A 55185-nucleotide genomic window follows, 5' to 3' on the forward strand; every position below is an offset into this window, starting at 1 on the left:
CCTGCAGGGAGGTACGCCCGGTGCGTACCTGGCCGGGTTCTCCGCGCTCGCGCAGCTGCCCGACCTGTGGATCAGCGAGATCAAGGCGTTGATCTTCGGCTTCATCGCCGGTGTGGTCGCCTGTTACCGCGGCCTGAACCCGTCACCCGGCCCGAAGGGCGTCGGTGACGCGGTCAACCAGTCGGTCGTCATCACGTTCCTGCTGCTGTTCTTTGTGAACTTCGTGCTGACCACCGTGTACCTGACGGTCGTGCCGGCGAAGGGGAGCTGAGTCATGACAGTCAAGGACCAGCTCCGCAAGCCGTTGGAGATGCTCGACCGCGCGGGCGACCAGATGTCGTTCTACGCCAGGGCGCTGGCGTGGATCCCGGCCACGGCCACGCGGTACATGCGCGAGACCATGCGGCTGCTGGCCGAGGTGAGTTTCGGCAGCGGGGCGCTGGCGGTCATCGGCGGCACGATCGGCGTCATGCTCGGCCTGACGCTGTTCGTCGGCACCGTCGTCGGCCTGCAGGGCTACGCCGCGCTCAACCAGATCGGCACGGCCGCGTTCGCCGGGTTCGTCTCCGCGTACTTCAACACGCGGGAGATCGCACCGCTGGTCGCGGGCCTGGCGTTGTCGGCGACGGTCGGCTCCGGGTTCACCGCGCAGCTCGGCGCGATGCGGATCTCCGAGGAGATCGACGCGCTCGAGGTGATCGGCGTGCCGTCGTTGCCGTACCTGGTCACGACGCGGATCATGGCCGGGTTCATCGCGGTCATTCCCTTGTACATCATCGGTCTGTTGTCGTCCTATGTGGCCTCGCGGACGATCACCGTGTACTTCTACGGCCAGTCCGCGGGCACGTACGACCATTACTTCGACCTGTTCCTACCGCCGCAGGACGTGTTCTGGTCCTTCGGCAAGGTGCTGATCTTCGCTGTGGTGATCATCCTGACGCACTGCTACTACGGCTACCGCGCCAGCGGCGGCCCCGCCGGTGTCGGTGTGGCCGTCGGCCGCGCGGTCCGGACCACGATCGTCTCGGTCACCCTGCTCGACTTCTTCCTGAGCCTGGCGATCTGGGGCACGACGACGACCGTGAGGATCGCGGGATGAGCACTCTGCGGACGAGGCTGCTCGGCCTTTTGCTCATCTCGCTGATCGTCGGCTTCGTGGTGCTCAGCGTCGCGTTCTTCAACCGGTCGTTCACGTCGACCGTGAGCGTCCAGCTGACCACCGACAAGGTCGGCAACCAGTTGCAGCAGCGCTCGGACGTGAAGGTGCGCGGGCTGATCGTCGGCTCGGTCGAGAAGATCACGCCGACCGCGCACGGCGCCGAGCTCACCCTGGCGCTTGAGCCCGACAAGGTGGACCTGATCCCGAACAACGTGTCCGCGCGGTTCCTGCCGAAGACGCTGTTCGGGGAACGCTATGTGGCGCTGCAGATCCCGCAGCAGCCGTCGGCACGGACGCTGCGCGCCGGTGATCTGATCAAACAGGACACATCAGCGCCCGCGATCGAGGTCGAGAAGGCGCTCAACGACCTCCTGCCGGTGCTGCAGGCGGTTCAGCCGCAGAAGCTGTCGAGCACGTTGACCGCGATCTCCACCGCACTGGAGGGCCGTGGCAAACCACTCGGCGAGACGCTGTCCGAACTCGGTCAGTACGTCGGCGAGTTGGCGCCGCACGTGCCGCAACTGCAGCACGACCTCCAGGCACTGGTGAAGTTCTCCGACACCTACAGCGAGGCCACGCCGCAGCTGGCGCAGGCGCTCACGGACTTGACCACCACGTCGAAGACGATCGCCGAGCAGCGCACCAACCTGTCCAATCTGTACGCGAGCGTGACGACGGCAGGGACCGACCTGCGGACGTTCCTCGCGGTGAACAAGAACAACCTGATCCAGTTCGCCGAGACCTCCCGGCCGACGCTGGACGTGCTCGCCAAGTACGCGCCGTCGTACCCGTGCTTCCTCAAGCAGATGGCCGAACTGGTCCCGGACCTGGACAAGGCGTTCGGCAAGGGCACCAACGAACCCGGTCTGCACGCGACGATCGAGATCACGGTCAACCGTGGCCCGTACAAGCCGGGCAAGGACGAGCCCCGCTACGAGGACCACCGTGGACCGCGTTGCTACGACCTGCAGCAGTCGCCGGATCCGTTCCCACAGCACCCGCCGGACGGCCCGCTGCGTGACGGGTCGAGCAAGCCGCCGAACTCCCGCCCCGCGCAGGACGGCCTGCTGCCGCCCGCCAACATCTCCAACGTCACTTCGCCGTCGTCGGCCGGTGGCTTCGGGTTGGCGAACACGCCGACCGAGCAGGAGTTCGTGGCCGCGATGCTGGCGGGCAAGCTCGGCGTCCAGCCCGACCAGGTGCAGGGGTGGACGGCGTTCCTCGCCGCACCGGTGTTCCGCGGAGCGGAGGTGACCGTCAAATGAAGAGCCTCACCGGGCCGCTGGTCAAGCTGACGCTGTTCATCGTGGTCACCGTCGTCGCGACGGCTGTGCTGGCGATCAGCATCGCGAACACGAACCTCAGTTCCACCAACACGTACTCGGCCAGGTTCGTCGACGTGACGTCCCTGCTGCCCGGCGACGACGTGCGCATCGCGGGTGTCCGGGTCGGGCAGGTCGAGGACGTCGGGATCGCCGACCGCAAGCAGGCCGAGGTGAAGTTCTCGGTCGACGCGGGGCGCAAGCTGCCGGCCGGGGTGACCGCGACGATCAAGTTCCGCAACCTGGTCGGCCAGCGGTACATCGCGCTGACGCAGGGAACCGGCAGCGGGATGCTCGCGCCGGGCGCCACGATCCCGTTGGACCGCACCAGACCCGCGCTGGACCTGACCGAGCTGTTCAACGGCTTCAAGCCGTTGTTCCGCGCGCTGTCGCCGGACGACGTGAACAAGCTGTCCTACGAGATCATCCAGGTCCTGCAGGGTGAAGGCGGCACGGTCGAGTCGCTGCTGTCGCACACGGCGTCGCTGACCAAGACGATCGCCGACAAGGACGTGGTGATCGGCGAGGTGATCACCAACCTCAACAGCCTGTTGGAGACGGTGAACGCCCGCGGCCAGCAGCTGAGCGACCTCGTCGTGCAGCTGCAGCAGCTGGTGTCCGGGCTCGCCGCGGACCGCAAGCCGATCGGTGACGCGATCCAGGCGCTGTCCGGGCTGGCCAACACCACGTCAGGCCTGCTCAACGAGGCCCGCGAGCCGTTGCGCAACGACATCGCCGCGTTGGGCACGCTCACCAAGAACCTCAACGACTCCGAACAGATCGTCGAGCACTTCGTGAAGTTCCTGCCGACCAAGGTGGAGACCCTGACCCGCACGGCCAGCTACGGGTCGTGGTTCAACTTTTACCTCTGTTCGGCGTCCGGCCAGGTGGCGCTGCCGCCGTTGATCACCGAGCCGATCAACATCCCGGTCGCGCCGGTCACCCAGCCGAGGTGCAAAGCATGAAGTCGTTCCGTTCCCGCAACCCGATCACGATCGGCGTCACCGGTCTCGTGGTGATCGCGCTGGCGCTGCTGGCCGCGGTCTACTCCGACGACCTGCCGATCATCGGCGGCGGCACCACGTACAAGGCGCAGTTCTCCGAGGCGGCCGGGATCAAGCCGACCGACGAGGTCCGGATCGCCGGTGTGAAGGTCGGCAAGGTCACCGACGTCGACCTGGACGGCGACTCGGTGCTGGTGTCGTTCAAGGTCAAGGACGCCTGGATGGGCGACCGGACCAGGGCGGCCATCAAGATCAAGACCCTGCTCGGGCAGAAGTACATCGCGCTGGAGCCGGACGGCGGCGGCACGCTCGACCCGGGCAAGCCGATCCCGCGCAACCGCACAGTCGCGCCGTACGACGTGCTCGAGGCGTTCCGCGGTCTCGCCGAGACGGTCGACGCGATCGACACCCCGCAGCTGGCCAAGAGCTTCGAGGTGCTCTCGCAGACCTTCGCCGACACACCGGACAACGTGAAAGGCGCGCTGGACGGCCTGTCGGCGCTGTCCAAGACGATCTCCAGCCGGGACGAGCAGCTGGCGCAGCTGCTGGGCAACACCGCGCAGATCTCCAAGACGCTGGCCGACCGGGACACCGAGGTCGCCAAGCTGCTCGAGGACGGCACCAAGCTGCTCGACGAGGTCCGCAGGCGCAAGCAGGCGATCAGCTCACTGCTCGACGGCACCAAGAAGCTCTCGACCGAGCTCAAGGGCCTGGTGGAGGACAACTCCAAGCAGCTCGACCCGGTGCTGGCCCAGCTGGACCAGTTCACCGCGATGCTCCAGCGCAACCAGGACAGCCTCGCCAAGGGCATCGAGAAGTTCGCGCCGTTCGTCCGTCAGTTCAACAACACCATCGGCAACGGCCGTTGGTTCGACAACTACATCTGCGGGCTGCTGCCGCCCTCCGTCGGTCCGATCAACCCACAGGGGTGCAAGCCATGACGTTCAAAACGCGCCAGGGGCGCGACCTCGGACGTGGCGTGGCGATCGCGTGCGTGTTGGGCCTCGTCGCCGCAGCGGTGCTGTGGTGGGTGTTGTCCGACAGCGGGAGCAAACGCATCACGGCGTACTTCGGTGGTGCGGTCGGTCTTTACGAGGGCAACGAGGTGCGCGTCCTCGGGGTCGCGGTCGGCACGGTCGACAAGGTCGAGCCGCAGGGTGACCAGGTCAAGGTCGAGTTGCTCGTGGACCGCGACCGGGCGGTCCCGATGGACGCCAGCGCGGTCGTGGTCGCTCCTTCGCTGGTCAGCGACCGGTACGTGCAGCTGGCCCCGGCGTACGTGGCCGGGCCGCAGATGAACTCGGGCGCGACGATTCCCCGCAACCGCACCGCGACCCCGCTTGAGGTCGACGACCTCTACAAGAGCCTCAACCGGGTGAGCACCACGCTGGGCCCGACCGGCGCGAACAAGGACGGCGCGCTGTCGGACCTGCTGGACACGCTGGCCAAGAACCTCCAGGGCAACGGCCAGGCCACCCACGACACCATCAAGCAGCTCGGCCAGGCTGCCAGAACCCTGTCCGGCAGCCAGGAACAGCTGTTCTCCACAGTGGACAGCCTGAACAAGTTCACCGGCACGCTGGCCGCGAGCGACCAGCAGGTGCGGCAGTTCTCCCAGCAACTGGCCGACGTCAGCGGGTTCCTCGCCGCCGAACGCGGCAACCTCGCGCAGTCCGTGCAGCAGTTGGCCGGCGCGCTGGAGCAGGTGCAGGCGTTCGTCAGGGACAACCGGGACCGCTTGAAGTCCAACGTGAACAAGCTGGCCGGGATCACACAGGTGCTCGTGGACCAGCGGGCCGCGCTGGCCGAGACGCTCGACATCGCGCCGCTGGCGCTGAGCAACGTCTTCGGTTCGTACAACGCCTCCTCCGGCACGCTGGACGCTCGTTCGAACCTCAACGAGCTGACCCAGCCGCCGATCGTGATGGTCTGCAAGCTGCTGGAACAGGCGACGCCGAAGGGCATACCGCCTGTGCTGTCCGACGCCTGTAAGGCGATCGCGCCGTCGCTGAAGGGGCTTCCGTCGGTCGCGCAGCTGATCACCGCATACGACAACGGTTTCACCCCGCAGTTCCCGGTGCCGCTGGGAGGTGGGCGATGAGGCTGCGCCACGTCGCACTGGCCTGCGTCAGCGTGCTGACGCTGACCTCGTGCAGCTTCGAAGGCATCTACGACCTGCCGTTGCCCGGCGGCGCGGATCTCGGCGACCGCCCGTACACGGTGAAGGCGCAGTTCCGGGACGTGCTCGACCTCGTGCCGCAGTCCGGCGTGAAGGTCAACGAGGTCGCGGTGGGCCGGGTCGAGGCGATCACGCTGGCACCGGACGGCTGGACGGCCGAGGTGACCATGAGCGTGCGCGGCGACATCGACCTGCCTGGCAACTCGTTCGCGCGGTTGCGCCAGTCGAGCCTGCTCGGCGAGAAGTACGTCGAACTGGCCGCCCCGCAAGCGGGCAAGGAACAGGGCAAACTCGGCAACGGCGCGTACATCGGGCTGGACCGCACCAACCGCAACACCGAGGTGGAAGAGGTCCTCGGCGCGTTGTCGATGCTGCTCAACGGCGGTGGCGTCGACCAGTTGCGCACGATCGCCGCCGAGCTCAACCAGGTCGCGGACGGCAACGAACCGCAGCTGAAGGCGTTGCTGACCAACACGAACAAGCTCGTGTCCGATTTGGACGCCCGGCGCGGTGACATCACCAAGGCGCTCGACGGGCTGGCCAAGCTGTCGAAGACACTCGACGGGCAGAAGGACAAGATCGCCAAGGTGATCGACGAGATCGGCCCCGGCCTGCAGGTGCTGGCCGAGCAACGGCCGCAGCTGGTCACGATGCTGCAGAACCTCGACCAGCTTTCGGGCGTCACGGTCGACACCGTCAACAAGAGCAAGGCCAACCTGGTCGCGGACCTCAAGGCGCTGACCCCGGCGCTGCAGAAGCTCAGCGAGGCCGGCGCGAACCTGCCGAAGGCGCTGGAGCTGCTGCTCAGCTTCCCGTTCCCGGACTCGGCGATCCCCGGCGTGAAGGGCGACTACGTCAACCTGTACGCCAAGGTCGACCTGAACCTCGGCGAGATCCTCAACAACCTCAGCCGCAGCAGGCAGAACCCGTTGAAGGACATCCCGCTGCTCGGCCAGCTGACCAGCGGCCAGGAGGGCGTCCAGCCGGGCGCGCCACCGCCGCTGGGTGTGCCGGACCTGAGCGGCGGCAGTCAGCCGAGCTCCCCGAGGTCCACCTGCACCAACTCCGCCGGTGGCCTGCTCGGCTCGATTCTGGGAGGCCAGCGATGCTGACCAGGCGGACGAGGCTGCAGATCGTCGCGTTCTTCGTGATCGCGGTCGTCGCGGTGGTGTACGCGCTGTTCCGGTTCACCGACATCGGCAAGGTCTTCGGCAACGAGGGCTACACCGTGAAGCTGCGGCTGGCCGACTCCGGCGGCATCTTCACCAACGCCGAGGTGACCTACCGTGGCGTCCAGGTCGGCCGGGTCGGCCAGATCCACCTGACCCGCGACGGCATCGAGGTCGACCTGGAGATCACGCCGGACGCGCCGCGCATCCCCGCGGACCTGAAGGCGGTCGTGGCCAACCGGTCCGCGGTCGGCGAACAGTTCGTCGACCTGCAGCCGCGCAAGGACGCCAGCCCGTACCTGTCCGGGACGTCGGTGATCGCGGCCGAGAACACCGAGACGCCGCTGTCCACCGACAAGGTCCTGCGCGACCTGGACGACCTGGTGGTCTCGGTGCCGACCGAGTCGCTCAAGACCGTCGTCGACGAGCTCGACAAGGCCTTCGCCGGCACCGGGCCGGACCTGTCGCAACTGCTCGACGCGACCGGCCAGTTCACCAAGGCCGCACGGGAGAACCTGCCGCAGACGGTCGAGCTGCTGCGCAACTCCGGTGTCGTGCTGGACACCCAGAACGCGCAGTCCGGCAACATCAAGTCGTTCTCCACCAGCCTCGCTCAGCTCAACGAGCAGCTCAAGAACTCCGACGGCGACATCCGCAAGCTCATCGCGGTGACTCCCCAGGCCGCCGAGCAGGTTTCCGGGCTGCTGCGTGAGTCCGGAAACGGGCTCAGCGTGGTGCTCGCCAACCTGCTGACCACGTCGAACATCCTGGTCACCCGCACCGACGGGCTCGAGTTGATGTTCGTGGCGTACCCGGGTGTCGCGGCGGGCGCGCGTTCGGTCGCGCCGGGCGACGGCACCGCGCACCTCGGTCTGGCGTTGAACCTGTTCAACCCGCCGCCGTGCGTGAAGGGCTACGAGGGCACCCAACGCAGGCCCGGTGACGACACCTCGCCGATCGCGACGAACGAGAAGGCGTACTGCGCCGAGCCGCTCGGCAGCCCGATCAGCGTCCGCGGCTCGCAGAACGCCCCGTTCGGCGGTAAGGTCGCGGCCCCGTCGCAGGCGCAGATCCAGGCCAACGCGGGACGCTCCGGGCAGCAGTTGGCAGACCAGGGGTCCGGGCTGATCGGCTTCCTCGGGCAGCCGATCCCGCAGGGCCCGATGACGATGATCCAGACGCTGGGAGGGTCATGACCCCAAGATCGACCAACCGCTACCTGCTGTACGGCTCGGTCGCGCTGGTGGTGATCGCGGCCGCGTTCGCGGCCGTGTTCGGCGTCTGGTGGGCGAGCGCGAGCGGGGACGCCGCGGACGTCCGCAAGACACGCGAAGAGGTCTCCACGGCGGGTTCGGCGGCGGTCGCCACGTTGACGTCGTTGGACTTCACCAACGTCGACGCCACGTACCAGCGGTTCCTCGACGTGTCGACCGGGTCCGTGCACGACGACTACGCCAAGAACCAGGCCGACTTCAAGAAGCGGATCTCCGACGCGAAGGTGGTCACGACGGCGGCGGTCAGGGAGACCGCGGTGACCGACGTGAACCTGCAGAAGAAGGTCGCCACCATCATGGTCGTCGTGGACACGACGGTGAAGGAGAGCGACAAGCCGCCGACCACCAAGCGGCTGCGGATCGAGGCAGCGCTGGACCAGACCGACAACGGCTGGAAGGTCAACGCGCTGCGCCAGGTCCCGTACTCCGCCACCCAGCAGTGATTACGGCCAGAGTGATTCGGAAGGACATCGACTGTGCCACCCCCTCGTCGCCGTCCAGTTACCCCGCCGACCCGGCGGCCCAAGGTCGCGGGCCTGCACCGGCGCGCTGACCAGGCTGAGGACACGCACACCGATACCTACGCGGACACCTACCCCGACGCTCAGGTGGACGAGATCCGCGCGGATGACGCCGTGGCCACGACGTCGTTCGACGTCCCGGTGATCGGCGAGCAGCAGGCCAACGGCCACGGCACCGACGAACCAGCTGCCGACGAACCAGCTACCGATGCGGCCGAGAAGGTCGAGGAAGAGGTCCGCCCGACGCCCCGGCGCCGTGTCACAGTGCCGCGCAAGAGGGATCCCGAGCCGGAAGCGGCGACAGCGCCGGCCGAGGCGGAACCCGAACCGGAAACCGAGCTCGAGCCCGCAGCCGAAACCGAACCCGCGCCGTCGGTGGAAACCGACGACGACGTCGTCGCGGATGCGGCGGGCGACGAGGCGCCGCCACGGCTGAAACTGCTGGTGCCCGCGATCCTGGTGGTCGTCGCGTTGCTGCTCGGTGGCCTGGGTTTCTGGTTCACGCAGAACGTGAGCGACGCCAGGACGGGGTCCGGCAACGACGCGCTGGCCGACGTCAACTCGACCAAGGACATCATCGGCGCCGCCAACACAGCGGTCACCGCAGTGCTGTCGTACAAGTTCGACGACATGCCCGGCGCGACGAAACGCGCCAAGGAGTACCTGGCTGGCGAGGCGGTCGGCCAGTACGACAAGTCGATGAAGGCGCTGGAAGGCGACATCCAGAGCCAGAAGCTCCAGGTGGTCGTCACCCCGGTCAGCGTCGGTGTCGTCCGGTTCTCCGGTGAGGAGGCCAGGGTCCTGGTCTTCGCCGACCAGGTCGGCACCCGAGCGGACAAGCAGCCCTCCGGCGGCCCCACCCAGTTCGCCATGGACATGCGCCTCACCGACGGCAAGTGGAAGATCGTCAAGCTCGACTTCTTCGAGATCCCCTCCTCGTGAGTGGTTACTCCGGTTCTGACCGGACTAACCACTCACGAGGTCTATGCACTACTGCAGTCCTGGATAACCGTCGCATCTCATGGGATCGCCGTATGAAATTCAAAGAATCGCTGGCGTAGGAATTGATCGTCGGGTATTCGTGGACGTTGTGCACCTCACTGTCTGCTGGGACCGTGCCGGTGACGAGCTGATCGGTGTGTTCAGCCCGCACGCGGTGGCATGGCTGCGCAGGCAAATGACCGGATATAGCGAGTTGCTCGAGTGGCGGTATACCAAATACGCGACGGATGACCCGACTGCCGAGGCAATCGGTGTCCCGCTCGCTTCGTCGGCCGACGAATATCCGCCGTTGGTCGCGGCATTGCGCGAGATCATCCCGGACGAGGAACCCGAGCCGGTCCGGTTGTGGTGGGAACCGGACGTCGTGCGATTCCTCTACGCCGGTACCCAGGTGGTTCTCGATTCGCTGCCGGAGACCGGCGGTGTGGTCGTGCTGCGGGAACGCCACCAGATCGAGGCGTGGCAGGCGGCGGTTCCGAACATGCGCGTGGTTTTCGCGGTCGCGACGGGGATCTGGCCGGTGCCCGCGGGCACTGAGCCGCACAGGCACACGATGCCCCGAGCCGATCCGGGGCGTTTCGAGCAGGACAGGGATCTGACCGAGTGGCTGCGGCGGGTGGTCGCCTCGCTCACCGATATCGCCGAACCGGCTTCCACCCCGTCGACGGATTGATCTTGCGCGGCTCCGGGTATTCCGGTGCCATCGGGTAAGGGCGGTATCGGGAATTCCACGGAAAGACGCAGGTCACGCCAGGGTCGAACAGGTCACAGGGGCAGGCGTCGAATTGCCGCGGGGTGTTCGCCTGCGGGGCCGACACGGTCGAGTGAACAGTGCGCTTACAGCCCGGTGAGCACGGGCGACGGACGGTAGTCTCCGGCGCACAATGAAGATAGCCCTGCCCTCGCACCGCGGGACGCTCGTGGCGGTCGCCGGGGCGAGTACCCGGGCCAAGACCGAGATCGTCGACGCACTGGCCAAGCAGCTCGGCCCGTCGACGCTGACGATCGGTACCCGGTCGCACGCCGACCCCGAGATGTCCGTTGAGGCGCTCGCGCAGGTCGACGGCCGCGCCGCCGAGGACGCGATCACCATCGTGCGGATGGCCGAGTCCGCCGCCGTGCGCGCCAGCTCGCTGGTGATCACCGCCCGGCCGGTGCTGGACGAGCTGGCCCGCTACCGGGCGGGCCGCAAGCTCCGGCACGAGTACGTCCAGCACCACGTGATGCGCCGGGTGGAGGACACGGTGGCCTGGGAAGCCGCCGACTACGATTTCGTGGTGTGGTCTCAGTCACCTTTTCCGTCGCCGGGGGTGCGCGCTTTCGAGGCCGCGCTCGGCGAAGTGCTCGAGGATCTGTGCGTGCCGCATCACTCGCTGTGCCCACCCTTGATCAACGATTCGGTCGAACGCCTGGTAGCGTCCATCCCCCGCTAGCTGGTCCAACAGGCTTGGAATGGCTGGTCCACGTGGGTGAACACCGCGTGGCCCCTTGACTGGAGAACCGGTCAGGGTCACGCTGTTGTCGTGAGCGGGGGGCCTCTTCTGCGGGCCCCTGGACAGTCGCCGCTTGTTTGGCTAGACTGCGTCTTTGCTCTGCCCACTTTCCGTGCGCCCTTACCCGAGAGCTAGGATGCTGGGCATCAAGCACCCTTGACAGTTGCGTTAGTTGCCTGCTAACGCGGCCGCTCAACCGCTCATAGTCCCTGGAAGGACGCATCTTGGCAGTCTCCCGCGCGACCGAAGCCACTGCTGCGACCAACTCCATGTCCGGAATCCCAGGCGCACCGAAGCGTGTCTCGTTCGCGAAGCTGAGCGAGCCACTCGGTGTACCCAACCTGCTCGACCTGCAGATCCAGTCCTTCGAATGGTTCACCGGTGCCGAACTGTGGTTCCAGCGCCGGATTGACGCCGGTGACGAGAACCCCGTCGGCGGTCTCGAGGAAGTACTGAACGAGATCTCGCCGATCGAGGACTTCTCCGGCTCGATGTCGCTTTCCTTCTCCGACCCGCGCTTCGACGAGGTCAAGGCCTCCGTCGAGGAGTGCAAGGACAAGGACATGACCTACGCCGCACCGCTGTTCGTCACGGCCGAGTTCACCAACCACACCACTGGCGAGATCAAGAGCCAGACGGTGTTCATGGGTGACTTCCCCGTGATGACCAACAAGGGCACCTTCATCATCAACGGCACCGAGCGTGTCGTGGTGTCCCAGCTGGTGCGCTCACCGGGCGTGTACTTCGCCTCCTCCGTCGACAAGACGACCGACAAGGACGTCTTCGACACCCGCATCATCCCGAGCCGAGGGGCCTGGCTGGAGTTCGACGTCGACAAGCGCGACACCGTCGGTGTCCGCATCGACCGCAAGCGCCGCCAGCCGGTCACCGTCCTGCTGAAGGCACTCGGCTGGACCACCGAGCAGATCAGGGAGCGCTTCTCGTTCTCCGAGACGCTGCTGGCCACGCTGGAGAAGGACCACACGGCCGGGCAGGACGAGGCGCTGCTGGACATCTACCGCAAGCTGCGTCCGGGCGAGCCGCCGACCAAGGAGTCGGCGCAGACCCTGCTGGAGAACCTGTTCTTCAAGGACAAGCGGTACGACCTGGCCAAGGTGGGTCGCTACAAGGTCAACAAGAAGCTGGGCGTCGTCGAGTCGCACGACACCGGTGTGCTGACCGAAGAGGACATCGTCACCACCATCGAGTACCTGGTCCGGCTGCACGCAGGCGAGACCACGATGATGGGCAAGGACGGCAGGGAGCTGCCCGTCGAGGTCGACGACATCGACCACTTCGGCAACCGGCGCCTGCGCACGGTCGGCGAGCTGATCCAGAACCAGATCCGCGTCGGCCTGTCCCGCATGGAGCGCGTCGTCCGCGAGCGGATGACCACCCAGGACGTCGAGGCGATCACGCCGCAGACGCTGATCAACATCCGTCCGGTGGTCGCGGCGATCAAGGAGTTCTTCGGAACGTCCCAGCTGTCGCAGTTCATGGACCAGACCAACCCGATCGCGGGCCTGACGCACAAGCGCCGCCTCTCGGCGCTGGGCCCGGGTGGTATCTCCCGTGAGCGCGCCGGCATGGAGGTCCGTGACGTCCACCCGTCGCACTACGGCCGCATGTGCCCGATCGAGACCCCTGAAGGCCCGAACATCGGCCTGATCGGCTCGCTGTCGTCCTACGGCCGGGTCAACCCGTTCGGCTTCATCGAGACGCCGTACCGCAAGGTCGTCGACGGCCGGGTCACCGAGCAGATCGACTACCTGACGGCCGACGAGGAAGACCGTTACGTCAAGGCGCAGGCCAACTCGCCGACCGACGCCGACGGCAACTTCGTCGAGGAGCGCGTCCTGGTCCGCACCAAGGGCGGTGAGGTCGAGTTCATCGACCCGCACGGTGTCGACTACATGGACGTCTCGCCGCGCCAGATGGTGTCGGTCGCGACGGCCATGATCCCGTTCCTCGAGCACGACGACGCCAACCGCGCCCTGATGGGCGCGAACATGCAGCGTCAGGCGGTGCCGCTGCTGCGCAGCGAGTCGCCGCTGGTCGGCACCGGCATGGAGCTGCGTGCCGCGGTCGACGCCGGTGACGTGGTCGTGGCCAGCAAGGCCGGTGTGGTCGAGGAGCTGTCCGCGGACTTCATCACGGTGATGGCCGACGACGGCACCCGCCAGACCTACGGCCTGCACAAGTTCCGCCGCAGCAACCAGGGCACGTGCATCAACCAGAAGCCCATCGTCAACGAGGGCGAGCGCGTCGAGGTCGGCCAGGTCGTCGCGGACGGCCCGTGCACCGAAGACGGCGAGATGGCGCTGGGCAAGAACCTGCTCGTGGCGATCATGCCGTGGGAAGGCCACAACTACGAGGACGCGATCATCCTGTCGCAGCGTCTCGTCCAGGACGACGTCCTGACCTCGATCCACATCGAGGAGCACGAGATCGACGCCCGCGACACGAAGCTGGGTGCCGAGGAGATCACGCGGGACATCCCGAACGTCTCCGAGGAGGTCCTCGCCGACCTGGACGAGCGCGGCATCATCCGGATCGGTGCCGAGGTCCGCGACGGCGACATCCTGGTCGGCAAGGTCACGCCGAAGGGCGAGACCGAGCTGACCCCGGAGGAGCGCCTGCTGCGCGCCATCTTCGGGGAGAAGGCCCGTGAGGTCCGCGACACCTCGCTGAAGGTGCCGCACGGTGAGACCGGCAAGGTCATCGGCATCCGCGTGTTCTCCCGCGAGGACGAGGACGAGCTGCCCCCGGGCGTGAACGAGCTCGTGCGCGTCTACGTGGCGCAGAAGCGCAAGATCCAGGACGGCGACAAGCTCGCCGGCCGGCACGGCAACAAGGGTGTCATCGGCAAGATCCTCCCGGCCGAGGACATGCCGTTCCTCCCGGACGGCACGCCGGTCGACGTCGTGCTGAACACCCACGGTGTGCCGCGTCGTATGAACATCGGCCAGATCCTCGAGACACACCTCGGGTGGCTGGCCAAGACGGGCTGGAAGATCGACGGGGCCCCGGACTGGGCGTCCAAGCTGCCCGAGCACCTCTACGAGGTGGAGCCGGACACGAACACCGCCACCCCGGTGTTCGACGGCGCCAGCGAGGAGGAGCTCACCGGGCTGCTCGGCTCGACCATGCCCAACCGGGACGGCGAGCGGATGGTCAACAAGGACGGCAAGGCGATCCTGCTGGACGGCCGCTCCGGCGAGCCGTTCCCGTACCCGGTCGCAGTCGGCTACATGTACATCCTGAAGCTGCTGCACCTGGTCGACGACAAGATCCACGCCCGGTCGACCGGCCCGTACTCGATGATCACCCAGCAGCCGCTGGGTGGTAAGGCGCAGTTCGGTGGCCAGCGCTTCGGTGAGATGGAGTGCTGGGCGATGCAGGCCTACGGTGCGGCCTACACGCTGCAGGAGCTGCTGACGATCAAGTCCGACGACGTCGTGGGCCGCGTGAAGGTCTACGAGGCGATCGTCAAGGGCGAGAACATCCCGGAGCCGGGTATCCCGGAGTCCTTCAAGGTGCTGCTCAAGGAGCTGCAGTCGCTGTGCCTGAACGTGGAGGTCCTCTCCTCGGACGGTGCCGCGATCGAGATGCGCGACGGGGACGACGAGGACCTGGAGCGCGCCGCCGCGAACCTCGGGATCAACTTGTCCCGCAACGAATCGCCGTCCGTTGACGACGTTGTGAACTGACCTCGCCGAGGTGCGGGACGGCCGGAAACCGGCCCGCACCTCGCCTGAATCCCCCGAATCTGCTGTCTTCAACCAAAGGGGAGAAGAACCGACGTGCTTGACGTCAACTTCTTCGACGAGCTCCGAATCGGCCTGGCCACCGCGGACGACATCCGTCAGTGGTCCTACGGCGAGGTCAAGAAGCCGGAGACGATCAACTACCGCACACTGAAGCCGGAGAAGGACGGGCTCTTCTGCGAGAAGATCTTCGGCCCGACCCGCGACTGGGAGTGCTACTGCGGCAAGTACAAGCGGGTCCGCTTCAAGGGCATCATCTGCGAGCGCTGTGGCGTCGAGGTGACCCGCGCGAAGGTCCGCCGTGAGCGCATGGGCCACATCGAGCTGGCCGCCCCGGTCACGCACATCTGGTACTTCAAGGGTGTGCCGTCCCGGCTGGGCTACCTGCTCGACCTGGCGCCCAAGGACCTCGAGAAGATCATCTACTTCGCGGCGTACGTGATCACCGGCGTGAACACCGAGCTGCGGCACAACGACCTGCCCACCCTCGAGTCGGAGATCGGCGTCGAGCGCAAGCAGGTCGAGGCCCGTCGTGACTCGGACATCGAGGCCCGCGCCCAGAAGCTCGAGGGCGACCTCGCGACCCTGGAGGCCGAAGGCGCCAAGAGCGACGTGCGCCGCAAGGTCAAAGAGGGCGGCGAGCGCGAGATGCGCCAGCTGCGCGACCGCGCCCAGCGCGAGCTGGACCGGCTCGACGAGATCTGGAGCACCTTCACCAAGCTCGACGTCAAGCAGCTGATCGCCGACGAGCTGCTGTACCGCGAGCTGATCGACCGCTACGGCGACTACTTCACCGGGTCGATGGGTGCCGAGGCGATCAAGACGCTGGCCGGCAACTTCGACGTGGACGCCGAGGCCGAGAACCTGCGGGAGACCATCCGCAGCGGCAAGGGCCAGAAGAAGCTGCGCGCCCTCAAGCGCCTGAAGGTCGTCGCGGCCTTCCAGGCCACCCGCAACTCGCCGATGGGCATGGTGCTGGACTGCGTTCCGGTCATCCCGCCGGACCTGCGGCCGATGGTCCAGCTCGACGGTGGCCGGTTCGCCACCTCCGACCTGAACGACCTGTACCGCCGCGTGATCAACCGCAACAACCGGTTGAAGCGGCTCATCGACCTCGGCGCGCCCGAGATCATCGTGAACAACGAGAAGCGGATGCTGCAGGAGGCCGTCGACGCGCTGTTCGACAACGGCCGCCGCGGTCGTCCGGTCACCGGTCCCGGCAACCGGCCGCTGAAGTCGCTGTCGGATCTGCTCAAGGGCAAGCAGGGCCGGTTCCGCCAGAACCTGCTCGGCAAGCGCGTCGACTACTCGGGCCGTTCGGTCATCGTGGTCGGCCCGCAGCTCAAGCTGCACCAGTGCGGTCTGCCGAAGGCGATGGCGCTCGAGCTGTTCAAGCCGTTCGTGATGAAGCGGCTGGTCGACCTCAACCACGCGCAGAACATCAAGTCCGCCAAGCGGATGGTCGAGCGGGCCCGCCCGGCCGTGTGGGACGTGCTCGAAGAGGTCATCACCGAGCACCCGGTGCTGCTCAACCGCGCACCGACGCTGCACCGCCTCGGTATCCAGGCCTTCGAGCCGCAGCTGGTGGAAGGCAAGGCCATCCAGCTGCACCCGCTGGTCTGTGAGGCGTTCAACGCGGACTTCGACGGTGACCAGATGGCGGTGCACCTGCCGCTGTCGGCCGAGGCGCAGGCCGAGGCCCGGATCCTGATGCTGTCGTCGAACAACATCCTGTCGCCCGCGTCGGGTCGTCCGCTGGCCATGCCCCGTCTGGACATGGTCACCGGTCTGTTCCACCTGACCAGGCTCGACAAGAACGCGGTCGGCGCGGGTCTGGCGTTCTCGTCGCCCGCCGAGGCGATCATGGCCTTCGACCGCAAGGTCATCGGCCTGCAGGCGCCGGTGAAGATCCGGATCAAGAACCGCCAGCCGGGCAACGGCATGCGGCCGGAGGGCTACGAGCCGGGCAGCATGTGGCTGGCCGAGACGACCCTTGGCCGGGTGCTGTTCAACGACCTGCTCCCCGAGGACTACCCGTTCATCAACGAGCCGATGCCCAAGAAGCGTCAGGCCGCGATCGTGAACGACCTCGCCGAGCGGTACCCGATGGTCACCGTGGCCCGGACGCTGGACAAGCTGAAGGACGCGGGCTTCCACTGGGCGACCCGCTCCGGTGTCACCATCGCCATCTCCGATGTCGTGGTGCCGCCGAACAAGAAGGAGATCCTCGACCAGTACGAGCAGAAGGCCGAGGCGGTCGAGAAGCGCTACCAGCGTGGTCAGCTCTCGCACACCGAGCGCAACAACGAGCTCGTCAAGGTGTGGACGCAGGCCACCGAGGACGTCGCCAAGGCGATGGAGGCCAACTTCCCCGAGGACAACCCGATCCCGGTGATCGTGAAGTCCGGTGCGGCGGGCAACATGACCCAGGTCCGGTCGCTGGCCGGTATGCGTGGTCTGGTGTCCAACCCGAAGGGTGAGTACATCCCGCGTCCGATCAAGGCGAACTTCCGCGAGGGCCTCTCCGTCGGTGAGTACTTCATCGCCACGCACGGTGCCCGTAAGGGTCTGGCCGACACCGCGCTGCGTACCGCCGACTCGGGTTACCTGACCCGTCGTCTGGTGGACGTCTCGCAGGACGTCATCGTGCGTGAGATCGACTGCGGCACCAGCCGCGGCATCCAGATGCCGATCGGTGAGAAGGACGCGTCCGGCGTCGTCATCCGTGACCAGCACGTGGAGACCAGTGTCTACGCGCGCACCGTCGCGGAGGACATCACCGACCAAGAGGGCAACGTCATCATCAACCGCGGTGACGACCTCGGTGACCCGGCGCTGGCGAAGCTGATCGAAGGCGGCGTCGTGCGGGCGAAGGTCCGCAGCGTGCTCACCTGTGAGTCCGCTGTCGGTGTCTGCGCGATGTGCTACGGCCGTTCGATGGCCACCGGCCAGCTGGTGGACGTCGGTGAGGCCGTCGGTATCGTCGCCGCCCAGTCGATCGGTGAGCCGGGTACGCAGCTGACGATGCGTACGTTCCACCAGGGTGGTGTGGCCGGTGACGACATCACCACCGGTCTGCCGCGTGTCCAGGAGCTGTTCGAGGCGCGTCAGCCGAAGGGCAAGGCGCCGATCGCCGACGTCGACGGCCGCGTGCGGATCGAGGACGGCGACCGGTTCTGGAAGATCACGCTGATCCCGGACGACGGCAGCGAGGAGATCATCTTCGACAAGCTGTCGAAGCGTCAGCGCCTCGCGTCGACGCCGACCGGCCCGTTGGCCGACGGCGACCACGTGTCGGTGGGCCAGCAACTGCTGGAAGGTACTCCGGACCCGCACGAGGTGCTGCGCGTGATGGGGCCGCGTGCGGCCCAGATGCACCTGACGGACGAGGTCCAGAAGGTGTACCGGGCGCAGGGTGTGTCCATCCACGACAAGCACATCGAGGTGATCGTCCGGCAGATGCTGCGCCGGGTCACGATCATCGACAGCGGTTCGACGGACTTCCTGCCCGGTTCGCTGCCGGAGCGGGCGGACTTCGAGACGCAGAACCGCCGGATCGTGTCCGAGGGCGGCGAGCCCGCCTCGGGTCGCCCGGTGCTGATGGGTATCACCAAGGCGTCGCTGGCCACCGAGTCCTGGCTCTCCGCGGCCTCCTTCCAGGAGACCACGAAGATCCTGACCGACGCGGCCATCAAGGGCGCGAGCGACAAGCTCGTCGGCCTGAAGGAGAACGTCATCATCGGTAAGTTGATCCCGGCCGGTACGGGTATCAACAAGTACCGCAACATCCAGGTGCAGCCGACCGAGGAGGCCCGGGTCGCGGCGTACGCGATCCCGTCCTACGACGACGGCTACTACACCCCGGATGTCTTCGGCACCGGTACGGGTGCGGCGGTTCCGTTGGACGACTACGACTTCGGCCGCGACTACCGCTGATTTTCAGCTGTTCGACAGGAAGGCCCCCGGCTCGCCGGGGGCCTTCTCGCATGTCAGCGCCGGGGTCCGTGGTTCGCTATAGTCGATCCATGGCCATGCCAGCGTGGGAACCTCCAACGGAGCAGCTTGGCACGACTCCTCGGGCAATTCGCGAGGTGTTGCTGCCCGAAGAGGCTCCGGACTTCGATCGCGATTACCGCAAGGCGCTCAAGGCAGCAGCGGAGACGATGAGCTTGGACGAGGTGTTCAAGACGCTGGAACATTGGCATCGCATCGCTCGCATCACCCAACTCGATCCAGAGCGCCACCGTCGGATGCTGCAACGCGCCGAGCACATTCTCCGCACCGGTGAACCGATGCCTGACGCTGTGTCTCTCGACGAAGTGAAGGCGATGATTCGGGAGCGGCTGGGTCAGTAAGTGTACCACATCGATACTGATCCGCAGGCATCCAAGCAGATCGATGCGCTGCCTGCGGAGGCTCTCGAATCCTACTCTGAAATTCTTTGTGTGCTCCAAGTTGTGCCGTGGAATGGCGCACCGTATGTCAAGTCCAAGCCGGACGGCGTGATGCGGCAGTGGGTGTTCGGGCCGCACGGCGAGGGTTTGGTTCTGTACATGATCCTCGAGGATCAGCAGCGGGTCGATGTTTTGGAAATTTTCTGGCTGGCCTGATCTGCCTGTTGCTACGTCGGTGGGCGTAGCGAAAGACGAGATTCTCGGCGTACGCGTCCATGCCTGTGGCCGGTGAGCATTGTGGGTATGTCGATTCGTACGGTTCTACTCTCACTGGTCGCGGTGGCGGCCGTGGGTTTTGGTGGTACTCCGGCGTTTGCCGATGGTGGTTCGGGCGTGGTCCGGGTTGACACAGGCTGGCTTCGGGGCAAGGTATCCGACGACCTCGTGACGTACACGGGCATTCCCTATGCCGAGCCGCCTGTGGGGCAGCGACGATGGCGTCCTCCCGCTGATCCGGTGTCCTGGCAAGGGATCCGTGATGCCACGAAGCCGGGAACTCCCTGTCCGCAGCAACGTCTTGAGAGTGCTGAGGACTGTCTCTACCTCGATGTCACCGCACCGCGGACGAGGCGTGGTGGTCTGAAGCCGGTGCTGGTTTGGCTGTACGGCGGCGCTTTCAACACCGGCGCTGCCAAGGAGTTCGACGGCGCACGGCTTGCGACGTCCGGCGATGTGGTTGTCGTGAGCATGAACTATCGGTTGGGGGCGCTTGGTTTCCTTTCCTCGCCCGTACTTGACGGGAGTGGCGGGAACTACGGCCTGATGGATCAGGCTGCCGCGCTGCGTTGGGTGCAGCGCAATGCGCGCAGGTTCGGCGGCGATCCGGGCAATGTGACGTTGGCCGGGCAGTCCGCGGGGGCCCGCGCAGTGTGTGCTCACCTCGCATCACCGTTGTCCCAAGGCTTGTTCCACCGGGCGATCTCGCAGAGCGGCGCCTGTGACAACGACGTGCTGACGTTGTCGGCGGCGCAGGCGTTCGGTGCACAGGCGATCGAGCAACTTGGTTGTGCCAAGGCAGCCGACGTTGCCGCTTGTCTACGTGGGCAAAGCGTGGAGAAGCTGCTCGGGACGTTGGCTGGTGTTGGATTCGCGTTCAACGGCAAGGTGAGTGACCGGCCGTGGAATCCCGTTGCCGGAACACCGATGTTGCCCAAACAGCCGAAGGACGTGCTCCGAGACGGTACTGGCGCACGAGTTCCGCTGATGATCGGAAGCACTCGTGACGAGATGCGCATGTTCGTTTCGTGGGAATCGAACATGACCGCGGGCCGGTACACGGAGTTGGTGCGCCAGACGTTCGGCGAGCGGGCCGACGACGTGCTCACCACGTATCCGGTTGGCAACTACGGAAGTCCGGCGCTGGCGATGTCCGCGGTGCTCAGCGACTGGGGCGGGGCCATCGGTGCCTGTCCGGTGCTGCGCACTGCCGAGGCGGCCTCCGCCCATCAGCCGGTCTACGCCTACGAGTTCGCTGAGGACAGTGGACAGGTCACCCAGACCGGGTTTCCTCAGGGCTCGTACCACGGCTTGGATCTGCCCTACCTCTGGGATCTCGACATGGCCCAGAACCCTTATCCGCCATTGACCGCCAAGCAGAAGCGGTTGTCGGCCAAGATTGTCGGCTACTGGACGGCGTTCGCCCGAACGGGCAACCCGAACGGTCCCGCCCGCCCGCACTGGCCGGAGGACGCCGTGATCAAGCTGTCGTCCGAAGGCATCGCGCCGACCCCGTTCGCCGCTGACCACCACTGCGGCTTCTGGTCAGGCATCAGTCGGCGCGCAACGCGCTGAGCAGCTTTTGCAGAGCGCTCTGCGCCGTCGCCGAGCTGAACGGGCCGACCGCCACGATCGCGGCGACCAGTGCGGAAGCTTCCCCGGGCGTGAGCTCGATCGGCGGCAGCAGTGATCTCGCGTCGATCGAGTAACCGCCGCCCGGCCCGGTCTGGATCCGCAGCGGCAGCCCGGCCGCACGCAGCCTGGCCACGTCGCGCTCGATCGTCCGCGAGCTGACACCGAGGTCGGTGGCAAGCGTTTGCGCGCTGGTCAGACGGGGTGCGCGGGCGCGCAGCTGCTCGATGAGGGCGTGCTGGCGCTCGACCATCGGCTCCACCGCGACCTCCTATCACCGACACAGCCGTGTCGGTGACTCCACGCTAGCGTCGGTCGCATGAACTGGCGCGATCAACTGCTCGAGCAACTGGAGTTCTACTGGGACCACAGCCTCTGGCCACGCGTTCACGGCCTCACCGACGAGGAGTACTTCTGGGAACCGGTCGACGACATGTGGAGCATCCGCGAGCAGCCGGACGGTTCTTTCATGGTCGACTGGCAGCACCCGGCACCGGAACCGACACCGGTGACCACGATCGCCTGGCGGATCGCGCACATCGCGGTCGGCTGTTTCGGCCAGCGAGCCGCCGCGCATTTCAAAGCCGACGTGCCCACGTTGGAGACCGCGTCGTGGCCAGGCGATGCCGAGACCGCGGTCACCATGCTGCACGACACCTACAAAGCCTGGCACGACGGCGTGAAATCCCTCAGTGAGAGCGAGTTCGTTGCTCCGGTCGGCCAGGCGGAGCCGGGCTACGTCGAGTACCCGTTCGCCGCGCTGGTCCTGCACATCACGCGTGAAGTCTGTCACCACGGCGGCGAAATTGGCGCGCTGCGGGACCTCTACCGTGCACGTTTCCACTGACCCGGGTTCCGCGTTGGGAATTCCCCAGCATTTCAACAGCTATTCATTGAGTATGAGGAAACTGCGAACCACCGCGATCGCGGTGGCCGGACTCATGGTCATGACACTGGGGACCGTGCCGACAGCCACCGCGGACGACACGGCCAAGAAACTCAACGCGGCGGACTACAAACTGGTCCGTACCGCCAACGACGCCGACTACAACAAGCTCGTCGGCGCCCTGCCGAACGCGGACGTCAAAGCCGTCCTGGACGACTCCAATCGCGAGGCGGTGCGGATCCCGAAGGAGGACGGCCAGCACATCACGCCGAACTTCGCGGCCGGGTTCCTCTGGAAGGAAGGCGACGACAACACCACGGAGTGGCGTCCGCAGGGCATCACCACCAGCAGTGACGCCCTCGACGAAGGGGTGTGGCAGGACCGCAAGGTCGTCCTGGTCTCCTGGTACGGCCTGGACGGTTCGGAGAAGAAGGGCGCGCGGATCAGCTTCATCGACCGCACCGACCCGCTGAAGCCGGTCTACCGGCACGTCCTGCTGGTCCGGGCGACCACCAAGAACGGCCACCCGGACTTCGAGTCGACGAACCCCAACCACGCGGGCGGACTCGCCTGGTACGGCAACCTGTTGTACGTCGCCAGCACGGACAACATCGAGGTGTACGACCTCAACGACATCCTGAAGGTCTCCACCGCGAACGACTCGGCGATCGGCCGCGCGGCCAACGGCGACTACCACGCCTACGGCTACCAGTACGTCATCCCGACGAAGTTCAGCTACAACCGCGCCACGCCGTCGCAGAACATCAGGTTCTCCGCGATCTCGCTTGACCGTTCGACGTCCCCGGACAGCATGCTCGTCACCGAATGGGACCCGGCGGGCGACGGCACCAGGTTGTTCCGGTGGGACGTCAACTACGAGACCAGGGAACTGTCCGACGTCACGGCGGACTGGGCGTACCAGGTCAACATCAAGAGCATGCAGGGCGCCGCGGCCATCAAGGGCGGCGACGGGCCGGACAAGTCCTGGTACTACATCAGCCGGAGCACCGGCGACGACAGCCGTGGCGACCTGATCGTCTGGCAGCCGGGCAAACTTGCCAACATCTACCAGGGTGAGTGGCCGATTGGCCCCGAGGACATGGCATACCGGCCGTCGACCGACGAGATGTGGACGGTCGCGGAGTACGCGAACAACCGGTACGTCATGTCAGTCACCGCTGATCGTTTTCATCCGTAGGTGGCGCGTAGGCGGCCGTCGTCCGGTCGGCGGCCGCCTGTGCCCACGCCGGGTCCTCGCCCGCGGCCATGCCCGCTTCTCCCCAGTGGGCGCTGCTTCGCCGCATGAAGTCGAGGCCTTCCGCCGAAGCGGTCCACTCTTCCTCTGGTGGCAACGGCTTCTCCGCCAGGTGGGCGGTCAGGCTCACCAGGGTGATGTCCCAGCCGACCCCGCCCGCGCCCGGGCCGTAGGTCTCCCAGTGCTCGTTCACGGGAAAGCTGTGCTCCAGGTGGAGTCGGGTCCGGCCGTCGGGGTCTTCCGCCAGCCGTACGCTCACCTGGCTCTGCTCGCCGTCGTATTCCCAGGTCAGGGCGAAGTGGCGGGGCGGGTCGCAGCCGTCGACGGTTCCGCTGGCGTTGCCTTCGATGGCGTACTCGCCGCCCAGTCGCAGGTCGCCCGACACTGGCGCGAACCAACGCCTCAGGCGGTCGGCGTTGGTGCACGCGTCCCACACGTCTTCGATTTTCGCGTCGTAGCTGCAGGTGAGGGCGATGGCTCGCCCGTCACCCTGCCGCTTGACGGTTCGCTGGACGGCGTTGAGCTGGTCGATGAGGTCCGTCATCGCCCGAATGTAACAGTCGCGACTTATATAAGGCAATTCTGTTACTGGCGTGGCTCCCACTTGAAGAACCGCTGACCGACGAGCCCGAGCACCAACAACCACCCGATCGTGGCGACCAGTCCGACCGTCGACAGCGATCCGCTCCAGCCCTCGGCCAGCAGTTCGCCCGGGCCCGCCATCGGCAGCGCGGCCCCGATCGTGGCCACGATCTCGTTGTCGACCCTGGCCATGATGATCCCGGCGAACGCCGTGAACAACAGCGGGACCGCGGTGATCTGGGTGACCTCCACACTGCGGGAGAAGGCGGCTGTCACGATGCCCGCGAGCATCGCCGTCGGCAGGCCGAGCACCAGTCCGATGACGACCGGTCCGACCTGCTGCGGGGCGGGAGCACCGATCGCCAGGCAGAAACCCATGTAGACGATGGACTGCACCAGGCCGACAACCATGATCGGTCCGGCGATCCCGGCGAACACGCCGTTGTCCGACAGCTCGGACGTGCGAAGTCGTTGCAGCACCAGTGATTGCCTGCGCGCGGTGAACACCGTCGTGCTGACGAGGAACACCGACAGGGCCAGCAGCATCACGTACGTCAGGCCCAGCTGCCCCGGCCACTCCGACTTGGGCAGGCCACGCAGTTGCAGGTACGCCATCGCGCACAGGGCCGCGGGCAGGACCACGACCGACACCATGGTCAGTTTCTTGCGGAACAGCAGCCGCAACTCCGTCAAAGCCAGGTGGAGAACCATGGTCACGCCTTTCCGATCGACAGGAAGATCTCCTGCAGCGACGCCTGGGTCGCGTTGAGGTCCTGCAGCCGCACCGAGTTCTCCTTGGCCCACTGCAACAGTTCGTACAGGTCCGCCTGCATGTCCCTGGTCTGCACGGTGAACACCCCGTTGTCGACCGTCACATCACCGAAAAGCCGTGGCACGCCGATGTCCGGCACTTTCGCCGTGATCCGCGCCGGGCGGTCGGACAACACCTCCGACAGCGTCCCGGCGATCTGGATCCGGCCCTCGTGCATGATCGCCACGTGGTCGGCCAGTGCCTGCGCCTCCTCCAGGTAGTGCGTGGTGAGCAGGACCGACGAGCCGGTGTCCCGCAGGTGGTCGACGGTCTCCCACAGCTGCTGGCGCGACTCCGGGTCCAGCCCGGTGGTCGGCTCGTCCAGGATCACCAGCGGCGGCCGCCCCCAGATCGCCAGTGCGAAGTCCAGCCGCCGCCGCTCACCCCCGGAGAGCCTGTCGACCGGCACGTCCACCTTGTGCTCGAGCCCGACGATGTCCACAAGGGACTTCGCCGAGTCCTTCCTGCTGGTCAGCCCCGACCACAGGTCGAGCGTCTCGATCACGGTCAGCTCGCCGATCAACCCGGTCTGCTGGGACATCACGCCGGTGTGCGCGCTGAAGGCCGCCCGGTCGGCCACCGGGTCGACGCCGAACACGCGGACCTGCCCGCCAGCCGGTTTGCGGAACCCCTCGATCAGCTCGATCGTGGTGGTCTTGCCCGCGCCGTTCGTGCCGAGCAGCGCGAAGATCTCCCCCTGCCGGACCGTGAAGTCGACACCGGCGACGGCCGCGAACTGCCCGTAGCGGTAGGTCAATCCGGAAACTTCGATCACGTTCATGGCACAAGCCTCGCCGACCGCCGCCACGGTCAGTAGTCGTCGCCGTCACGACCTCGGATGACACGTGTCATGTGCTGTTACGTTGTGGTTCGTGTCCGAGACCGCAGCCATCGAGCCGATCCGGCGAACGACGCGGTTCATGCTGCTGTTCACCGAGATCCTCATCCTGATGCCGATCTTCTTCCTGCTGCAGGAACCTCGGCACTGGGCTGTGCTGGTCGCGGTTGGACTGGTCACGGTCGTGCTGGTCGTGGTGCGGGTACGCGGCACACTGGGGCGTCTGCGGGGAGACTGGGTGCCGTACCCGAACGTCCGGGTTTTCAGCCTGGTCGGGGTGGCGCTCGCCGTGGTGTCCGTCGCGGCGGCCACGGGGCCGTTGTCGAGCCCTTTCACCTCGGTCCTGGTCGGCATGACGGCGTCCGAGTTCTTCGTCGCCAGGACGCTCAAGGTCGCCACCGGATACGCCGCCCTTGTCCTCCTGCTGCAAGCTGTCGTGTTCACGAGTGTGCTCCTGCTCGTCGGACGCGCCGACTTCATCGGCCCGAGCCTGTTCGGCACGACCTTCGTCGCCGCGTCCCTCATGTACAGCGTCGGCCTGACGTACCGCTGGTGGGACGGGGTGCTGAAGCTGGAGGAGGCACGCCGTGACGCGGCCGAGCTCGCCGCCACCCGTGAGCGCCTGCGGCTGGCGGAGGACCTGCACGACATCCTCGGGCACGCACTGGAAGTGGTGTCGCTCAAGAGCGAACTGGCCGTCCGGCTGACCGACCCGGACAAGTCCAAGGCCGAGATGATCGAGGTACAACGCTTGGCACGCAGCGCTTTGAAGGACGTCCGTGCCCTGGCACACGGCAACCGGCCGACCGACTTCGCCACCGAACTCACCGGCGCGCGCAACCTCCTGGACTCGGCGGGGATCTCGTGCGACTTCGACGCCGACCCCGCCGATCTGACCACGGCCGAACGCGACCTGTTCGGCCGGGTGCTGCGCGAGGCCGTGACCAACGCGCTGCGTCACTCCGACCCGCGCACGTGCAAGGTTTCCCTTGTGACGAAGCCGGATCAGGCCTTGTTGCGGATCGTGAACGACGGTGTCGCCCCGTTGCGGCAAGGGGATGAGGGCAGCGGACTCGCCGGGTTGACCCGGCGGGTCGAAGCGTCCGGTGGGTCGTTCACCGCGCGCAACGTCGACCCGGCTTCCTTCGAGGTGATTGCGAGCCTGCCGAGATGATCCGCGTGGTGCTGGCCGACGACGAGCAGCTGACCAGGCAGGCCGTGGCGTCGTTGCTCGGCCTCGAACCCGACCTCGAAGTCGTCGCCGACGTCGACGACGGCCCGAAAGCCCTGATGGCGATCGCCGAGCACAAGCCGGACGTGGTCGTCCTCGATCTGGAAATGCCCACCATGGACGGCCTGCGGGTGCTCGAGCTGATCGACACCCGGGCGATCATGCTGACTCGGCACGCCCGCCCCGGCGTCCTGCGGCAAGCCCTGTCCCTCGGTGCGAAGGGGTTTCTCGCCAAGACGGCACCGGCCGCGTTGCTGGCGGACGTGATCCGCCGCGTGCACGCCGGAATGCGATACGTCGACCCGGAGTTCGCCGCCGAGGCGCTCGCGGAGAACGCGTGCCCGTTGACCGAGCGGGAACTCGAAGTGCTCCGCATGGTCGACGATTCCCGTACGGCACCGGACATCGCCAAGGCGTTGAACCTCTCGGCCGGGACTGTGCGCAACTACGTCTCGTCCGCGATGACGAAACTCGGCGCCCGCAGCCGCGCCCAGGCCGCACGCATGGCACGCGACAACGGCTGGATCTAACGCTTCTGTGAGAACGGGAACCAGCTGTAGAACTCGTCGTCGGACAACGGCTCGTCGCTGAACTCGCGGCGCACCTGATAGGCCAGCGTGCCCATCCGTTGGCTCAGCTCCACCTGCGCGACGAGGTCCTGCGGCAGGAAACCCCCGCCGCCTGCGAGGCCGTACAGGCCACCGGCCAACGCCCCGGTGGTCGCGCTGTCCCCCGCGATCGTGGTGGCCCGGCCGACGACGTACTCGAACCGGTGCTCGGAGATCGCCGCCCGCGCCGCGATGGCAAGCGCGCCAACGGCTGTCTCGCTGTCTCCGAAGCTCTCGACCGTGGCGGGATCGAGCCGCGACTCCGGGGCGAACTGCGCCTCGACGACGCGGGACAGGGCCTCGTGGACGCGCTCGTGGCCCTTCCAGTGGGTCAGCTCGAACCTCGCCGCGTCGATCGCCCGGATGGGGTGCTTCACGGTCAGCAAGTACTGCACCATCACCGCGTACGCACCGGCGGCGAGGTACGCGTCGGGGTGGCCGTGGGTCAGCGCGGCGATCCGGGCGCCGAGGGTGAAGACCTCGCCGAGATCCGTGCTCCACAACGCGGCGACACCCGCCCGGCTCAGCGGGGAACTGCCCCGCGAGTGGTTCAGCGGCTTGTCGATCGTGCCGAACGTGCCCGTCTCGGCGAAGTGCCGGATCGCGTCGACCGTGGTGCGGTCGGCCCAGCGCCGCTCGAAAAGCCCACTGGCACGCGGGAACCAGCCGTCCTGCTCGGTCACCAGCCACCGGCGCAGGGCCAGCGCCACTTCCCGCACCGGGTCCGTCCGCTCGTACCAGGTGGCGCGTACGTGCGCGCGGACCATGCCGTCCAACGCCATCAGCATCAGTTGCGTGTCCGACGTGATCGCACCCGGCTTGCCGAACACGTTCGTGAACTGCATCGGACCGTACTGGCCGTACCGCTTCAGGATGTCCACCGGCTTGTCGAACCGGACCGCCGCGCCGAGCGCGCCACCGATCGCGTGGCCGCGCAACCAGCCCGGCAGCGAGATGTCCACGCTGGCGAGGTTGCGGACGTCCAGGCCGATCTTCCAGTCGGGCATCAGGAGCCGTCCGCGGCTGACAGTTCCACGATCTGGCCCCAGTGCAGGTAATCCCCGGTCGCCTGCGGCAGGATGTACGCCTGCACGTCGCCGGGCCGGGACTCACCGTCCTTGGTGACGCACGAGACGACCGTCCACTCGCCGGTCAGTCGCAGCCGCCGCGGCGAGTCGTCCCCGTGCAGGACGGGCACGATCTGGTCGACCGTGGTGCCTGGCGCGTACACGAGGTTCGACGTCGGCGGGCCGAACTGCTCCACGTCCAGATCGCTGACCTCGACGTAACGGAACCGCTCGAAGTTCTCCAGCGGCGGCGACGGCGGGATGGGGACGTCGAGCACCTCGTAGGTGTCAAGCAGTTCGTCCGCCTCGCGCTGCAGGTCGGGGTAGTTCTGCCAGAGCTGGCCCATGATGTACGTCGCGGCCTGACCGACCGTGTCGAAGACGTGCTCCAGTTCGCGCCGGTCGTCGGCGTACCAGAATGCGGCCCACCGGTCGCCCTCGCGGACCAGGCACCACGCCTGGTCCTTCACCCGGCCGATGCCGTAGTGCCGCTTGCTGACCCGGAACCGGGAAGCCATGTCCGCCAGGGCATACGCGGCCCGGTCGTAGTCCTCCCACGTGGCCGCCTCGGACTCGGGGCGACCCATCGCCATCGCGGAAGCCCGGTCCAACGCGGACCTCGGCACGGACTTGGGCGTCCGGTAGCCCGAAGACCGGATGTGCCGCACGAAGTCCGGCGCGGGCGCGATCCCGTGCGTCCTCAGGTAGTACGCGACGGCAGCGGGCCACACCCACACGCCGTCGGTGTGGAACGCCATCGGTACAAGGCTTTCCCGCTCCGGGTGCAACAAGTCCGCCGAGTGCCCGCTCGACGACAGCACGACCTTGCCGCCGTCCAAGAAGGACAGGATGGCTTCCTTCTCCGACGCGGAAATCGCCGGTCGGTAGGTATATGGGCGGTCGTTGTTGGTGAACCCGTCGAACAACCTCGCCATCAGGGTGTACGGCTTTTCGTTCTGTGCTGGCTCGACATCCAGGGTGTGCCGGTCGAGGTTCGCTGCCAGTTCGTAGGCCAGCAGCGCACCCTGCACCATCGACGGCGGAATCACCTGCGAGTGCCTCGGCAGGGTCCGCAGGTCTTCGAAACACCCGTGGGCGTCGCCGTCGTCGGGGAACTCGCGGTCGAACTCGATGGTGGCCGGGGCGCCGCGCTTGAGCTCGTACTTCGCCGCGAACCAGGTGCCCTTGGACGGTTGGTACGCCGCCATTCGCAGCCGGTGGAACCAGTGCCCGACCACGGCAGGCGGGGACCACGCGCGCACAGCGTCGTCGTCCAGCGTGACGCTCGACCGCAGTTCGAGCCAGCCGCCCAACGCCCGGCACTCGATGCCGATCCGCTGCCACCCACCGGGGGCGGCCGCGACGACGGAGACGCTGAGATCCGTCACGATCGAGCCGGTGCCGGGCTCGTCGTCGTCCTCGCCCTCGGCGAGCACGGGCACCGGGAACCTCGGCAGGCCGGAATCCTGCCTGCCCGGCCAGACCCGCTGCTGCACCTGACGGATCACGGTCTCCGGATCGGGCGCGAGACAACCGAGCGACGGCTCGGGGTGCTCGATCCCGTCGACGGTGAACGTGAACAACGCCTCCGGCAGGCTCTCGGAGATCCGCAGGACGAAGGAGCCGTCCTCGGTCCGCTCGAAGTCGCCGGACGGCACCGTCCCGTCCGGGGCGACGAGATCGACGGTGCCTTCCGGCCGTCGGGCGCACCGGTGGACGACGCCCTGGTGCACCGCCAGCTGTTGCATGGTTTCACTCATTCGCTGCTCGTCTCAGCGCCGATCTGCCTGGTGGTGTACGTGCTCCGCATCGGCTCACCCGCGTCACACCGGTCGAGGGGTTGAGCAACCGGCCGATGGGCGCCGTAGTCGAAGTCCGGCCCGCGCAACGCCCGGGTGGCGGGAACGGTGTTCGTCACCTGCGGGACCGGTTGAGGCACTGGGCTTTTCGGGCGCCGCAACGGCGATGTCGCCTGCCTGCGGTCCGGTACGGCCCGCTGGGGCCGGGCTGGCCGCTGCGGCCGCGCCTGACTTTGTCCACTGTGGACGAACTGCGGTCCGGGGTGGACCGGGCGGGGGCCCTGCTGTGCCCGAACCGGCCGCTGTGCCCGCGCGGCCGGGGGAACTTCCCGCATCTGCACGTAGTAGGTGCCGGTCCGCGGGTCGAAGCCGGTCCCCGCCACCTTGAACCTCGTACCGGACGGGAAAAGCACTTCCCGCTCGCCCGGCCGGTGCGCGATAGCGGAGACGTCCCGGCCGGTCAGCGAGTGGATCTGCAGCACGACTTTGCCCGGCGGATGCCCTGTCCCGGCCGCGGAACCGCTCAGGAAGGCCCGTTCGGTCACCTCGGAGTCGTGCCGGTACTGGCTGGCCCGCAGCGCGGGGTGGTCCGTGTTGACCACGCGGTGCACGACGCCGTGGAAGGGCGGCAGCTGGTTCAGCGCGGAGTTGACGACCTTGATGTAGCCCTCGTACCGCCGCAACGTCTGGATGTCGTTGGTGCGCAACGCCTCGTTGACGATCTTGAACGCGGGTGGGGCGGTGTGCCCGCGTAACGCGATCAGCTGGTCGCGGGGGATGCTCCGCAGGTACGGGGTGCGCGCGATGACGTCGTCGATCCCGGCGGCGTCCCGGTACCACGTGTCCAGCCCGTACGACTGCCGCATGTGGTGCACGTCGGTCGCGCTGGCCCGGAAGTCCGGCCGGTTGGCGAAGAACAGCGGAGCGCCCTCAGGTGCGATGAGCTTCGGCGGACGCGCGTCTCCCGCGCTCACGGTCGCGTCGGACTCGTGGGGACGCCGACGCACCTGCGGTCGTTCGGCCGTGATCGGCGGAGACGTCGTCGGTCCGTTGCCGCTGCCCGGCGCCGCGCCGCGGCGGTACGTGTCGCCCGTACGCCAATCCGGCACGTGTCCAGGCGGCGAGGAGTGGCCGTGCGGGGTGCTCGTGCCGTCCGGTTCGACCGTGGTCCACTCGCCGTTCGGCGGCCACCCGGGCCGCAAGTCCTTGGGCCCCAGACGAGAACTGCTCGCGAACAGGTTGCCGCGGTGGTCGGTCCACGCGTCCCGGTCCGGTGCGGTCACCTCGCCGCCGAGCTCACGGGCCAGCTGCGCCGCGAATCCCGGCCTGCGCCCGAACAGCAGGACCGGTTGTTCCCCGTCCCACCCGGACGCCCGGATGGTGTCGGCGGTGGCGTGCACGTCGACGACGAAGTGCGTGGGGTGGTCGGGCAGGGTGCCGGCCGCGGGAGGTGCCTCGGGGCGATCGCCACTGGTCTGGACGGGCAGCGGCGTCGGGTCGAGGTTGCCCGTGAACCGCTGCGGGGGATCATCACCGCGCGGCCGGGGGCTGGGTTTGGGGGCGGCACCGGTGATGTGCTGCCCGTTGCCGCTCGTGCTGTCGCTGACCGCGTCGGACGCGAGTGCCTGTGCCAGGCTCTCCAGGCTGAAGCTCCCCGAGATCGCGCCTCTGCCCGGCGTCCGGCTCGTGTCGACCGCCACGCTCGCCGCGACCTCCGTCGCCAACGACAACAGCATCCGGTCCGGCAGGGTCCTGTCGACCTGCTCACCGAGCCGCCGCGTCAGGTCACGGAAGATCGTCAGGATCACCTGCCGCGTCGCCAGCTGCGCGGGCATGATGCCGGCGAGGGAGCCGCCGGACGTGGTGAACGCCGCCGTGATCATCGCGATGACCTGGATGCCGAGCGCCGCCAGCGCCGCCCGGATCGACAGCTTCGCGTACTCGATCAGCACCGCGCAGCTCCGGCACGCGTCGGCCAGCTGCTCCGAGCCGTCCTTCAGCCTGGTGAACGCCGCGTCGTCACCGTCGACGAACTTCGCCCAGACCTCGTCGAACTGTCGCGCCGCCGGTCCGTCGAAGCCGTCGCGCGCCTGCTTCACCGCGCTGTCGGCGGCCCTCATCGCCGCGTCGACGTCCTTCGCGGCCGTCTCCCACACCTCGGCGAGGCGGATCATGGCGTCCTCGTCGCCCTTGGGCCACTCGTCACCGAGCACCCACGGTGCGATGTCCTCGATGAACTCGGGCGGTTCCATGATCGCCATGTCAGACCTGCGTGCTCGGCTTGTCGGCCTTCCGGTGGGCGTCCGCCTGCGCCGCCAGGTTCTCCGCGAGCCGCGTCAGCGCCGCCGCCACCTCGCCGGCGGCCTTGCTGACCGCCTCGGCCGCGGGCAGGTAGTCCTTCGCGAAGCTGCGCCCCGGCTCGTCGTCGCCCCACGGCCGGCCCACGTCTCGCAGCCGGTTCTTGAGCGTGGACGCGGTCTCGGTGAGGCCCGCGCCCACTTGTAACCCGTTCGGGTCGATGTGCGTCTCATCGCCCACCGCTACGCCCCCTTGAACAGGTCGCGCAACGACGGGGCCCCCGGCACCAGGTCGGGCAGGTCGATCAGGTCGTCGTCCGGGGTGAACCGGCTCGCCTCGCGGCGCACCTCGGTCCGCACGTCCGTCGTCGCCGCACGGATCACACGTGTGATCTCCGCCGCGAGGTCCGCCGGGGTCCCGCGCTCGAAGGCGTGCGACGAGAGCGTCAGCTCGGTCAGCTGACCCGTCATGTCCACTTTGGCCTGCACCACGCCGTCGTCCGAACGCGCCTCGCCGGTCAGCGCGGCCATCCGCGCCTGCGCCTGCTTGAGGCCCTCGGTGCGGCGGCGCACCTCACCCGTCATGTGGTCGACCTGGCGGCGCAACTCCGCGTTGCGCTCGGCCAGGCGCTCGGAGTCGAAATCCGGCTCGGACACGGCCCTGCGCCCCCCGGCTCACTCGGTGACAACTTCTCGAGCCGGAATGTACCGTTGCCCGTCCGCAACGGTGTACCGATCACTGCAACCCGAGCGGGGAACAACGCGGTGTCCAGGTGGCGTTCACCGTATCGGGCGGGGTCGGCGACCCCCGTTTTGCCCGCCGGGAACCGGCCAGGTATCTTTGCTAATCGTGCCTGACTGATGTCGGGCCGCTCCGTGTGCCTGTCGTCGGTGAAGACCACGACGCAAACCGGCACGGAGACCTCCCAAACCCCGTTGGGATGCCGCGGTTGTTCCATGTGGCGCTGTCCCGCACGGGCCGTCGGGGAAGGGCGACACGCCCGACCTCGGGTTACGGCGGGGCCAGGGGGAACACAGCACAACCACGGACAACCGCCATGAAGAAGCAGTCGTAGAGAAAGCCGGTCCATGCCCACGATCCAGCAGCTGGTCCGTAAGGGCCGCCAGGACAAGGTCGCCAAGACCAAGACCGCGGCGCTCAAGGGGAGCCCGCAGCGGCGCGGAGTGTGCACGCGTGTGTACACCACCACGCCCAAGAAGCCGAACTCGGCGCTGCGCAAGGTCGCCCGTGTCAAGTTGACCAGCGGCATCGAGGTCACCGCATACATCCCCGGTGAGGGCCACAACCTCCAGGAGCACTCGATGGTGCTCGTGCGCGGTGGCCGTGTGAAGGACCTCCCGGGTGTTCGCTACAAGATCATCCGCGGCTCGCTGGACACGCAGGGCGTGAAGAACCGCAAGCAGGCGCGCAGCCGCTACGGCGCGAAGAAGGAGAAGGGCTGATGCCACGTAAGGGACCGGCCCCGAAGCGGCCGTTGATCTCCGACCCGGTCTACAGCTCCCCGCTGGTCACTCAGCTGATCAACAAGGTGCTGCGGGACGGCAAGCGCTCCGTCGCCGAGAAGATCGTCTACGGCGCGCTCGAGGGCGCCCGTGAGAAGACGAGCACCGACCCGGTGGTCACGCTCAAGCGTGCGCTCGACAACGTGAAGCCGGCCATCGAGGTCAAGCCCCGTCGTGTCGGTGGCGCCACCTACCAGGTGCCGATCGAGGTCAAGCCCGGTCGCAGCACCACCCTCGCGCTGCGTTGGCTGGTCAGCTACTCCCGCAGCCGTCGCGAGAAGACCATGGTCGAGCGCCTCATGAACGAGCTGCTCGACGCGAGCAACGGCCTTGGGGCGAGCGTCAAGCGTCGCGAGGACACGCACAAGATGGCCGAGTCCAACAAGGCCTTCGCCCACTACCGCTGGTGACCTGACCGGCGGCCCGACAGCTCTGCAAGACAGGGGAAGATTCTCGTGGCACTCGACGTGCTCACCGACCTGGCCAAGGTCCGCAACATCGGGATCATGGCTCACATCGACGCGGGTAAAACCACGACGACGGAGCGGATCCTGTTCTACACCGGGATCAACTACAAGATCGGCGAGGTGCACGACGGCGCCGCGACGATGGACTGGATGGAGCAGGAGCAGGAGCGCGGCATCACGATCACGTCCGCCGCGACGACCACTTACTGGGCCGACCACCAGATCAACATCATCGACACGCCCGGCCACGTCGACTTCACCGTCGAGGTGGAGCGTTCGCTCCGCGTCCTCGACGGTGCCGTCGCGGTGTTCGACGGCAAGGAGGGTGTCGAGCCCCAGTCCGAGCAGGTCTGGCGGCAGGCCACCAAGTACGACGTCCCGCGCATCTGCTTCGTCAACAAGATGGACAAGCTGGGCGCGGACTTCTACTTCACCGTGCGCACCATCTCGGAGCGCCTCGGTGCCAAGCCGCTGCCGATCCAGCTGCCGATCGGTGCCGAGAACGACTTCATCGGTGTCGTCGACCTGATTCACATGCGCGCGCTGACCTGGCGCGGCGAGGTGAAGAAGGGCGAGGACTACGCGATCGAGGAGATCCCGGCCGATCTGGCCGAGAAGGCCGCGGAGTACCGCGAGCAGCTCATCGAGGCCGTCGCCGAGACCGACGACGCCCTGATGGAGAAGTACCTCGGTGGCGAGGAGCTGACGGTCGAGGAGATCAAGGCCGCCATCCGCAAGATCACGATCGAGCGGTCGGCGTACCCGGTTCTCTGCGGCTCGGCGTTCAAGAACAAGGGTGTCCAGCCGATGCTGGACGCGGTGATCGACTACCTGCCGTCCCCGCTGGACGTGCCCGCGGTCGAAGGCACGCTCGTCGACGGCGAGACCCCGGCGACCAGGAAGCCGAACACCGACGAGCCGTTCTCGGCGTTGGCGTTCAAGATCGCCGTGCACCCGTTCTTCGGCAAGCTGACCTACATCCGGGTCTACTCCGGCCAGGTCAACTCCGGCGCCCAGGTGATCAACTCCACCAAGGAGCGCAAGGAGCGCATCGGGAAGCTCTTCCAGATGCACTCCAACAAGGAGAACCCGGTCAGTGAGGCCATCGCGGGCCACATCTACGCCGCGATCGGCCTGAAGGACACCACGACCGGCGACACCCTGTGCGACCCGCAGCAGCCGATCATCCTCGAGTCGATGACCTTCCCCGACCCCGTGATCGAGGTCGCGGTCGAGCCGAAGACCAAGGCCGACCAGGAGAAGCTGTCGATCGCGATCCAGAAGCTGGCCGAGGAGGACCCCACCTTCAAGGTCAAGCAGGACGAGGAGACCGGCCAGACGATCATCTCGGGCATGGGCGAGCTGCACCTGGACGTGCTGGTCGACCGGATGCGCCGCGAGTTCAAGGTCGAGGCCAACATCGGCAAGCCGCAGGTGGCCTACCGCGAGACCATCCGCAAGACGGTCGAGAAGCTGGACTACACCCACAAGAAGCAGACGGGTGGCTCCGGCCAGTTCGCGAAGGTCGTCGTCAAGCTGGAGCCGCTGGCCACCACGGACGGTGCGCTGTACGAGTTCGAGAACAAGGTCACCGGTGGCCGCGTTCCGCGCGAGTACATCCCGTCGGTGGACCAGGGTGCGCAGGACGCCATGCAGTACGGCGTGCTCGCGGGCTACCCGCTCGTCGGACTGAAGCTGACCCTGCTCGACGGTGCCTACCACGAGGTCGACTCGTCGGAAATGGCGTTCAAGATCGCCGGTTCGATGGTGCTCAAGGAGGCCGCGAAGCTGGCCAGCCCGGCGCTGCTCGAGCCGCTGATGGCGGTCGAGGTGACCACCCCCGAGGAGTACATGGGTGACGTCATCGGTGACCTGAACTCCCGCCGTGGCCAGATCCAGGCCATGGAGGAGCGCAGTGGCGTGCGTGTCGTGAAGGCACTCGTTCCGCTGTCGGAGATGTTCGGCTACGTGGGTGACCTGCGGTCGCGTACCCAGGGCCGCGCGAACTACTCCATGCAGTTCGACTCCTACGCCGAGGTTCCCACGAACGTGGCGAAGGAGATCATCGCAAAGGCGACGGGGGAATAACCCCGAAAACCGGAGCACCACACAGCGTGTGGGCTCTCCGGGGTTCCCCCGGGGTCCGCACAACCGACCCTGATAGCCGCCGGGGCGACGAAGGAATCTATTCTTCGACCCCGGCGGACAAGTACAAGTCCAGGAGGACAATCCAGTGGCGAAGGCGAAGTTCGAGCGGACCAAGCCGCACGTCAACATCGGTACGGTCGGTCACATCGACCACGGTAAGACGACGCTCACCGCGGCCATTTCCAAGGTTCTGCACGACAAGTACCCGGAGTTGAACCCCTTCACGCCGTTCGACGAGATCGACAAGGCGCCGGAGGAGAAGCAGCGCGGTATCACCATCTCGATCGCTCACATCGAGTACCAGACCGAGAAGCGGCACTACGCGCACGTCGACTGCCCGGGTCACGCTGACTACATCAAGAACATGATCACCGGTGCCGCGCAGATGGACGGCGCGATCCTGGTGGTCGCCGCGACCGACGGCCCGATGCCGCAGACGAAGGAGCACGTGCTCCTCGCCCGCCAGGTCGGCGTGCCGTACATCGTCGTCGCCCTGAACAAGGCCGACATGGTTGACGACGAGGAGATCCTCGAGCTCGTCGAGCTGGAGGTCCGCGAGCTGCTGACCGAGTACGAGTTCCCGGGCGACGACCTGCCCGTGGTCCGCGTCTCGGCGCTGAAGGCGCTCGAGGGCGACAAGGAGTGGGGCGACAAGCTCCTCGAGCTGCTGGACGCGGTGGACGAGAACATCCCCGAGCCGCAGCGCGAGACCGAGCGTCCGTTCCTGATGCCGATCGAGGACGTCTTCACGATCACCGGTCGTGGCACGGTCGTCACCGGCCGTATCGAGCGTGGCGTTGTCAACGTCAACGAGGAGGTCGAGATCCTCGGCATCCGCGAGAAGGCGACCAAGACCACGGTCACCGGCGTTGAGATGTTCCGCAAGCTGCTCGACCAGGGTCAGGCCGGCGACAACGTGGGCCTGCTGGTCCGCGGTGTCAAGCGTGAGGACGTCGAGCGCGGCATGGTCGTCGCCAAGCCGGGCACCTCGACCCCGCACACCGAGTTCGAGGCGCAGGTCTACATCCTGTCCAAGGACGAAGGTGGCCGTCACACGCCGTTCTTCCAGAACTACCGCCCGCAGTTCTACTTCCGTACGACCGACGTGACCGGCGTCGTGACCCTCCCCGAGGGCACCGAGATGGTCATGCCGGGCGACGACACGAAGATGACCGTCCAGCTGATCCAGCCGATCGTGATGGACGAGGGCATGCGGTTCACCATCCGTGAGGGTGGCCGGACCGTCGGCGCCGGTACCCTGACCAAGATCATCAAGTGATCTAGGTCGTATTCGGCGACCCCGATTTGGACGCCATATTTCGGTATGGCATCCTGTATAGGTTGCTCGTCGTGGGGCGGCCGGGTTCTCCTCGGAGGACCGGCCGCCTCCGCGCGAGGGCCGTAGTGCATCGGCGGCAGTGCAGAAGCCCGTGATACGGGAACTGGGCACGGCGGCCATCAGTGAGACAAAACATGGGTTATGCCGGGAATTCTGTTGAGCTTCTGGCCGCCCGTCCCACAACGTCAGGTTCGCCCCCCACGGGAGTGAAATGACTGTGGGACCGGTCTGTGGAAGTTGGGCGACACGCCCGACCGCGTGGACCGGGAACCATGACTTGTGAACAGGGAGAGCGGAGCCTCCTCGGCTGTAACGCAGCCAAGCGCTCTGACAGGGACATCACGGAAGGAACGGCAAAGCCACCATGGCGGGACAGAAGATCCGCATCCGGCTCAAGGCCTACGACCACGAGGCGATCGACGCCTCCGCGCGGAAGATCGTCGAGACCGTGACGCGTACCGGCGCTCGGGTCGTTGGGCCAGTGCCGCTGCCGACCGAGAAGAACGTCTACTGCGTCATCCGCTCGCCGCACAAGTACAAGGACTCGCGCGAGCACTTCGAGATGCGCACGCACAAGCGTCTGATCGACATCCTCGACCCGACGCCGAAGACGGTCGACGCGCTCATGCGCATCGACCTGCCGGCCAGCGTCGACGTCAACATCCAGTAAGCGCCTGCGCGCGAGAAACGCAGCGGAGAGAACGAGACCATGTCTGACAGGCAAGTGAAGGGCATTCTGGGCACCAAGCTCGGTATGACCCAGGTCTTCGACGAGTCGAACCGGGTCGTGCCGGTGACCGTCGTGCAGGCCGGGCCGAACGTGGTGACCCAGGTACGCACCCAGGACAACGACGGCTACACCGCGGTGCAGCTGGCCTTCGGAGCCATCGACCCCCGCAAGGTGAACAAGCCGGAGACCGGGCACTTCACCAAGGCCGGCGTGACCCCTCGGCGAGTGCTCGCCGAGCTGCGCACCACTGATGCGGACTCCTACGAGGTCGGCCAGGAGATCACGGCCGAGGTGTTCGAGGCGGGCGCCGTCATCGACGCCACCGGCACCAGCAAGGGCAAGGGCACCGCGGGTGTCATGAAGCGCCACGGCTTCAAGGGTTTGAGCGCCTCGCACGGTACCCAGCGCAAGCACCGCTCGCCTGGTTCCATCGGCGGGTGCGCCACCCCGGGCCGCGTGTTCAAGGGCCTGCGGATGGCCGGCCGGATGGGTCACGAGAAGGTGACCACCCAGAACCTGACCGTTCACCGGGTCGACGCCGAGTCCGGCCTCATCCTGATCAAGGGTGCGGTTCCGGGCCCCAAGGGCGGCCTCGTGTTCCTCAAGAGCGCCGCGAAGGGTGGTGCGTGAAATGACCAGCGTTGACGTTCGCACCCCGGACGGCAAGACCGACGGCTCCGTCGAGCTGCCCGCGGGCATCTTCGACGTGCAGGCGAACATCTCGCTCATGCACCAGGTCGTCGTCGCCCAGGAAGCAGCGGCGCGACAGGGTACGCACAGCACCAAGACTCGCGGCGAGGTTCGCGGTGGCGGCAAGAAGCCGTACCGCCAGAAGGGCACCGGCCGGGCCCGTCAGGGTTCGACCCGCGCTCCGCAGTTCGTCGGCGGTGGCGTCGTGCACGGCCCCCAGCCGCGCGACTACTCCCAGCGGACCCCCAAGAAGATGAAGGCCGCCGCCCTGCGTGGCGCTCTCTCCGACCGGGCCCGCGAGGAGCAGCTGCACATCGTGTCCTCTTTGGTCACGGGTGACGCGCCGTCCACGAAGGGCGCCCGCACGACCCTGGCCGAGCTCACCAGCGCGAAGAACGTCCTCGTGGTGCTCAACCGCGACGACGAGCTGAACCTGCTGTCGGTGCGCAACCTGTCCAACGTGCACGTGTTGTGGCCGGACCAGTTGAACACCCGCGACGTCCTCTTCGCCGACGACGTGGTGTTCACCAAGGACGCGTACGAAGCCTTCGTCGCCGGCCCCATCGCGGGTCGCTCGGCCAAGGCGACCGCTCGCTCCAGTGAAGTTGAGGAGGAGTCGAAGTGATTCCCGACCCCCGCGACATCCTGCGCGCGCCGGTCATCTCCGAGAAGAGCTACAGCCTTCTCGAGGAGAACAAGTACACGTTCCTTGTTCACCCGGACGCGAACAAGACGGCGATCAAGATCGCGGTCGAGAAGGTGTTCGGCGTCAAGGTGACCAGCGTGAACACGCTGAACCGGCAGGGCAAGCGCAAGCGCACCCGCACCGGCTACGGCAAGCGCAAGGACACCAAGCGCGCCATCGTGACGTTGTCCGCTGACTCGAAGCCGATCGAGATCTTCGGCGGCCCGGCCGCCTAAGGGAACGAGGAACTCGCAGAGATGGGCATTCGCAAGTACAAGCCGACGACGCCGGGCCGTCGTGGCTCCAGTGTTTCGGACTTCTCCGAGATCACCCGTGACTTCCCGGAGAAGTCGCTGGTCCGGCCGCTGAACAAGAAGGGCGGCCGCAACGCGCACGGCAAGATCACCACCCGGCACAAGGGTGGCGGTCACAAGCGCGCGTACCGGCTGATCGACTTCCGTCGCAACGACAAGGACGGCATCCCGGCCAAGGTCGCGCACATCGAGTACGACCCCAACCGGACCGCGCGGATCGCGCTGCTGCACTACGCGGACGGCGAGAAGCGCTACATCATCGCGCCGGAGAAGCTGCGCCAGGGCGACCCGATCGAGAACGGCCCCAAGGCCGACATCAAGCCGGGCAACAACCTGCCGCTGCGCAACATCCCGGTCGGCACCGTGGTGCACGCCATCGAGCTGCGCCCCGGCGGCGGCGCCAAGATCGCCCGCTCCGCGGGCGCCAGCGTTCAGCTGGTGGCTCGCGAGGGTTCGATGGCGCAGCTGCGCATGCCGTCCGGTGAGATCCGGATGGTCGACGTCCGCTGCCGCGCCACGGTCGGTTCGGTCGGCAACGCCGAGCAGTCCAACATCAACTGGGGCAAGGCCGGTCGGATGCGGTGGAAGGGCAAGCGCCCGACCGTCCGCGGTGTGGCCATGAACCCGGTCGACCACCCGCACGGTGGTGGTGAGGGCAAGACGTCCGGTGGTCGCCACCCGGTGAACCCGGCCGGTAAGCCAGAAGGCCGTACTCGTCGCCGGAAGGCGAGCGACCGGATGATCGTCCGTCGCCGCAAGACCGGTAAGAAGCGCTGAGCAGGAAGGGAGTGAACCATGCCGCGTAGCCTGAAAAAGGGCCCGTTCGTTGACGACCACCTGCTCAAGAAGGTGGACGTGCTGAACGAGTCCGGCAAGAAGACCGTCATCAAGACGTGGTCCCGCCGGTCCACGATCATCCCGGACATGTTGGGTCACACCATCGCCGTCCACGATGGTCGCAAGCACGTCCCGGTCTTCATCTCGGAGGCCATGGTCGGGCACAAGCTGGGCGAATTCGCCCCGACCCGCACCTTCAAGGGCCACATCAAGGACGACCGGAAGTCCCGCCGCCGCTGAGCGGCGCGCCTAGACACGAACCAGCAAGGGGTAAGCAGCGATGAACGCCCGTGACGAAGCCGCGGTGGAGGAACTTCCTACCGCCGTGGCTCGGGCTCGCTACGTGCGCACCACGCCTATGAAGGCGCGCCGCGTTGTGGAGCTCATCAAGGGACGTAACGCCAGCGAGGCCCTGGCCGTGCTCCAGTTCGCGCCGCAGGCCGCCAGCGGTCCGGTTGCGAAGGTGCTCGCCAGCGCCATGGCAAACGCCGAGAACAACCTGAAACTCGACCCGGAGACGCTCTGGGTGAGCCAGGCGTATGTGGACGAGGGCCCGACGCTCAAGCGGTTCCGTCCGCGTGCGCAGGGCCGTGCGTACCGCATCCGCAAGCGCACCAGCCACATCACGGTCGAGGTCGTTTCGCGTCCGAAGCCCGAAGCGGCACGCAAGCCGGCCCGCAAGGCCGCGAAGACCAGTGAGAAGGGAAGTGCCAGCTAGTGGGTCAGAAGATCAACCCGCACGGCTTCCGCCTGGGTATCACCACTGACTGGAAGTCCCGCTGGTACGCGGACAAGCAGTACGCGGAATACGTGGCGGAAGACGTCAAGATCCGGAAGCTGCTGTCCAAGGGCATGGAGCGCGCCGGTATCTCCAAGGTGGAGATCGAGCGGACCCGTGACCGCGTGCGTGTGGACATCCACACCGCCCGGCCGGGCATCGTCATCGGTCGCCGCGGCGCCGAGGCCGACCGCATTCGCGGTGAGCTGGAGAAGCTCACCAAGAAGCAGGTCCAGCTGAACATCCTCGAGGTCAAGAACCCCGAGTCGGACGCCCAGCTGGTCGCGCAGGCAGTCGCCGAGCAGCTGTCCAACCGGGTGGCCTTCCGCCGCGCGATGCGCAAGGCCATCCAGTCGGCCATGCGTTCGCCGCAGGTCAAGGGCATCCGGGTGCAGTGCGGTGGCCGTCTCGGCGGCGCCGAGATGTCCCGCTCGGAGCACTACCGCGAGGGTCGCGTCCCGCTGCACACGCTGCGCGCGGACATCGACTACGGCCTCTTCGAGGCCCGCACCACCTTCGGCCGGATCGGCGTGAAGGTCTGGATCTACAAGGGTGAAGTGGTCGGCGGGCGTCGCCAGCAGGACACCACCCAGAACACCCAGCAGGAGCGCGCTCCTCGTCGCGAGCGTCCGAACCGGGCTCGTCGTTCCGGTGCCTCCGGCACCACCGCGACCAGCACCGAGGCCGCCAGGGCCGCCGCCCAGGAGGCACGTTCGAGCGCCGCGACCGATGCCGCGCAAACGCCGTCCGAAGCCCCCGCGGCTCCGGAGGCCAAGGCAAACGGGGAGGGCTGAGCTGTGCTCATCCCACGCAAGGTCAAGCACCGCAAGCAGCACTCGCCGAAGCGCCACGGCGCCGCCAAGGGTGGCACCAAGGTCAACTTCGGGGAGTACGGCATCCAGGCGCTCGAGCCGTCGTACGTGACGAACAGGCAGATCGAGTCCGCCCGTATCGCCATCAACCGGCACATCCGCCGTGGTGGCAAGGTCTGGATCCCGATCTTCCCCGACCGTCCGCTGACCAAGAAGCCCGCCGAGACCCGGATGGGTTCCGGTAAGGGTTCGCCCGAGTACTGGGTGGTCAACGTCAAGCCGGGTCGTGTGCTGTTCGAGATGAGCTTCCCGAACGAGGCAGTGGCGCGTGAGGCACTGCGCCGCGCGATCCACAAGCTGCCGATGAAGTGCCGCATCGTGACGCGTGAAGGTGGTGACTTCTGATGGCTGCCGGAGTGACGGCGTCAGAGGTGCGCGAGCTGACCGAGGAGGAGCTGGTGCTCCGTCTTCGCGAGGCCAAGGAGGAGCTGTTCAACCTCCGGTTCCAGATGGCCACCGGCCAGCTGGACAACAACCGTCGCCTGCGCATTGTGCGGCGGGACATCGCGAAGATCTACACAGTGATGCGGGAGCGCGAACTGGGCTTGTCGGCTTCCCCTGACGAGACAGTTACGAACGAAGGTGCCGCATGACCGAGCCAGCCCCCGAGACCACCGAGACCGAGGCGCGCAACCGCCGCAAGGTCCGTGAGGGTTACGTCGTGTCCGACAAGATGGACAAGACCGTGATCGTCCGCCTTGAGCAGAGCAAGAAGCACCCCCGGTACGCCAAGGTCATGCGCACCACCAGCAAGGTGACCGCGCACGACGAGGAGAACAGCGCCGGCGTCGGCGACCGCGTTCTGCTCATGGAGACCCGGCCGCTGTCGGCCACCAAGCGGTGGCGACTGGTCGAGATCCTCGAGAAGGCCAAGTAAGACAATAGCTATTGACCGCGCGTGTCAGGTCGGAAATCTGCCACGCCACAACGGGTCAGGGAGAGACAGTGATCCAGCAGGAGTCGCGGCTGCGCGTCGCCGACAACACCGGTGCCAAGGAAATCCTTTGCATCCGTGTTCTCGGCGGTTCGGGTCGGCGTTACGCGGGTATCGGCGACATCATCGTCGCCACCGTGAAGGACGCCATCCCGGGCGCCGGCGTGAAGAAGGGTGACGTCGTCAAGGCGGTCATCGTGCGCACCGCCAAGGAGCGCCGCCGCCCGGACGGTTCGTACATCCGGTTCGACGAGAACGCCGCGGTGCTCATCAAGAACGACACCGAGCCGCGTGGTACCCGCATCTTCGGCCCGGTCGGCCGCGAGCTGCGGGACAAGAAGTTCATGAAGATCATTTCGTTGGCGCCGGAGGTGCTCTGACCATGAAGGTGAAGAAAGGCGACACGGTCGTCGTCATCGCCGGCAAGGACAAGGGTGCCAAGGGCAAGGTCATCCAGGCCTACCCGAAGGACAACAAGGTCCTGGTCGAGGGCGTCAACCGGATCAAGAAGCACACCAAGATCACCCAGACCCAGCGTGGCGCGCAGTCCGGCGGGATCGTGACCCAGGAGGCCCCGATCCACGTCTCCAACGTCATGGTCGTCGCCGACGGCAAGGCCGTCCGCGTCGGGTACGAGACCAACGACGAGGGCCGCAAGGTTCGAGTGGCCCGCGGCAAGGGCAACGGGAAGGAGATCTGATCATGACTACCGCTGAGAAGACCATCCCGCGGCTCAAGGCCCGATACCGCAGCGAGATCGCTCCGGCTCTGCACAAGGACTTCTCCTACGAGAACGTCATGCAGATCCCTGGCGTCGTGAAGATCGTCGTCAACATGGGTGTCGGTGACGCCGCCCGCGACGGCAAGCTGATCGAGGGCGCGGTCCGCGACCTGGCCACGATCACCGGCCAGCGCCCGGAGGTCCGCAAGGCCCGCAAGTCCATCGCGCAGTTCAAGCTGCGTGAGGGCATGCCCATCGGTGCGCGCTGCACGCTGCGCGGCGACCGGATGTGGGAGTTCCTCGACCGGTTGCTGACCATCGCCCTCCCGCGTATCCGTGACTTCCGTGGCTTGTCGCCCAAGCAGTTTGACGGCAACGGCAACTACACGTTCGGTCTCAACGAGCAGTCGATGTTCCACGAGATCGACCCAGACTCGATCGACCGTCCGCGCGGTATGGACATCACGATCGTGACCACCGCCGTCAACGACGATGAAGGCCGGGCGCTGCTCAAGCACCTGGGCTTCCCGTTCCGGGAGAACTGATCCATGGCCAAGAAGGCACTGGTCCACAAGGCCGCGCAGAAGCCGAAGTTCAAGGTTCGCGGTTACACCCGCTGCCAGCGTTGCGGTCGCCCGCACTCCGTGTTCCGCAAGTTCGGCCTGTGCCGGATCTGCCTGCGGGAGATGGCGCACCGCGGTGAACTGCCCGGCGTGCGCAAGTCCAGCTGGTAAAGGCGAACCCGCCTCTACCTCCCATTTCGCCGTAGGCCCCGCGTCGAACGCGGGGAACCCCGGCGAGAAAGGTTGACAGGTCACCATGACGATGACCGACCCGATCGCAGACTTCTTGACCCGTCTGCGCAACGCCAACTCGGCGTACCACGATGAGGTCGTACTGCCGCACTCGAAGATCAAGGCGAACATCGCCGAGATCCTCAAGCGCGAGGGCTACATCGCCAGCTACCGCGCCGAGCAGGGCGAGAAGTGCAAGAACCTGGTCGTCGAGCTGAAGTACGGCCCGAACCGTGAGCGCAGCATCGCCGGTCTCCGCCGCATCTCCAAGCCGGGTCTGCGGGTTTACGCCAAGTCGACCGGCTTGCCGAAGGTGCTCGGCGGACTGGGCGTGGCGATCATTTCCACGTCGACCGGCCTGGTGACCGATCGACAGGCCAACAAGCAGGGTGTAGGCGGAGAAGTTCTCGCCTACGTCTGGTAGGGGAGGAGAGCAGGCATGTCCCGTATCGGAAAGCTGCCGATCACCGTCCCCGCCGGGGTCGATGTGAAGATCGACGGCCAGACGGTCAACGTCAAGGGGCCCAAGGGCACTCTGACGCACACCATTGTCGAGCCGATCAGCCTCGAGCGCGCCGAGGACGGCACGCTGCAGGTCACGCGGCCCAACGACGAGCGCCAGAACCGTGCGCTGCACGGCCTGACCCGGACGCTCGTGAACAACCTCGTCGTCGGCGTCACCGCCGGGTACGAGAAGAAGCTTGAGATCCACGGCGTCGGTTACCGCGTCGCGCTCAAGGGCACCGAACTCGAGTTCCAGCTCGGTTACAGCCACTCGATCAAGGTGCCCGCGCCCGAAGGGATCACCTTCACGGTCGAGAACCCGACGCGGTTCTCGGTCAGCGGGATCGACAAGCAACTCGTCGGTGAGGTCTCGGCCAACATCCGCAAGCTGCGCAAGCCCGACCCGTACAAGGGCAAGGGCGTCCGCTACGCGGGCGAGAAGATCCGCCGCAAGGTCGGAAAGACGGGTAAGTGACATGAGCGAAGCAACCAGTACTAAGCGCAAGCCGGTGGGCAAGGACATCTCCACCCGCCGTCGCGTTGCCCGCACGCGTCGTCACTTCCGGCTCCGCAAGAAGATCAGCGGTACGCCGGCCCGTCCGCGCCTGGTCGTCAACCGGTCCTCGCGGCACATCACCGTGCAGCTGATCGACGACCTGGCCGGTGTCACCATCGCCGGGGCGACCTCCTTCGAGGCCGACGTGGTCGCGGTGGACGGCGACAAGAAGGCCAAGGCCGCCAAGGTCGGTCAGCTGATCGCGGCTCGCGCCAAGGACAAGGGCGTCGACAAGGTCGTGTTCGACCGGGGTGGCTACGACTACCACGGCCGGATCGCGGCGCTCGCCGACGCGGCCCGTGAAGCGGGGCTGGAGTTCTGATGACCCAGACCCGAGCAATCGAGAACGGAAGGAACGCCTGATGCCGGGACGTACACGGCAGGGTGGCGGCTTCGGCGGTCAGCAAGGCGGCGGTCAGGGCGGCAACGACCGCGGCGACCGTCGTGACCGCAGGGGCGGCCGCGACGGTGGCCGTGGCGGAGCGGCCCAGGAGAAGACCCCGCACCTCGAGCGCGTGGTCGCGATCAACCGCGTCGCCAAGGTCGTGAAGGGTGGTCGTCGCTTCAGCTTCACCGCCCTGGTGGTCGTCGGCGACGGCGACGGTCAGGTCGGCGTCGGCTACGGCAAGGCCAAGGAGGTGCCCGCCGCGATCGCGAAGGGCGTGGAGGAAGCCAAGAAGAACTTCTTCCGCGTGCCCCGGATCGCCGGCACCATCCCGCACCCCATCCAGGGCGAGGACGCCGCTGGCGTCGTGCTCCTGCGTCCGGCCAGCGCCGGTACCGGTGTCATCGCCGGTGGCCCGGTGCGTGCCGTGCTGGAGTGCGCGGGTGTGCACGACGTGCTGTCGAAGTCGCTGGGCAGCGACAACGCCATCAACATCGTGCACGCGACCGTTGCCGCTCTGAAGGGTCTGCAGCGTCCGGAGGAGGTGGCCGCCCGCCGCGGTCTGCCGCTCGAGGACGTCGCCCCCGCCGCCATGCTGCGTGCCCGCGCACAGGCTGGAGCGTGACATGGCAAAGCTGAAGATCACCCAGGTCAAGAGCAAGATCGGCACCAAGCACAACCACCGCGAGTCGCTGCGCACCCTCGGGCTGCGCAAGATCCGCCAGAGCACGGTGCGTGACGACACCCCCCAGGTCCGCGGCCTGATCCACACGGTCCGCCACCTGGTGGTCGTCGAGGAGGTCAACGACTGATGGCCATCAAACTCCATCACCTGCGCCCGGCGCCCGGTGCCAAGTCCGACAAGATCCGCGTCGGCCGTGGTGAGGGCTCCAAGGGCAAGACCGCCGGTCGCGGTACGAAGGGCACCAAGGCACGCAAGAACGTGCCCGCGCGCTTCGAAGGTGGGCAGATGCCCATCCACATGCGGCTGCCGAAGCTCAAGGGCTTCAAGAACCGCTTCCGCGTGGAGTACCAGATCGTCAACGTCGGCGACCTGGCCACGCTGTTCCCCGAGGGCGGCAAGGTCGGCATCATCGACCTGGTCCAGAAGGGCGCGATCCGCAAGGGTCAGCTCGTCAAGGTCCTCGGCGACGGTGACGTCGCCGGTGTGAAGCTGGACGTGACCGTCCACGCTTTCTCCGGCAGCGCCATCGAGAAGATCACCAGCGCTGGTGGCACCATCACCAAGCTCTGAGCAGCACCACCGACAAGGCCCGCCAGGTTCCGCCTGGCGGGCCTTCTCGCTGTCGTGATCGGGCCGTGTCGTCCACCTGTCACGCTCGGTCCCATGTGGCAACCACAGCGCCTCGGCGGCGCCCTGCTGTCCTTGGTCTCGGCGGTCCTGTTGCTCCTGGCGCCGTTCCTCCCGCTGTTCATCGGCAGCCTCAGTGCCAGGGGGACGGAATTCACCATGACCATCGACGGGTGGGGCTTCACGACCGACGCACCCCAGCGGATCGGCGCGATCGCGGTCAACGCGTACGGCCTGATCTTCTCGGCTGTGGTGCTGTTCGTCGCCACCGCCGTGGGCGTCATCGGTGCGCGCAGGCTTGCCACGCCCCGCAACCGGCGGGCTGCCGCCGTGCTGACGGCCGTCGCCGCGGCTTTCACGCTCGGTGTGACCGTCGCGGTGCTGCCGCAGCTCACCAACTGGATCGACACGTTCCGGCCGGTCGGTCTCGCGTCGGCGACGGTCAACACGTCCATCGGCCTCGGCTTCTGGCTGCTGGTGCTGGGCACGGTGCTCGCACTGGCCGCGGCGGTCATCGCCGCCCTGCCGATCCGTGACCGGGAGCCGGTCACGCCCGCGTACGGCTTCCCCATGCCACTCGGGCACCAGGAACAGCCGATGCAGCCCGCTTACCAGCCCCAGCCTGCTGCCGAACCGGCCGAGCCCGCCGCCGAACCGGACAAGCCGGTCAACCCCGAGCGGCAATCGGACAACTGACCGCGTGCCGGGGGAACAGATACTGTCTGTGACATGGAGCAGGTCGTCTTGCTGGACGAGTCGGGGCGGGCCATCGGCACCGCGGACAAGGCAACGGTGCACCATGAGCGGACGCCGCTGCACTTGGCGTTCTCCTCGTATGTCTTCGACGAGCGCAACCGTTTCCTGCTGACGCGCAGGGCGTCGAGCAAGAAGACGTGGCCGGGTGTCTGGACCAACTCCTGCTGTGGGCACCCGGCGCCGGGCGAGGCGGTGGGTGATGCCGTCGTCCGCCGGCTGCGGACCGAGCTGGGTCTCGATGTGGCGACGATCGATCTCGTGCTGCCGAAGTTCCGCTACCGGGTCGCGATGGCCGACGGTGTCGTGGAGAACGAGATGTGTCCCGTCTACCGGGTCACGGTCGCGGGCGACCCGACCCCCGACCCCAGCGAGGTCGACGACTTCGAGTGGGTCGACTGGCCGCCGAGCCGTGCGCTTTCCCCTTGGGCCGAACTGCAGTTGCCTCAGCTCAGGGCGCTCGGCGACGACCCGCGCGGCTGGCCGGCGGGCGATCCTGTCGATCTTCCGCCCGCGGCGAACGGAACCATCTGATCTATGCGCCGGACGGGGGGTGCGGAGCCCCTATGTGAGGCTGTTAGAGTCGTGGACACGCTTCGGGACAAATGTGCCCCGAAGCGTTCCTGGCTTGTGTTCCCGCCGGTGCAATTCACCGGCCCATCGTTCGCCGGCGAAACGCCGGTGACGCGAGGAGGTCTTGCGTGCTAGGCGCCTTCCGCTCGGCTCTCGCGACGCCGGATCTGCGAAAGAAGATCCTGTTCGTACTGGGGATCATCGTGGTGTACCGGGTGGGCGCCCTGCTGCCTTCACCAGGTGTGTCCTACCCGAACGTGCAGAAGTGCATCGCTTCGGTCGAACAGGACGGCATCTACTCGCTGCTCAACCTGTTCAGCGGCGGTGCTCTGCTGCAGCTGTCCGTTTTCGCGCTCGGCATCATGCCGTACATCACGGCGAGCATCATCATCCAGTTGCTCACCGTGGTCATCCCGCGCTTCGAGCAGCTGAAGAAGGAAGGCCAGGCCGGTCAGGGCAAGCTGACCCAGTACACCCGGTACCTGACGATCGCGCTCGCGATCCTGCAGGCCACCGGCATCGTGGCGCTGGCCGACCGGCAGCAGCTGTTCGGCGACTGCCGCGACGCGAACGGCGCGCAGGTCGACATCATCCCCGGTGACGGCATCTGGACCCTGGTCCTCATCGTCATCACGATGACCGCCGGTACCGCCGTCATCATGTGGCTGGGCGAGCTGATCACCGAACGCGGCATCGGAAACGGCATGTCGCTGCTGATGTTCGTCAACATCGCGGCCCGCATCCCGTTCGAGGGCAAGATCATCTGGGACAAGGGTCCGATCACCTTCACCGTGATCTGCCTGTTCGGTCTCGCGATCATCGCCAGCGTCGTGTTCATGGAGCAGGGGCAGCGCAGGATCCCGGTCCAATATGCCAAGCGCATGATCGGTCGCCGGATGTACGGCGGAACCTCGACCTACCTGCCGCTGAAGGTCAACCAGGCCGGTGTCATCCCGGTGATCTTCGCGTCCTCGCTGCTGTACCTGCCCGACCTGATCTCCCGCCTGATCGGCGGATCGCAGGACTCCGGCTGGCAGCGCTGGATCCAGCAGAACCTCGTGCAGCAGAACAGCTGGGTGCACATCACCGTGTACTTCGCGCTGATCATCTTCTTCACGTACTTCTACATCACGATCACGTTCAACGTGAACGAACGCGCTGAGGAGATGCGGAAGTTCGGTGGCTTCATCCCCGGCATCCGCCCCGGCCGTCCCACCTCGGAATACCTGAGTTACGTGCTGAGCCGCATCACCCTGCCCGGCTCGATCTACCTTGGCATCATCGCGATCCTCCCGAACTTCTTCCTGTCGGTGACGGGATCGGGGAACAACCAGAACTTCCCGTTCGGTGGTACCGCGGTACTGATCATGGTCGGCGTCGGCCTCGACACCGTGAAACAGATCGAGAGCCAGCTGATGCAACGTAACTACGAAGGGTTCCTCAGGTGACACGACTCGTTCTGGTCGGCCCGCCTGGCGCGGGCAAGGGCACGCAGGCCGGGACGCTCAGCGACAAGCTCGGCGTGCCGCACATCTCGACCGGTGACCTGTTCCGTGCCCACATCGGGAACAAGACCGAGCTCGGCCTCAGCGTCCAGTCGATCCTCGACTCGGGCAAGCTCGTGCCCGACGAGGTCACGAACCAGATGGTCCGTGAGCGGCTGGCCGAGGCCGACGCGCGGGACGGCTTCATCCTCGACGGCTTCCCGCGCAACATCGCGCAGGCCGACGTGCTCGGCGCGATCCTGGCCGAGTCGGGCAGGAAGCTGGACGCCGTCGTCGAGTTCCAGATCGACGAGGACGTGGTGGTGGCCCGGCTGCTCGGCCGCGGCCGCACGGACGACAACGAGGAAGTCATCCGGCATCGCCAGCAGATCTACCGGTCCGAGACCGAGCCGCTGTTGAACTACTACCGCGACATCGTGGTGACAGTCGACGCCGTCGGCGAGGTCGGCGAGGTCACCAACCGCGTGCTCAACGCGCTGGACAAGTGACCCGCGGTGGTCTGCTCGGCATGCTGCGCGGGCGCCGGTCGATGATCGAGGTCAAGACCCGCGGCGAGCTCGAGGCGATGCGCGCCGCGGGCATCGTCGTCGCCCGCACGCTCGACCTGCTCACCAAGGCCGTGCGGCCGGGAGTGAGCACGGGTGAGCTCGACGAACTGGCCGAGCAGACGATCAGGGACGCCGGGGCGGTGCCGTCCTTCAAGGGCTACCACGACTACCCGGCGTCGATCTGCTCGTCGGTGAACGAGCAGGTCGTCCACGGCATACCGGCGAGATCGCAGGTGCTCGCCGAAGGCGACCTGATCTCGATCGACTGCGGCGCGATCCTCGAAGGCTGGCACGGCGACGCGGCGGTGACAGTCGCGGCGGGCGAGATCCGCCCGGAGGACGCGCTGCTGTCCGAGGCCACCCGAACGTCGCTGTACGCGGGCGTCGAGGCCTTGGTCGTCGGCGCGCGGCTCTCGGACGTCTCGCACGCGATCGAGAAGTCGATCCTCCGCTCGGCGAAGGACCACGGCGTCAGGTACGGCATCATCCGCGACTACGGCGGCCACGGCATCGGTACCGAGATGCACATGGAGCCGTACCTGTCGAACTACGGCAAGCCCGGCAAAGGCCCCCGCCTGGTGGCCGGGATGGCGATCGCCGTCGAGCCGATGCTGACCCTGGGCGACCACGACACCGACGAACTCGACGACGGCTGGACAGTGGTGACCGTCGACGGCTCCCGCGCGGCGCACTGGGAGCACAGCATCGCGATCACCGACGACGGCCCCTGGATCCTCACCGCCCCCGAAGACTAGGCCAGCTCCAGCGTGACGTGGGCGCGGATCAGGTCCACCCACTCCGCGAACGGGTCCCGCCGTGAGATGGCACGCTCCGCTTCGAGCCGCAAGTGAGCCCTTGCGACGTCCGAGTCGTGCCAGACCAGGGTGAACGGTGGCCTGGCGCCGAATCCGCCGCTGAGGCAGTCGCGGATCGCCTGCCAGTTCCAGCCGAAGTAGCCACCGGGACCGTTCACCGCCTCGCCGAGAGCGCAGTAGAAGCCCATTTCGTCGGTGACGAACCGCCCGTCGATGTGGAAGGTCTGCCCGGGTCCCTGCTCCGGCCCGGTGCGTGGGCGGGAGAGCGCGGCGGCCAGCCAGGCTTCCCGTCCTTCGAGGCCGTAGCCCGCCCACAGGTTCTTCTCCCGCGGACCACCGGCGAACCACATGTCCCAGATGGATCGCGCAGTCCGTGGCGGGTGATCGCTCACCCCGTTCGCGACGACGAGGTCGACGAGTCCGTCGCCTGCTTTCGACGGTACGGCGGACCGCACGTCGAGCATCGTGTACCACGACGGGTAAAAGTGATTCCCTTGCCGGTCGAGGAAAACAACGTGTGTCCGGCCGATTGGAACCGGCGTGCCCTTGCCGAGCAGGCGCCGCAGCTTGTTCCGCGGCTCCACGCCGTACAAGGTCATGGGTCCCGACGGTGCTGGGAGCCGCTGGACGAACAGGCCGTCGATGCCCGAGCACGTGCCCATCGCGCTGCCACCGTCCTCCCACAGGCGGAACTCGGCCACGTTCGGCGGGCAGCAGGGAGGCTGGTAGAAGTCGTGCAGCCGAGCCTCGACCGCCACGTCGGCCAGTCCGTCGACGCGACCGAGCACAGTCACGTCCCGCAGCGGCCATCCTTGACCCGGTTCGTCACCGGCGTCGACGTAGACGTCCCCGAGCCGCACGGGCACCGGTGAATCGAGCGCGTCCCGCAGCACGCCCTCCGGCTCACACCCGGACAGGGTGATCCGGACGAGCTCAGGCCCGGGCGGGTCGACGAACAGGCCGTGGATGTCCAGGCACAGGCCCAGCGTCTCGTCGTCGGATTCGTCGTCGAGCAGGAGGTATCTGAAAGGGGGCACGTCACCGAAGGGTAGGGCCAGCCCCACCAAAAGCGTAGGGATTACGCCATCCACCTGCGGGTCCTCGGCGGGAACCATAGTCACCGTGACCGACGACTTCGCCCATGACCAGATCCGCGTGACCGACCTCGACCGCAAGGCCACCGAGGCGCGGCTGCGGCTCGCGCACACCGACGGCAGCCTGACCCTGGACGAGCTGGACGAACGTCTGGCGAACCTTTGGTTGACCAAGACCCGACGGGACCTGACCGATCTGGTGCGTGACCTGCCCGCGCCGCCGCCTCCGCCGCCTCCGCCCGCGCCGCCGAAGCCCAACGGCGCCCTGATGGCGATGCGGGTGCTGACCGTGATCTGGCTGGCGGTCAGCGCGGTCAACCTGGTCATCTGGCTGATCGTGTCGCTGACCAGCTTCGAGCTCGCCTACCCGTGGTTCATCTGGCCGCTGGTGCCGCCGGGTGCCGTCCTCGGCGTGCTGTGGTGGTTCGGGGTGGGGCGTACCCGCAGCTAGGACCCCCGATTTGGGACACGGTGCCGGGGTGCGTACACTGGGTTGGTGGCGCGCTCGTAGCGCCGGTCTCGTTGTGCGGTTTTTTCCTTGAGATGAACCCTCGCGTGTCCGGTACAGGCGTGCCCGAGGTACGAAGCAGTGTACGAAGTAAGTCATCGTCACGAAACGCGGAGGACATGGGCAAGAAGGACGGGGCCATCGAAGTCGAGGGTCGCGTGGTCGAACCCCTTCCCAACGCGATGTTTCGCGTTGAGCTGGAGAACGGGCACAAGGTTCTCGCGCACATCAGTGGCAAGATGCGGCAGCACTACATCCGTATCCTGCCTGAGGACCGGGTCGTCGTGGAGCTTTCGCCGTATGACCTGACCCGTGGGCGCATCGTCTACCGCTACAAGTAGTGACCTTTACCAGGCTTGAACAGGAGAGCTGAGGCGTGAAGGTCCAGCCGAGCGTCAAGAAGATCTGCGACAAGTGCAAGGTGATCCGCCGGCACGGTCGCGTCATGGTGATCTGCGAGAACTTGCGTCACAAGCAGCGCCAGGGCTGACAACAGCACAAGAGGACCTCCTATGACCTGCCGGATCACACGGATCCGGCGTACCCCCGGACTTCAGGCCGGGGCCCGGGCTTCACGAGTCAACCCGGGGCGGTCAGGGAGCAGACCTGGAGAAATTCACTAAGGAGAAAGCGCCGAAATGGCACGACTCATGGGCGTCGACCTCCCCCGCGAAAAGCGGTTGGAGATCGCGCTTACCTACATCTTTGGCATCGGGCGTACCCGCTCCAAGGAGCTGCTGACGGCGACCGAGTTGTCTCCCGACCTGCGCGTCAAGGACCTCTCCGACGAGGAGGTCCTGAAGCTCAGGGACTACATCGAGGAGCACTTCAAGGTCGAGGGTGACCTCCGCCGCGAGGTCCAGGCCGACATTCGCCGGAAGATGGAGATCGGCTGCTACGAGGGCCTTCGCTGGCGTCGTGGTCTGCCAGTCCGCGGTCAGCGGACCAAGACCAACGCGCGTACCCGCAAGGGCCCGAAGAAGACGGTCGCCGGCAAGAAGAAGGCCGGAAAGAAGTGAGCCAGTACTGCGGTCGGACGCTCAAGCTCGTCACGCAGTCGCGGCGTGGCCGGTCCGCCATGCGGGCCACCCTCGTCGCCCCGCAGAACGCCCGCCCAGAGGCGCTGCGGGACCTGTACCTCGACGCCGGTTCTCGCATCCGGCGCGGGTCTGCCGCTCCTTCACCCACTCGCGCTTCCAAGTAGGAGAAACCCGAAGAAATGCCACCCAAGTC

66 protein-coding genes (2 of these 66 cut by a window edge) are annotated in these 55185 nt (G+C 67.0%); 56 read left to right on the plus strand and 10 right to left on the minus strand.

What is annotated here, in order from left to right:
* The 17 genes from ALI144C_RS46110 to ALI144C_RS46190 form a co-directional block, all read left to right on the plus strand.
* Nucleotides 1–271: the end of an MlaE family ABC transporter permease gene (locus tag ALI144C_RS46110; protein ID WP_083472461.1), read on the plus strand. It extends 461 nt beyond the left edge of the window; the window shows 271 of its 732 coding nt (coding positions 462–732); its start codon lies off the left edge, out of view; its stop codon occupies nt 269–271.
* A 3-nt stretch (nt 272–274) separates the two neighbouring features.
* Nucleotides 275–1099, plus strand: coding sequence for an MlaE family ABC transporter permease (locus ALI144C_RS46115; RefSeq protein ID WP_076993543.1), 825 nt, complete (start codon nt 275–277; stop codon nt 1097–1099).
* On the plus strand, nt 1096–2424 hold the full coding sequence (locus ALI144C_RS46120; protein ID WP_076993544.1) for an MCE family protein: 1329 nt from the start codon (nt 1096–1098) through the stop codon (nt 2422–2424). The genes ALI144C_RS46115 and ALI144C_RS46120 overlap by 4 nt, the downstream gene beginning before the upstream one ends.
* A complete protein-coding gene (locus tag ALI144C_RS46125) occupies nt 2421–3446 on the plus strand; it encodes an MCE family protein (RefSeq protein WP_076993545.1) in 1026 nt (341 codons plus the stop codon). The genes ALI144C_RS46120 and ALI144C_RS46125 overlap by 4 nt, the downstream gene beginning before the upstream one ends.
* Nucleotides 3443–4426, plus strand: coding sequence for an MCE family protein (locus tag ALI144C_RS46130; RefSeq protein ID WP_076993546.1), 984 nt, complete (start codon nt 3443–3445; stop codon nt 4424–4426). Before ALI144C_RS46125 ends, ALI144C_RS46130 begins: the two co-directional genes overlap by 4 nt.
* The gene (locus tag ALI144C_RS46135) at nt 4423–5586 is read left to right on the plus strand and encodes an MCE family protein (protein WP_076993547.1); all 1164 of its coding nucleotides are present in this window, start codon (nt 4423–4425) and stop codon (nt 5584–5586) included. The genes ALI144C_RS46130 and ALI144C_RS46135 overlap by 4 nt, the downstream gene beginning before the upstream one ends.
* On the plus strand, nt 5583–6776 hold the full coding sequence (locus ALI144C_RS46140; protein WP_076993548.1) for an MCE family protein: 1194 nt from the start codon (nt 5583–5585) through the stop codon (nt 6774–6776). Before ALI144C_RS46135 ends, ALI144C_RS46140 begins: the two co-directional genes overlap by 4 nt.
* On the plus strand, nt 6770–8029 hold the full coding sequence (locus ALI144C_RS46145; protein WP_076993549.1) for an MCE family protein: 1260 nt from the start codon (nt 6770–6772) through the stop codon (nt 8027–8029). The genes ALI144C_RS46140 and ALI144C_RS46145 overlap by 7 nt, the downstream gene beginning before the upstream one ends.
* A complete protein-coding gene (locus ALI144C_RS46150; protein ID WP_076993550.1) occupies nt 8026–8550 on the plus strand; it encodes a hypothetical protein in 525 nt (174 codons plus the stop codon). Before ALI144C_RS46145 ends, ALI144C_RS46150 begins: the two co-directional genes overlap by 4 nt.
* 33 nt (nt 8551–8583) lie before the next feature.
* Nucleotides 8584–9570: a hypothetical protein gene (locus tag ALI144C_RS46155; protein WP_143231264.1), complete on the plus strand. Its 987-nt coding sequence runs from the start codon at nt 8584–8586 to the stop codon at nt 9568–9570.
* 139 nt (nt 9571–9709) lie between these two features.
* On the plus strand, nt 9710–10303 hold the full coding sequence (locus tag ALI144C_RS46160; RefSeq protein ID WP_076993552.1) for a DUF2017 family protein: 594 nt from the start codon (nt 9710–9712) through the stop codon (nt 10301–10303).
* 211 nt (nt 10304–10514) lie between these two features.
* Complete coding sequence (locus tag ALI144C_RS46165) at nt 10515–11063, plus strand: hypothetical protein (RefSeq protein WP_143231265.1); 549 nt, start codon at nt 10515–10517, stop codon at nt 11061–11063.
* Between the two features lie 284 nt (nt 11064–11347).
* On the plus strand, nt 11348–14833 hold the full coding sequence (gene rpoB / locus ALI144C_RS46170) for a DNA-directed RNA polymerase subunit beta (RefSeq protein WP_076993554.1): 3486 nt from the start codon (nt 11348–11350) through the stop codon (nt 14831–14833).
* Nucleotides 14834–14926: 93 nt separating this feature from the next.
* A complete protein-coding gene (locus ALI144C_RS46175) occupies nt 14927–18826 on the plus strand; it encodes a DNA-directed RNA polymerase subunit beta' (protein ID WP_076993555.1) in 3900 nt (1299 codons plus the stop codon).
* 89 nt (nt 18827–18915) lie between these two features.
* On the plus strand, nt 18916–19245 hold the full coding sequence (locus ALI144C_RS46180) for a DUF6247 family protein (RefSeq protein ID WP_076993556.1): 330 nt from the start codon (nt 18916–18918) through the stop codon (nt 19243–19245).
* Nucleotides 19246–19500, plus strand: coding sequence for a hypothetical protein (locus ALI144C_RS46185; protein ID WP_076993557.1), 255 nt, complete (start codon nt 19246–19248; stop codon nt 19498–19500).
* A gap of 123 nt (nt 19501–19623) precedes the next feature.
* The gene (locus ALI144C_RS46190; RefSeq protein ID WP_202819209.1) at nt 19624–21135 is read left to right on the plus strand and encodes a carboxylesterase/lipase family protein; all 1512 of its coding nucleotides are present in this window, start codon (nt 19624–19626) and stop codon (nt 21133–21135) included.
* Here the strand turns inward: ALI144C_RS46190 and ALI144C_RS46195 are convergent.
* Nucleotides 21113–21445 carry a helix-turn-helix transcriptional regulator gene (locus ALI144C_RS46195; protein ID WP_076993559.1) on the minus strand — a complete coding sequence of 111 codons (333 nt, stop codon included), beginning with the start codon at nt 21443–21445 and terminating at the stop codon, nt 21113–21115. The genes ALI144C_RS46190 and ALI144C_RS46195 overlap by 23 nt on opposite strands.
* Nucleotides 21446–21511: 66 nt before the next feature.
* Between ALI144C_RS46195 and ALI144C_RS46200 the strand changes: the two genes are divergently transcribed.
* Nucleotides 21512–22039 (plus strand): DinB family protein, encoded by a 528-nt coding sequence (locus ALI144C_RS46200; protein WP_076993560.1) that lies wholly within the window; start codon nt 21512–21514, stop codon nt 22037–22039.
* A gap of 52 nt (nt 22040–22091) precedes the next feature.
* A complete protein-coding gene (locus ALI144C_RS46205) occupies nt 22092–23276 on the plus strand; it encodes a hypothetical protein (protein WP_083753961.1) in 1185 nt (394 codons plus the stop codon).
* Here ALI144C_RS46205 and ALI144C_RS46210 read toward each other — a convergent pair.
* From ALI144C_RS46210 to ALI144C_RS46220, 3 genes are read right to left on the minus strand one after another with little or no spacing between them, the layout of a single operon-like run.
* Nucleotides 23251–23877, minus strand: a complete 627-nt coding sequence (locus ALI144C_RS46210; RefSeq protein WP_076993561.1) for an SRPBCC family protein — start codon at nt 23875–23877, stop codon at nt 23251–23253. The two genes, ALI144C_RS46205 and ALI144C_RS46210, sit on opposite strands and share 26 nt — an antisense overlap.
* A gap of 41 nt (nt 23878–23918) precedes the next feature.
* Entirely contained in the window at nt 23919–24626 is a 708-nt protein-coding gene (locus tag ALI144C_RS46215) for an ABC transporter permease (protein WP_076993562.1), read from the minus strand.
* A gap of 2 nt (nt 24627–24628) precedes the next feature.
* Nucleotides 24629–25507: an ABC transporter ATP-binding protein gene (locus ALI144C_RS46220; protein ID WP_193441278.1), complete on the minus strand. Its 879-nt coding sequence runs from the start codon at nt 25505–25507 to the stop codon at nt 24629–24631.
* 91 nt (nt 25508–25598) lie between these two features.
* On the opposite strand from ALI144C_RS46220, the gene ALI144C_RS46225 reads away from it, so the two are divergent.
* Together ALI144C_RS46225 and ALI144C_RS46230 are read left to right on the plus strand one after the other, a co-directional pair.
* Entirely contained in the window at nt 25599–26738 is a 1140-nt protein-coding gene (locus tag ALI144C_RS46225) for a sensor histidine kinase (RefSeq protein WP_143231266.1), read from the plus strand.
* Nucleotides 26735–27325 (plus strand): response regulator transcription factor, encoded by a 591-nt coding sequence (locus ALI144C_RS46230; protein ID WP_076993564.1) that lies wholly within the window; start codon nt 26735–26737, stop codon nt 27323–27325. The genes ALI144C_RS46225 and ALI144C_RS46230 overlap by 4 nt, the downstream gene beginning before the upstream one ends.
* On the opposite strand, the gene ALI144C_RS46235 is transcribed toward ALI144C_RS46230, so the two are convergent.
* From ALI144C_RS46235 to ALI144C_RS46255, 5 genes are read right to left on the minus strand one after another with little or no spacing between them, the layout of a single operon-like run.
* Nucleotides 27322–28410, minus strand: coding sequence for an ADP-ribosylglycohydrolase family protein (locus ALI144C_RS46235; RefSeq protein ID WP_076993565.1), 1089 nt, complete (start codon nt 28408–28410; stop codon nt 27322–27324). The genes ALI144C_RS46230 and ALI144C_RS46235 overlap by 4 nt on opposite strands.
* A complete protein-coding gene (locus tag ALI144C_RS46240; protein WP_076993566.1) occupies nt 28410–30230 on the minus strand; it encodes a hypothetical protein in 1821 nt (606 codons plus the stop codon). The genes ALI144C_RS46235 and ALI144C_RS46240 overlap by 1 nt, the downstream gene beginning before the upstream one ends.
* Complete coding sequence (locus tag ALI144C_RS46245; protein ID WP_076993567.1) at nt 30227–32530, minus strand: WXG100-like domain-containing protein; 2304 nt, start codon at nt 32528–32530, stop codon at nt 30227–30229. The genes ALI144C_RS46240 and ALI144C_RS46245 overlap by 4 nt, the downstream gene beginning before the upstream one ends.
* Nucleotide 32531: 1 nt before the next feature.
* Nucleotides 32532–32807, minus strand: coding sequence for a hypothetical protein (locus tag ALI144C_RS46250; RefSeq protein WP_076993568.1), 276 nt, complete (start codon nt 32805–32807; stop codon nt 32532–32534).
* Between the two features lie 2 nt (nt 32808–32809).
* Nucleotides 32810–33223, minus strand: coding sequence for a YbaB/EbfC family nucleoid-associated protein (locus ALI144C_RS46255; RefSeq protein ID WP_076993569.1), 414 nt, complete (start codon nt 33221–33223; stop codon nt 32810–32812).
* Between the two features lie 432 nt (nt 33224–33655).
* Between ALI144C_RS46255 and rpsL the strand changes: the two genes are divergently transcribed.
* The 30 genes from rpsL to map all read left to right on the plus strand — a co-directional run bounded on the left by rpsL (nt 33656) and on the right by map (nt 52290).
* A complete protein-coding gene (gene rpsL, locus ALI144C_RS46260) occupies nt 33656–34030 on the plus strand; it encodes a 30S ribosomal protein S12 (protein WP_054295773.1) in 375 nt (124 codons plus the stop codon).
* Complete coding sequence (rpsG, locus tag ALI144C_RS46265; RefSeq protein ID WP_076993570.1) at nt 34030–34500, plus strand: 30S ribosomal protein S7; 471 nt, start codon at nt 34030–34032, stop codon at nt 34498–34500. The genes rpsL and rpsG overlap by 1 nt, the downstream gene beginning before the upstream one ends.
* 45 nt (nt 34501–34545) lie before the next feature.
* Nucleotides 34546–36645, plus strand: coding sequence for an elongation factor G (gene fusA, locus ALI144C_RS46270; RefSeq protein ID WP_076993571.1), 2100 nt, complete (start codon nt 34546–34548; stop codon nt 36643–36645).
* A 145-nt stretch (nt 36646–36790) separates the two neighbouring features.
* Nucleotides 36791–37984: an elongation factor Tu gene (gene tuf / locus ALI144C_RS46275; protein ID WP_076993572.1), complete on the plus strand. Its 1194-nt coding sequence runs from the start codon at nt 36791–36793 to the stop codon at nt 37982–37984.
* 424 nt (nt 37985–38408) lie between these two features.
* A complete protein-coding gene (gene rpsJ, locus ALI144C_RS46280; RefSeq protein ID WP_003938093.1) occupies nt 38409–38714 on the plus strand; it encodes a 30S ribosomal protein S10 in 306 nt (101 codons plus the stop codon).
* Nucleotides 38715–38753: 39 nt separating this feature from the next.
* Entirely contained in the window at nt 38754–39404 is a 651-nt protein-coding gene (rplC, locus tag ALI144C_RS46285) for a 50S ribosomal protein L3 (RefSeq protein WP_076993573.1), read from the plus strand.
* Between the two features lies 1 nt (nt 39405).
* A complete protein-coding gene (rplD, locus tag ALI144C_RS46290) occupies nt 39406–40089 on the plus strand; it encodes a 50S ribosomal protein L4 (protein ID WP_076993574.1) in 684 nt (227 codons plus the stop codon).
* Nucleotides 40086–40385 (plus strand): 50S ribosomal protein L23, encoded by a 300-nt coding sequence (rplW, locus tag ALI144C_RS46295; RefSeq protein ID WP_042182722.1) that lies wholly within the window; start codon nt 40086–40088, stop codon nt 40383–40385. The genes rplD and rplW overlap by 4 nt, the downstream gene beginning before the upstream one ends.
* A gap of 21 nt (nt 40386–40406) precedes the next feature.
* On the plus strand, nt 40407–41240 hold the full coding sequence (gene rplB, locus ALI144C_RS46300) for a 50S ribosomal protein L2 (protein WP_054295766.1): 834 nt from the start codon (nt 40407–40409) through the stop codon (nt 41238–41240).
* An 18-nt stretch (nt 41241–41258) separates the two neighbouring features.
* The gene (gene rpsS, locus ALI144C_RS46305; RefSeq protein WP_042182725.1) at nt 41259–41540 is read left to right on the plus strand and encodes a 30S ribosomal protein S19; all 282 of its coding nucleotides are present in this window, start codon (nt 41259–41261) and stop codon (nt 41538–41540) included.
* A gap of 40 nt (nt 41541–41580) precedes the next feature.
* Nucleotides 41581–42018, plus strand: a complete 438-nt coding sequence (rplV, locus tag ALI144C_RS46310) for a 50S ribosomal protein L22 (RefSeq protein WP_076993575.1) — start codon at nt 41581–41583, stop codon at nt 42016–42018.
* Nucleotides 42018–42872 carry a 30S ribosomal protein S3 gene (gene rpsC / locus ALI144C_RS46315; RefSeq protein ID WP_076993576.1) on the plus strand — a complete coding sequence of 285 codons (855 nt, stop codon included), beginning with the start codon at nt 42018–42020 and terminating at the stop codon, nt 42870–42872. Before rplV ends, rpsC begins: the two co-directional genes overlap by 1 nt.
* Nucleotides 42873–42875: 3 nt before the next feature.
* The gene (gene rplP / locus ALI144C_RS46320; RefSeq protein WP_037270084.1) at nt 42876–43295 is read left to right on the plus strand and encodes a 50S ribosomal protein L16; all 420 of its coding nucleotides are present in this window, start codon (nt 42876–42878) and stop codon (nt 43293–43295) included.
* Nucleotides 43295–43543: a 50S ribosomal protein L29 gene (gene rpmC / locus ALI144C_RS46325; RefSeq protein ID WP_042182733.1), complete on the plus strand. Its 249-nt coding sequence runs from the start codon at nt 43295–43297 to the stop codon at nt 43541–43543. The genes rplP and rpmC overlap by 1 nt, the downstream gene beginning before the upstream one ends.
* Nucleotides 43540–43827 carry a 30S ribosomal protein S17 gene (gene rpsQ / locus ALI144C_RS46330; protein WP_076993577.1) on the plus strand — a complete coding sequence of 96 codons (288 nt, stop codon included), beginning with the start codon at nt 43540–43542 and terminating at the stop codon, nt 43825–43827. The genes rpmC and rpsQ overlap by 4 nt, the downstream gene beginning before the upstream one ends.
* Nucleotides 43828–43895: 68 nt before the next feature.
* Complete coding sequence (gene rplN, locus ALI144C_RS46335) at nt 43896–44264, plus strand: 50S ribosomal protein L14 (protein ID WP_033384214.1); 369 nt, start codon at nt 43896–43898, stop codon at nt 44262–44264.
* 2 nt (nt 44265–44266) lie between these two features.
* Nucleotides 44267–44584: a 50S ribosomal protein L24 gene (rplX, locus tag ALI144C_RS46340; RefSeq protein WP_033384250.1), complete on the plus strand. Its 318-nt coding sequence runs from the start codon at nt 44267–44269 to the stop codon at nt 44582–44584.
* Between the two features lie 2 nt (nt 44585–44586).
* The gene (rplE, locus tag ALI144C_RS46345) at nt 44587–45150 is read left to right on the plus strand and encodes a 50S ribosomal protein L5 (protein ID WP_042182736.1); all 564 of its coding nucleotides are present in this window, start codon (nt 44587–44589) and stop codon (nt 45148–45150) included.
* A gap of 3 nt (nt 45151–45153) precedes the next feature.
* Nucleotides 45154–45339, plus strand: a complete 186-nt coding sequence (locus ALI144C_RS46350) for a type Z 30S ribosomal protein S14 (protein WP_042182737.1) — start codon at nt 45154–45156, stop codon at nt 45337–45339.
* Between the two features lie 85 nt (nt 45340–45424).
* Complete coding sequence (gene rpsH / locus ALI144C_RS46355) at nt 45425–45823, plus strand: 30S ribosomal protein S8 (RefSeq protein WP_054295760.1); 399 nt, start codon at nt 45425–45427, stop codon at nt 45821–45823.
* A 15-nt stretch (nt 45824–45838) separates the two neighbouring features.
* Nucleotides 45839–46378 (plus strand): 50S ribosomal protein L6, encoded by a 540-nt coding sequence (gene rplF / locus ALI144C_RS46360; RefSeq protein WP_076993578.1) that lies wholly within the window; start codon nt 45839–45841, stop codon nt 46376–46378.
* Between the two features lies 1 nt (nt 46379).
* A complete protein-coding gene (gene rplR, locus ALI144C_RS46365) occupies nt 46380–46781 on the plus strand; it encodes a 50S ribosomal protein L18 (protein ID WP_076993579.1) in 402 nt (133 codons plus the stop codon).
* A gap of 40 nt (nt 46782–46821) precedes the next feature.
* Nucleotides 46822–47469 carry a 30S ribosomal protein S5 gene (gene rpsE, locus ALI144C_RS46370; protein ID WP_042182745.1) on the plus strand — a complete coding sequence of 216 codons (648 nt, stop codon included), beginning with the start codon at nt 46822–46824 and terminating at the stop codon, nt 47467–47469.
* Between the two features lies 1 nt (nt 47470).
* Entirely contained in the window at nt 47471–47656 is a 186-nt protein-coding gene (rpmD, locus tag ALI144C_RS46375; protein WP_076993788.1) for a 50S ribosomal protein L30, read from the plus strand.
* Nucleotides 47653–48099: a 50S ribosomal protein L15 gene (rplO, locus tag ALI144C_RS46380; protein ID WP_143231267.1), complete on the plus strand. Its 447-nt coding sequence runs from the start codon at nt 47653–47655 to the stop codon at nt 48097–48099. Before rpmD ends, rplO begins: the two co-directional genes overlap by 4 nt.
* A gap of 93 nt (nt 48100–48192) precedes the next feature.
* On the plus strand, nt 48193–48852 hold the full coding sequence (locus tag ALI144C_RS46385) for a hypothetical protein (RefSeq protein WP_076993581.1): 660 nt from the start codon (nt 48193–48195) through the stop codon (nt 48850–48852).
* A 33-nt stretch (nt 48853–48885) separates the two neighbouring features.
* Nucleotides 48886–49443, plus strand: coding sequence for an isopentenyl-diphosphate Delta-isomerase (gene idi, locus ALI144C_RS46390; RefSeq protein ID WP_076993582.1), 558 nt, complete (start codon nt 48886–48888; stop codon nt 49441–49443).
* A 167-nt stretch (nt 49444–49610) separates the two neighbouring features.
* Complete coding sequence (gene secY, locus ALI144C_RS46395; RefSeq protein ID WP_076993583.1) at nt 49611–50930, plus strand: preprotein translocase subunit SecY; 1320 nt, start codon at nt 49611–49613, stop codon at nt 50928–50930.
* Nucleotides 50927–51475: an adenylate kinase gene (locus tag ALI144C_RS46400; protein ID WP_076993584.1), complete on the plus strand. Its 549-nt coding sequence runs from the start codon at nt 50927–50929 to the stop codon at nt 51473–51475. The genes secY and ALI144C_RS46400 overlap by 4 nt, the downstream gene beginning before the upstream one ends.
* A 41-nt stretch (nt 51476–51516) precedes the next feature.
* Nucleotides 51517–52290, plus strand: a complete 774-nt coding sequence (map, locus tag ALI144C_RS46405) for a type I methionyl aminopeptidase (protein WP_076993789.1) — start codon at nt 51517–51519, stop codon at nt 52288–52290.
* Here map and ALI144C_RS46410 read toward each other — a convergent pair.
* Complete coding sequence (locus tag ALI144C_RS46410; protein WP_168211514.1) at nt 52287–53387, minus strand: barstar family protein; 1101 nt, start codon at nt 53385–53387, stop codon at nt 52287–52289. The genes map and ALI144C_RS46410 overlap by 4 nt on opposite strands.
* 85 nt (nt 53388–53472) lie before the next feature.
* Here ALI144C_RS46410 and ALI144C_RS55030 point away from each other — a divergent pair, with 85 nt between their 5' ends.
* The 5 genes from ALI144C_RS55030 to rpsK form a co-directional block, all read left to right on the plus strand.
* Nucleotides 53473–53895, plus strand: a complete 423-nt coding sequence (locus ALI144C_RS55030) for a DUF1707 SHOCT-like domain-containing protein (protein WP_168211515.1) — start codon at nt 53473–53475, stop codon at nt 53893–53895.
* Nucleotides 53896–54071: 176 nt separating this feature from the next.
* On the plus strand, nt 54072–54293 hold the full coding sequence (infA, locus tag ALI144C_RS46420) for a translation initiation factor IF-1 (RefSeq protein WP_033384191.1): 222 nt from the start codon (nt 54072–54074) through the stop codon (nt 54291–54293).
* A 35-nt stretch (nt 54294–54328) separates the two neighbouring features.
* Nucleotides 54329–54442: a 50S ribosomal protein L36 gene (rpmJ, locus tag ALI144C_RS46425; RefSeq protein ID WP_010148647.1), complete on the plus strand. Its 114-nt coding sequence runs from the start codon at nt 54329–54331 to the stop codon at nt 54440–54442.
* A gap of 148 nt (nt 54443–54590) precedes the next feature.
* On the plus strand, nt 54591–54971 hold the full coding sequence (rpsM, locus tag ALI144C_RS46430) for a 30S ribosomal protein S13 (RefSeq protein WP_076993586.1): 381 nt from the start codon (nt 54591–54593) through the stop codon (nt 54969–54971).
* Nucleotides 54972–55171: 200 nt separating this feature from the next.
* Nucleotides 55172–55185, plus strand: partial view of a 30S ribosomal protein S11 gene (gene rpsK, locus ALI144C_RS46435; protein WP_033384187.1) — the start only. The gene runs 391 nt beyond the window's last position; 14 of the gene's 405 nt are visible here — the first part of the coding sequence; its start codon is at nt 55172–55174; its stop codon lies off the right edge, out of view.

The sequence above is a fragment of the Actinosynnema sp. ALI-1.44 genome, assembly GCF_001984155.1.
In the GTDB taxonomy this organism is placed as follows: domain Bacteria; phylum Actinomycetota; class Actinomycetes; order Mycobacteriales; family Pseudonocardiaceae; genus Kibdelosporangium.

Bases quoted from the DNA above. Each gene is read 5' to 3' on its own strand.
- ALI144C_RS46115 (WP_076993543.1), top strand. From the start codon at position 275: ATGACAGTCAAGGACCAGCTCCGCAAGCCGTTGGAGATGCTCGACCGC.
- ALI144C_RS46120 (WP_076993544.1), top strand. From the start codon at position 1,096: ATGAGCACTCTGCGGACGAGGCTGCTCGGCCTTTTGCTCATCTCGCTG.
- ALI144C_RS46125 (WP_076993545.1), top strand. From the start codon at position 2,421: ATGAAGAGCCTCACCGGGCCGCTGGTCAAGCTGACGCTGTTCATCGTG.
- ALI144C_RS46130 (WP_076993546.1), top strand. From the start codon at position 3,443: ATGAAGTCGTTCCGTTCCCGCAACCCGATCACGATCGGCGTCACCGGT.
- ALI144C_RS46135 (WP_076993547.1), top strand. From the start codon at position 4,423: ATGACGTTCAAAACGCGCCAGGGGCGCGACCTCGGACGTGGCGTGGCG.
- ALI144C_RS46140 (WP_076993548.1), top strand. From the start codon at position 5,583: ATGAGGCTGCGCCACGTCGCACTGGCCTGCGTCAGCGTGCTGACGCTG.
- ALI144C_RS46145 (WP_076993549.1), top strand. From the start codon at position 6,770: ATGCTGACCAGGCGGACGAGGCTGCAGATCGTCGCGTTCTTCGTGATC.
- ALI144C_RS46150 (WP_076993550.1), top strand. From the start codon at position 8,026: ATGACCCCAAGATCGACCAACCGCTACCTGCTGTACGGCTCGGTCGCG.
- ALI144C_RS46165 (WP_143231265.1), top strand. From the start codon at position 10,515: ATGAAGATAGCCCTGCCCTCGCACCGCGGGACGCTCGTGGCGGTCGCC.
- ALI144C_RS46180 (WP_076993556.1), top strand. From the start codon at position 18,916: ATGGCCATGCCAGCGTGGGAACCTCCAACGGAGCAGCTTGGCACGACT.
- ALI144C_RS46195 (WP_076993559.1), bottom strand. From the start codon at position 21,445: ATGGTCGAGCGCCAGCACGCCCTCATCGAGCAGCTGCGCGCCCGCGCA.
- ALI144C_RS46200 (WP_076993560.1), top strand. From the start codon at position 21,512: ATGAACTGGCGCGATCAACTGCTCGAGCAACTGGAGTTCTACTGGGAC.
- ALI144C_RS46205 (WP_083753961.1), top strand. From the start codon at position 22,092: ATGAGGAAACTGCGAACCACCGCGATCGCGGTGGCCGGACTCATGGTC.
- ALI144C_RS46210 (WP_076993561.1), bottom strand. From the start codon at position 23,877: ATGACGGACCTCATCGACCAGCTCAACGCCGTCCAGCGAACCGTCAAG.
- ALI144C_RS46215 (WP_076993562.1), bottom strand. From the start codon at position 24,626: ATGGTTCTCCACCTGGCTTTGACGGAGTTGCGGCTGCTGTTCCGCAAG.
- ALI144C_RS46220 (WP_193441278.1), bottom strand. From the start codon at position 25,507: ATGAACGTGATCGAAGTTTCCGGATTGACCTACCGCTACGGGCAGTTC.
- ALI144C_RS46230 (WP_076993564.1), top strand. From the start codon at position 26,735: ATGATCCGCGTGGTGCTGGCCGACGACGAGCAGCTGACCAGGCAGGCC.
- ALI144C_RS46235 (WP_076993565.1), bottom strand. From the start codon at position 28,410: ATGCCCGACTGGAAGATCGGCCTGGACGTCCGCAACCTCGCCAGCGTG.
- ALI144C_RS46240 (WP_076993566.1), bottom strand. From the start codon at position 30,230: ATGAGTGAAACCATGCAACAGCTGGCGGTGCACCAGGGCGTCGTCCAC.
- ALI144C_RS46245 (WP_076993567.1), bottom strand. From the start codon at position 32,530: ATGGCGATCATGGAACCGCCCGAGTTCATCGAGGACATCGCACCGTGG.
- rpsL (WP_054295773.1), top strand. From the start codon at position 33,656: ATGCCCACGATCCAGCAGCTGGTCCGTAAGGGCCGCCAGGACAAGGTC.
- rpsG (WP_076993570.1), top strand. From the start codon at position 34,030: ATGCCACGTAAGGGACCGGCCCCGAAGCGGCCGTTGATCTCCGACCCG.
- rpsJ (WP_003938093.1), top strand. From the start codon at position 38,409: ATGGCGGGACAGAAGATCCGCATCCGGCTCAAGGCCTACGACCACGAG.
- rplC (WP_076993573.1), top strand. From the start codon at position 38,754: ATGTCTGACAGGCAAGTGAAGGGCATTCTGGGCACCAAGCTCGGTATG.
- rplD (WP_076993574.1), top strand. From the start codon at position 39,406: ATGACCAGCGTTGACGTTCGCACCCCGGACGGCAAGACCGACGGCTCC.
- rplB (WP_054295766.1), top strand. From the start codon at position 40,407: ATGGGCATTCGCAAGTACAAGCCGACGACGCCGGGCCGTCGTGGCTCC.
- rpsS (WP_042182725.1), top strand. From the start codon at position 41,259: ATGCCGCGTAGCCTGAAAAAGGGCCCGTTCGTTGACGACCACCTGCTC.
- rplV (WP_076993575.1), top strand. From the start codon at position 41,581: ATGAACGCCCGTGACGAAGCCGCGGTGGAGGAACTTCCTACCGCCGTG.
- rpmC (WP_042182733.1), top strand. From the start codon at position 43,295: ATGGCTGCCGGAGTGACGGCGTCAGAGGTGCGCGAGCTGACCGAGGAG.
- rpsQ (WP_076993577.1), top strand. From the start codon at position 43,540: ATGACCGAGCCAGCCCCCGAGACCACCGAGACCGAGGCGCGCAACCGC.
- rplX (WP_033384250.1), top strand. From the start codon at position 44,267: ATGAAGGTGAAGAAAGGCGACACGGTCGTCGTCATCGCCGGCAAGGAC.
- rplE (WP_042182736.1), top strand. From the start codon at position 44,587: ATGACTACCGCTGAGAAGACCATCCCGCGGCTCAAGGCCCGATACCGC.
- ALI144C_RS46350 (WP_042182737.1), top strand. From the start codon at position 45,154: ATGGCCAAGAAGGCACTGGTCCACAAGGCCGCGCAGAAGCCGAAGTTC.
- rpsH (WP_054295760.1), top strand. From the start codon at position 45,425: ATGACGATGACCGACCCGATCGCAGACTTCTTGACCCGTCTGCGCAAC.
- rplF (WP_076993578.1), top strand. From the start codon at position 45,839: ATGTCCCGTATCGGAAAGCTGCCGATCACCGTCCCCGCCGGGGTCGAT.
- rplR (WP_076993579.1), top strand. From the start codon at position 46,380: ATGAGCGAAGCAACCAGTACTAAGCGCAAGCCGGTGGGCAAGGACATC.
- rpsE (WP_042182745.1), top strand. From the start codon at position 46,822: ATGCCGGGACGTACACGGCAGGGTGGCGGCTTCGGCGGTCAGCAAGGC.
- rpmD (WP_076993788.1), top strand. From the start codon at position 47,471: ATGGCAAAGCTGAAGATCACCCAGGTCAAGAGCAAGATCGGCACCAAG.
- ALI144C_RS46385 (WP_076993581.1), top strand. From the start codon at position 48,193: ATGTGGCAACCACAGCGCCTCGGCGGCGCCCTGCTGTCCTTGGTCTCG.
- idi (WP_076993582.1), top strand. From the start codon at position 48,886: ATGGAGCAGGTCGTCTTGCTGGACGAGTCGGGGCGGGCCATCGGCACC.
- map (WP_076993789.1), top strand. From the start codon at position 51,517: ATGATCGAGGTCAAGACCCGCGGCGAGCTCGAGGCGATGCGCGCCGCG.
- infA (WP_033384191.1), top strand. From the start codon at position 54,072: ATGGGCAAGAAGGACGGGGCCATCGAAGTCGAGGGTCGCGTGGTCGAA.
- rpsM (WP_076993586.1), top strand. From the start codon at position 54,591: ATGGCACGACTCATGGGCGTCGACCTCCCCCGCGAAAAGCGGTTGGAG.